At 71.8% G+C, this 53,588-nt stretch carries 61 protein-coding genes and 1 tRNA gene (1 of these 62 running past the window's edge); 26 read left to right on the top strand and 36 right to left on the bottom strand.

All coding sequences use genetic code 11. The features are described from left to right. The first annotated feature begins 142 nt into the window (after positions 1 to 142). A complete protein-coding gene (locus ACLBXO_RS00005; RefSeq protein WP_447684092.1) occupies positions 143 to 448 on the top strand; it encodes a hypothetical protein in 306 nt (101 codons plus the stop codon). A 549-nt stretch (positions 449 to 997) separates the two neighbouring features. Here ACLBXO_RS00005 and ACLBXO_RS00010 read toward each other — a convergent pair. The 8 genes from ACLBXO_RS00010 to ACLBXO_RS00045 all read right to left on the bottom strand — a co-directional run bounded on the left by ACLBXO_RS00010 (position 998) and on the right by ACLBXO_RS00045 (position 5,562). Then, complete coding sequence (locus tag ACLBXO_RS00010; protein WP_447684093.1) at positions 998 to 1,435, bottom strand: DUF6634 family protein; 438 nt, start codon at positions 1,433 to 1,435, stop codon at positions 998 to 1,000. Then, a complete protein-coding gene (locus ACLBXO_RS00015) occupies positions 1,432 to 1,668 on the bottom strand; it encodes a hypothetical protein (RefSeq protein WP_447684094.1) in 237 nt (78 codons plus the stop codon). The genes ACLBXO_RS00010 and ACLBXO_RS00015 overlap by 4 nt, the downstream gene beginning before the upstream one ends. Before the next feature lie 59 nt (positions 1,669 to 1,727). Continuing rightward, positions 1,728 to 2,075, bottom strand: a complete 348-nt coding sequence (locus tag ACLBXO_RS00020) for a hypothetical protein (RefSeq protein WP_447684095.1) — start codon at positions 2,073 to 2,075, stop codon at positions 1,728 to 1,730. Beyond that, positions 2,072 to 2,323 (bottom strand): hypothetical protein, encoded by a 252-nt coding sequence (locus ACLBXO_RS00025; protein ID WP_447684096.1) that lies wholly within the window; start codon positions 2,321 to 2,323, stop codon positions 2,072 to 2,074. The genes ACLBXO_RS00020 and ACLBXO_RS00025 overlap by 4 nt, the downstream gene beginning before the upstream one ends. Before the next feature lie 12 nt (positions 2,324 to 2,335). Further along, a complete protein-coding gene (locus ACLBXO_RS00030) occupies positions 2,336 to 3,976 on the bottom strand; it encodes an AAA family ATPase (RefSeq protein WP_447684097.1) in 1,641 nt (546 codons plus the stop codon). Between the two features lie 67 nt (positions 3,977 to 4,043). Then, entirely contained in the window at positions 4,044 to 4,559 is a 516-nt protein-coding gene (locus tag ACLBXO_RS00035; RefSeq protein WP_447684098.1) for a hypothetical protein, read from the bottom strand. 120 nt (positions 4,560 to 4,679) lie between these two features. Next, entirely contained in the window at positions 4,680 to 4,916 is a 237-nt protein-coding gene (locus ACLBXO_RS00040) for a hypothetical protein (RefSeq protein ID WP_447684099.1), read from the bottom strand. A 64-nt stretch (positions 4,917 to 4,980) separates the two neighbouring features. Further along, entirely contained in the window at positions 4,981 to 5,562 is a 582-nt protein-coding gene (locus ACLBXO_RS00045; RefSeq protein WP_447684100.1) for a hypothetical protein, read from the bottom strand. Positions 5,563 to 6,240: 678 nt separating this feature from the next. Here ACLBXO_RS00045 and ACLBXO_RS00050 point away from each other — a divergent pair. From ACLBXO_RS00050 to ACLBXO_RS00080, 7 genes are read left to right on the top strand one after another with little or no spacing between them, the layout of a single operon-like run. Then, entirely contained in the window at positions 6,241 to 7,377 is a 1,137-nt protein-coding gene (locus ACLBXO_RS00050) for an RNA ligase (RefSeq protein WP_447684101.1), read from the top strand. Between the two features lie 2 nt (positions 7,378 to 7,379). Next, the gene (locus ACLBXO_RS00055) at positions 7,380 to 7,604 is read left to right on the top strand and encodes a hypothetical protein (protein ID WP_447684102.1); all 225 of its coding nucleotides are present in this window, start codon (positions 7,380 to 7,382) and stop codon (positions 7,602 to 7,604) included. A 38-nt stretch (positions 7,605 to 7,642) separates the two neighbouring features. Further along, on the top strand, positions 7,643 to 7,963 hold the full coding sequence (locus tag ACLBXO_RS00060; protein WP_447684103.1) for a hypothetical protein: 321 nt from the start codon (positions 7,643 to 7,645) through the stop codon (positions 7,961 to 7,963). Continuing rightward, entirely contained in the window at positions 7,960 to 8,082 is a 123-nt protein-coding gene (locus ACLBXO_RS00065; protein ID WP_447684104.1) for a hypothetical protein, read from the top strand. The genes ACLBXO_RS00060 and ACLBXO_RS00065 overlap by 4 nt, the downstream gene beginning before the upstream one ends. After that, entirely contained in the window at positions 8,075 to 8,683 is a 609-nt protein-coding gene (locus ACLBXO_RS00070; RefSeq protein WP_447684105.1) for a hypothetical protein, read from the top strand. The genes ACLBXO_RS00065 and ACLBXO_RS00070 overlap by 8 nt, the downstream gene beginning before the upstream one ends. 2 nt (positions 8,684 to 8,685) lie before the next feature. Next, positions 8,686 to 8,979, top strand: a complete 294-nt coding sequence (locus ACLBXO_RS00075) for a hypothetical protein (RefSeq protein WP_447684106.1) — start codon at positions 8,686 to 8,688, stop codon at positions 8,977 to 8,979. Beyond that, complete coding sequence (locus tag ACLBXO_RS00080; protein ID WP_447684107.1) at positions 8,976 to 9,173, top strand: hypothetical protein; 198 nt, start codon at positions 8,976 to 8,978, stop codon at positions 9,171 to 9,173. Before ACLBXO_RS00075 ends, ACLBXO_RS00080 begins: the two co-directional genes overlap by 4 nt. Here ACLBXO_RS00080 and ACLBXO_RS00085 read toward each other — a convergent pair. From ACLBXO_RS00085 to ACLBXO_RS00110, 6 genes are all read right to left on the bottom strand, one after another. Further along, positions 9,170 to 9,391, bottom strand: a complete 222-nt coding sequence (locus ACLBXO_RS00085) for a hypothetical protein (protein ID WP_447684108.1) — start codon at positions 9,389 to 9,391, stop codon at positions 9,170 to 9,172. The genes ACLBXO_RS00080 and ACLBXO_RS00085 overlap by 4 nt on opposite strands. Then, entirely contained in the window at positions 9,388 to 9,603 is a 216-nt protein-coding gene (locus ACLBXO_RS00090) for a hypothetical protein (RefSeq protein WP_447684109.1), read from the bottom strand. Before ACLBXO_RS00090 ends, ACLBXO_RS00085 begins: the two co-directional genes overlap by 4 nt. Next, a complete protein-coding gene (locus tag ACLBXO_RS00095) occupies positions 9,600 to 9,764 on the bottom strand; it encodes a hypothetical protein (protein ID WP_447684110.1) in 165 nt (54 codons plus the stop codon). Before ACLBXO_RS00095 ends, ACLBXO_RS00090 begins: the two co-directional genes overlap by 4 nt. Before the next feature lie 147 nt (positions 9,765 to 9,911). Beyond that, positions 9,912 to 9,987, bottom strand: a tRNA-Lys gene (locus ACLBXO_RS00100). A gap of 100 nt (positions 9,988 to 10,087) precedes the next feature. Beyond that, on the bottom strand, positions 10,088 to 11,653 hold the full coding sequence (locus tag ACLBXO_RS00105; RefSeq protein WP_331318165.1) for a 2-isopropylmalate synthase: 1,566 nt from the start codon (positions 11,651 to 11,653) through the stop codon (positions 10,088 to 10,090). 330 nt (positions 11,654 to 11,983) lie between these two features. Further along, positions 11,984 to 12,829 carry a hypothetical protein gene (locus tag ACLBXO_RS00110; protein ID WP_447684111.1) on the bottom strand — a complete coding sequence of 282 codons (846 nt, stop codon included), beginning with the start codon at positions 12,827 to 12,829 and terminating at the stop codon, positions 11,984 to 11,986. 227 nt (positions 12,830 to 13,056) lie between these two features. Between ACLBXO_RS00110 and ACLBXO_RS00115 the strand changes: the two genes are divergently transcribed. From ACLBXO_RS00115 to ubiB, 4 genes are all read left to right on the top strand, one after another. Continuing rightward, complete coding sequence (locus ACLBXO_RS00115; protein ID WP_447684112.1) at positions 13,057 to 13,782, top strand: carbonic anhydrase; 726 nt, start codon at positions 13,057 to 13,059, stop codon at positions 13,780 to 13,782. Between the two features lie 142 nt (positions 13,783 to 13,924). Beyond that, positions 13,925 to 15,034, top strand: a complete 1,110-nt coding sequence (leuB, locus tag ACLBXO_RS00120) for a 3-isopropylmalate dehydrogenase (RefSeq protein ID WP_331318161.1) — start codon at positions 13,925 to 13,927, stop codon at positions 15,032 to 15,034. Positions 15,035 to 15,147: 113 nt separating this feature from the next. Continuing rightward, positions 15,148 to 15,933: a bifunctional demethylmenaquinone methyltransferase/2-methoxy-6-polyprenyl-1,4-benzoquinol methylase UbiE gene (gene ubiE / locus ACLBXO_RS00125; RefSeq protein ID WP_447684113.1), complete on the top strand. Its 786-nt coding sequence runs from the start codon at positions 15,148 to 15,150 to the stop codon at positions 15,931 to 15,933. Between the two features lie 31 nt (positions 15,934 to 15,964). Next, positions 15,965 to 17,527 (top strand): 2-polyprenylphenol 6-hydroxylase, encoded by a 1,563-nt coding sequence (gene ubiB, locus ACLBXO_RS00130; RefSeq protein ID WP_331318157.1) that lies wholly within the window; start codon positions 15,965 to 15,967, stop codon positions 17,525 to 17,527. A gap of 51 nt (positions 17,528 to 17,578) precedes the next feature. On the opposite strand, the gene ACLBXO_RS00135 is transcribed toward ubiB, so the two are convergent. Together ACLBXO_RS00135 and zapE are read right to left on the bottom strand one after the other, a co-directional pair. After that, positions 17,579 to 20,554 carry a response regulator gene (locus ACLBXO_RS00135; protein WP_331318155.1) on the bottom strand — a complete coding sequence of 992 codons (2,976 nt, stop codon included), beginning with the start codon at positions 20,552 to 20,554 and terminating at the stop codon, positions 17,579 to 17,581. Then, positions 20,551 to 21,783, bottom strand: a complete 1,233-nt coding sequence (zapE, locus tag ACLBXO_RS00140; protein ID WP_447684114.1) for a cell division protein ZapE — start codon at positions 21,781 to 21,783, stop codon at positions 20,551 to 20,553. The genes ACLBXO_RS00135 and zapE overlap by 4 nt, the downstream gene beginning before the upstream one ends. Positions 21,784 to 22,079: 296 nt before the next feature. Here zapE and ACLBXO_RS00145 point away from each other — a divergent pair, with 296 nt between their 5' ends. Next, a complete protein-coding gene (locus tag ACLBXO_RS00145; protein WP_447684115.1) occupies positions 22,080 to 22,673 on the top strand; it encodes an N-acetyltransferase family protein in 594 nt (197 codons plus the stop codon). An 8-nt stretch (positions 22,674 to 22,681) separates the two neighbouring features. On the opposite strand, the gene ACLBXO_RS00150 is transcribed toward ACLBXO_RS00145, so the two are convergent. Further along, on the bottom strand, positions 22,682 to 23,443 hold the full coding sequence (locus tag ACLBXO_RS00150; protein WP_447684116.1) for a ComF family protein: 762 nt from the start codon (positions 23,441 to 23,443) through the stop codon (positions 22,682 to 22,684). Between the two features lie 27 nt (positions 23,444 to 23,470). Then, the gene (locus ACLBXO_RS00155; RefSeq protein WP_447684117.1) at positions 23,471 to 23,716 is read right to left on the bottom strand and encodes a hypothetical protein; all 246 of its coding nucleotides are present in this window, start codon (positions 23,714 to 23,716) and stop codon (positions 23,471 to 23,473) included. 149 nt (positions 23,717 to 23,865) lie between these two features. On the opposite strand from ACLBXO_RS00155, the gene ACLBXO_RS00160 reads away from it, so the two are divergent. Both ACLBXO_RS00160 and ACLBXO_RS00165 read left to right on the top strand, forming a co-directional pair. Continuing rightward, positions 23,866 to 24,756: a methyltransferase domain-containing protein gene (locus ACLBXO_RS00160; protein WP_447684118.1), complete on the top strand. Its 891-nt coding sequence runs from the start codon at positions 23,866 to 23,868 to the stop codon at positions 24,754 to 24,756. Then, complete coding sequence (locus ACLBXO_RS00165) at positions 24,753 to 25,115, top strand: DUF427 domain-containing protein (RefSeq protein ID WP_447684119.1); 363 nt, start codon at positions 24,753 to 24,755, stop codon at positions 25,113 to 25,115. Before ACLBXO_RS00160 ends, ACLBXO_RS00165 begins: the two co-directional genes overlap by 4 nt. 18 nt (positions 25,116 to 25,133) lie before the next feature. Here ACLBXO_RS00165 and ACLBXO_RS00170 read toward each other — a convergent pair whose 3' ends face one another. Both ACLBXO_RS00170 and ACLBXO_RS00175 read right to left on the bottom strand, forming a co-directional pair. Next, positions 25,134 to 26,663 (bottom strand): DUF6880 family protein, encoded by a 1,530-nt coding sequence (locus tag ACLBXO_RS00170; protein WP_447684120.1) that lies wholly within the window; start codon positions 26,661 to 26,663, stop codon positions 25,134 to 25,136. 52 nt (positions 26,664 to 26,715) lie between these two features. After that, positions 26,716 to 26,955: a hypothetical protein gene (locus tag ACLBXO_RS00175; RefSeq protein ID WP_020092122.1), complete on the bottom strand. Its 240-nt coding sequence runs from the start codon at positions 26,953 to 26,955 to the stop codon at positions 26,716 to 26,718. Between the two features lie 139 nt (positions 26,956 to 27,094). Here ACLBXO_RS00175 and ACLBXO_RS00180 point away from each other — a divergent pair, with 139 nt between their 5' ends. Next, positions 27,095 to 27,346, top strand: coding sequence for a hypothetical protein (locus ACLBXO_RS00180; RefSeq protein ID WP_331318142.1), 252 nt, complete (start codon positions 27,095 to 27,097; stop codon positions 27,344 to 27,346). Between the two features lie 6 nt (positions 27,347 to 27,352). On the opposite strand, the gene fabI is transcribed toward ACLBXO_RS00180, so the two are convergent. The 4 genes from fabI to fabA all read right to left on the bottom strand — a co-directional run bounded on the left by fabI (position 27,353) and on the right by fabA (position 30,456). Continuing rightward, the gene (fabI, locus tag ACLBXO_RS00185) at positions 27,353 to 28,183 is read right to left on the bottom strand and encodes an enoyl-ACP reductase FabI (protein ID WP_447684121.1); all 831 of its coding nucleotides are present in this window, start codon (positions 28,181 to 28,183) and stop codon (positions 27,353 to 27,355) included. Between the two features lie 188 nt (positions 28,184 to 28,371). Continuing rightward, positions 28,372 to 28,494, bottom strand: a complete 123-nt coding sequence (locus ACLBXO_RS00190; protein WP_331318138.1) for a hypothetical protein — start codon at positions 28,492 to 28,494, stop codon at positions 28,372 to 28,374. Positions 28,495 to 28,553: 59 nt separating this feature from the next. Next, complete coding sequence (gene fabB / locus ACLBXO_RS00195) at positions 28,554 to 29,780, bottom strand: beta-ketoacyl-ACP synthase I (protein WP_331318137.1); 1,227 nt, start codon at positions 29,778 to 29,780, stop codon at positions 28,554 to 28,556. 139 nt (positions 29,781 to 29,919) lie between these two features. Then, on the bottom strand, positions 29,920 to 30,456 hold the full coding sequence (fabA, locus tag ACLBXO_RS00200; protein WP_331318135.1) for a 3-hydroxyacyl-[acyl-carrier-protein] dehydratase FabA: 537 nt from the start codon (positions 30,454 to 30,456) through the stop codon (positions 29,920 to 29,922). A gap of 215 nt (positions 30,457 to 30,671) precedes the next feature. Here fabA and irr point away from each other — a divergent pair, with 215 nt between their 5' ends. After that, positions 30,672 to 31,187 (top strand): Fur family transcriptional regulator Irr, encoded by a 516-nt coding sequence (gene irr / locus ACLBXO_RS00205; protein ID WP_012319639.1) that lies wholly within the window; start codon positions 30,672 to 30,674, stop codon positions 31,185 to 31,187. Positions 31,188 to 31,327: 140 nt separating this feature from the next. On the opposite strand, the gene ACLBXO_RS00210 is transcribed toward irr, so the two are convergent. Continuing rightward, positions 31,328 to 31,891, bottom strand: coding sequence for an SH3 domain-containing protein (locus ACLBXO_RS00210; protein ID WP_331318133.1), 564 nt, complete (start codon positions 31,889 to 31,891; stop codon positions 31,328 to 31,330). A 269-nt stretch (positions 31,892 to 32,160) separates the two neighbouring features. Between ACLBXO_RS00210 and ACLBXO_RS00215 the strand changes: the two genes are divergently transcribed. After that, on the top strand, positions 32,161 to 33,159 hold the full coding sequence (locus ACLBXO_RS00215; protein WP_447684122.1) for a 2-hydroxyacid dehydrogenase: 999 nt from the start codon (positions 32,161 to 32,163) through the stop codon (positions 33,157 to 33,159). Positions 33,160 to 33,190: 31 nt separating this feature from the next. On the opposite strand, the gene ACLBXO_RS00220 is transcribed toward ACLBXO_RS00215, so the two are convergent. Together ACLBXO_RS00220 and ACLBXO_RS00225 are read right to left on the bottom strand one after the other, a co-directional pair. Beyond that, positions 33,191 to 33,817 (bottom strand): Crp/Fnr family transcriptional regulator, encoded by a 627-nt coding sequence (locus ACLBXO_RS00220; protein WP_331318130.1) that lies wholly within the window; start codon positions 33,815 to 33,817, stop codon positions 33,191 to 33,193. An 87-nt stretch (positions 33,818 to 33,904) separates the two neighbouring features. Beyond that, on the bottom strand, positions 33,905 to 35,254 hold the full coding sequence (locus ACLBXO_RS00225; protein ID WP_447684263.1) for a flavin monoamine oxidase family protein: 1,350 nt from the start codon (positions 35,252 to 35,254) through the stop codon (positions 33,905 to 33,907). Positions 35,255 to 35,409: 155 nt separating this feature from the next. Between ACLBXO_RS00225 and ACLBXO_RS00230 the strand changes: the two genes are divergently transcribed. From ACLBXO_RS00230 to ACLBXO_RS00240, 3 genes are all read left to right on the top strand, one after another. Beyond that, positions 35,410 to 36,111 carry a sulfate transporter family protein gene (locus tag ACLBXO_RS00230; RefSeq protein WP_447684123.1) on the top strand — a complete coding sequence of 234 codons (702 nt, stop codon included), beginning with the start codon at positions 35,410 to 35,412 and terminating at the stop codon, positions 36,109 to 36,111. Positions 36,112 to 36,212: 101 nt separating this feature from the next. Further along, positions 36,213 to 37,487: an efflux RND transporter periplasmic adaptor subunit gene (locus ACLBXO_RS00235; RefSeq protein ID WP_447684124.1), complete on the top strand. Its 1,275-nt coding sequence runs from the start codon at positions 36,213 to 36,215 to the stop codon at positions 37,485 to 37,487. Between the two features lie 384 nt (positions 37,488 to 37,871). After that, positions 37,872 to 40,754, top strand: coding sequence for an EAL domain-containing protein (locus ACLBXO_RS00240; RefSeq protein WP_447684125.1), 2,883 nt, complete (start codon positions 37,872 to 37,874; stop codon positions 40,752 to 40,754). 87 nt (positions 40,755 to 40,841) lie between these two features. Here the strand turns inward: ACLBXO_RS00240 and ACLBXO_RS00245 are convergent, their stop codons facing one another. From ACLBXO_RS00245 to ACLBXO_RS00275, 7 genes are all read right to left on the bottom strand, one after another. Further along, positions 40,842 to 42,224 carry a class II 3-deoxy-7-phosphoheptulonate synthase gene (locus tag ACLBXO_RS00245; RefSeq protein ID WP_331318123.1) on the bottom strand — a complete coding sequence of 461 codons (1,383 nt, stop codon included), beginning with the start codon at positions 42,222 to 42,224 and terminating at the stop codon, positions 40,842 to 40,844. A gap of 139 nt (positions 42,225 to 42,363) precedes the next feature. Further along, the gene (locus ACLBXO_RS00250) at positions 42,364 to 42,681 is read right to left on the bottom strand and encodes an RNA polymerase sigma factor region1.1 domain-containing protein (protein ID WP_012319648.1); all 318 of its coding nucleotides are present in this window, start codon (positions 42,679 to 42,681) and stop codon (positions 42,364 to 42,366) included. Between the two features lie 54 nt (positions 42,682 to 42,735). Continuing rightward, entirely contained in the window at positions 42,736 to 44,118 is a 1,383-nt protein-coding gene (gene gor, locus ACLBXO_RS00255) for a glutathione-disulfide reductase (protein WP_447684126.1), read from the bottom strand. Continuing rightward, positions 44,115 to 45,317 (bottom strand): O-antigen ligase family protein, encoded by a 1,203-nt coding sequence (locus ACLBXO_RS00260; protein ID WP_447684264.1) that lies wholly within the window; start codon positions 45,315 to 45,317, stop codon positions 44,115 to 44,117. The genes gor and ACLBXO_RS00260 overlap by 4 nt, the downstream gene beginning before the upstream one ends. Before the next feature lie 60 nt (positions 45,318 to 45,377). Continuing rightward, positions 45,378 to 45,989 (bottom strand): DUF2059 domain-containing protein, encoded by a 612-nt coding sequence (locus ACLBXO_RS00265; protein WP_447684127.1) that lies wholly within the window; start codon positions 45,987 to 45,989, stop codon positions 45,378 to 45,380. Between the two features lie 44 nt (positions 45,990 to 46,033). Further along, positions 46,034 to 46,747: a ribose-5-phosphate isomerase RpiA gene (gene rpiA / locus ACLBXO_RS00270; protein WP_331318119.1), complete on the bottom strand. Its 714-nt coding sequence runs from the start codon at positions 46,745 to 46,747 to the stop codon at positions 46,034 to 46,036. 130 nt (positions 46,748 to 46,877) lie between these two features. After that, a complete protein-coding gene (locus ACLBXO_RS00275; protein ID WP_447684128.1) occupies positions 46,878 to 47,342 on the bottom strand; it encodes a hypothetical protein in 465 nt (154 codons plus the stop codon). 172 nt (positions 47,343 to 47,514) lie between these two features. Between ACLBXO_RS00275 and gph the strand changes: the two genes are divergently transcribed. After that, on the top strand, positions 47,515 to 48,207 hold the full coding sequence (gph, locus tag ACLBXO_RS00280; protein ID WP_447684129.1) for a phosphoglycolate phosphatase: 693 nt from the start codon (positions 47,515 to 47,517) through the stop codon (positions 48,205 to 48,207). 4 nt (positions 48,208 to 48,211) lie between these two features. On the opposite strand, the gene ACLBXO_RS00285 is transcribed toward gph, so the two are convergent. Then, positions 48,212 to 49,366, bottom strand: coding sequence for a pyridoxal phosphate-dependent aminotransferase (locus ACLBXO_RS00285; protein ID WP_447684130.1), 1,155 nt, complete (start codon positions 49,364 to 49,366; stop codon positions 48,212 to 48,214). Positions 49,367 to 49,588: 222 nt separating this feature from the next. On the opposite strand from ACLBXO_RS00285, the gene ACLBXO_RS00290 reads away from it, so the two are divergent. The 4 genes from ACLBXO_RS00290 to aat all read left to right on the top strand — a co-directional run bounded on the left by ACLBXO_RS00290 (position 49,589) and on the right by aat (position 53,237). Further along, positions 49,589 to 50,371 (top strand): DsbA family protein, encoded by a 783-nt coding sequence (locus tag ACLBXO_RS00290; protein WP_331318114.1) that lies wholly within the window; start codon positions 49,589 to 49,591, stop codon positions 50,369 to 50,371. 157 nt (positions 50,372 to 50,528) lie between these two features. Continuing rightward, on the top strand, positions 50,529 to 51,002 hold the full coding sequence (gene accB / locus ACLBXO_RS00295) for an acetyl-CoA carboxylase biotin carboxyl carrier protein (RefSeq protein ID WP_331318113.1): 474 nt from the start codon (positions 50,529 to 50,531) through the stop codon (positions 51,000 to 51,002). Positions 51,003 to 51,106: 104 nt separating this feature from the next. Beyond that, positions 51,107 to 52,459: an acetyl-CoA carboxylase biotin carboxylase subunit gene (gene accC / locus ACLBXO_RS00300; RefSeq protein WP_331318112.1), complete on the top strand. Its 1,353-nt coding sequence runs from the start codon at positions 51,107 to 51,109 to the stop codon at positions 52,457 to 52,459. Positions 52,460 to 52,538: 79 nt separating this feature from the next. Further along, positions 52,539 to 53,237, top strand: coding sequence for a leucyl/phenylalanyl-tRNA--protein transferase (gene aat / locus ACLBXO_RS00305; protein WP_447684131.1), 699 nt, complete (start codon positions 52,539 to 52,541; stop codon positions 53,235 to 53,237). 9 nt (positions 53,238 to 53,246) lie between these two features. Here aat and ACLBXO_RS00310 read toward each other — a convergent pair whose 3' ends face one another. Beyond that, a protein-coding gene (locus ACLBXO_RS00310) for a hypothetical protein (RefSeq protein WP_331318108.1) crosses the window boundary here: on the bottom strand, positions 53,247 to 53,588 show its 3' portion. Its footprint extends 24 nt past the window's final position; only the last 342 of its 366 coding nucleotides appear in the window; its start codon lies beyond the right edge, outside the window — the gene reads right to left on this strand; the stop codon is at positions 53,247 to 53,249.

Raw genomic sequence — 53,588 nt, forward strand, 5'->3', positions numbered from 1 at the left:
AGATGTATCAAGGGCGGGACATCTGAGCGGAAGGATGACGCTTTGCCGTCCGGAGGGCGAGTAAGCGCGGGCATTGCGTCCGCTTCGATGCATCCTTGCCCAGAAGCAGACCAGCCGAATTCCACCCTTCCCGGACAACGACATGAATGCCCTCGACCTACTCGGCGACGACGTCGTCGAGAACCTCATTGCGTGGGAGCAGCGCGGCCGCTCTTGCCGCATCCTCACCGAAGCCCAGACCGACGAGCTGGCGGTGGAGTCTCGGGCATGGCTCCGCATGGATCCCGCCCTTGCCGTATTCTGCGCCGTCTACCGGCTGCCCGGAGACTTGCACCCCCGCGACGCCGGCCGCACGTCGACGCCGGCGAATTACGGCGCCGCCCAGGCCGACCCCGCCGCCCTGGCGCTGGTCCTGATCCGCGAGGACCTGCGGCGCCGGGCGGGTTAGTCCCCGTCCCGATGTCGACGGTCCCCTGCGCGCAGCCCGGGGCGGTCCCGAATACCTCCATGCCGCGCTCGTTCAGGACTATACAGCCGACCGCCCCGGCGTCGATCAGGATCAGCCCCATCGACCGCGCGGCCGCCCCCTCGCCGGTCCGGGCGCGCCACTTCCCGGTCCGGGTGTCCCGCGTTTCGCAGCGCGCCGAGACCGCCCATTCGTTGGGGCCGGTCCGCTCGAATGACAGCGACGTCGTCAACTCGTCGTGCCCCCGGCGCTCCGTCGTGCCGGCATGCCAGCGAGGCTCGTCCATGGGGGCAGCCGTCGCCGTTCCGGCCGCCAGGAGGGCGGCCAGGGAAATCAGGGTACGCATCCGAAAACTCTTGTTGACGCTTGCTACGTGCGCCCCCGCGGGGTCGCTCTGCGGCCGCCCCGCATGCGGTTTGTCATTTTGGGGCCCGATCGCATGCGGCCCGTCACTCCCGCATGCGGTTTGACACCGGCGCCCTGGATTTCAGGCCATCCGACACCGGCGCGAACGTTTCGACACCGTGGGTGTCAGATGCCCCACGGGTCGAGGTCGAGGTCGTCCTCGCCGTATCGAGGCAGGCTGTCGAGCAGCGCGTCGACCTCCTCGTCCGACGGCGGCGTGTAGGGCACAGCCTCCGGCTCGGGCTCGGGCTCGGGCGCCAGGGTGGGGACCGGCTCGCCCAAGCGGTAGAACCGACCCTCGGTCCTGACCCATCCTTCACCGCGGGCGATGATGGGCGACGTCCACACGTACGTGCTGCCGAGGCGCGGGTGCCCGGTGACGTTCCCCCGGAGGCAGGGCTTGTCGCTCCTCGGGTACGTAGTCTCCTCGTACTGGTCGATGTAGGGCGCGTCGGCGAGTTGCTCCGGAGACGGCGTCCAGCCGGAGGCGAGGAGGTCCTCGTCCCTGGCCCGGCTGCGGTTGCGCTCGGCGATCTCCGCGTGCGACGGACGGCGAAACCTCATAGCTGGACTCCCCTGCTGTAGTGGATGTCGATGCACCGCCCCAGTCTGATGAGGCCCCACGCATAGCACCACGCCCAGCCTCCGAAATTGCCAGCCGGCTCGTCTTCGATCATCTGGATGGCCGACGTCGTCACCCTGCTGCCATCGGGGTACTGGGGGTGCCCGCTGATGATCCCGGTGAGCACCGCCCCGTCCGCGGACCGGTCGTCCGGTTCGAGGAGCCACTCGTCCAAGAGGGGCGCCTGGCTCAGGCGGTACAGGTCGGCTGGCAGGCGGCCGGGGTAGCGCTGTCTCAGAGCCATTGGAGCCCCCATGCCCATACCGGGCCCACGGCCGGCAGCAGCAGCCTCTGGCACCCCGCCACTCCCCGGCCATCGAAATTCACGAACGAGTCGTGGATGTCCGCGTCGAACCCGAGGCCCTCGCCCTTGCTGTCCCAGTCCCAGGTCTCGTCGACCACCGTGCCGCGGGCGAATGCACAGACAGCGCGCTGGCCGGAGCGGCGGACGCGCATGACACCCGGCAGGCTCACGACAAGGGTCACGTCGCGCATGCAGACCTGATCCGCGTAGCCGACGACGCGGCCGCGCTCACGCAGCGACCACATCCACTTCCGGCGGTTGTAGTAGACGTCCGTCACGGCTGGCCTCCCGTGCGGTCCGGGTGCGTGAAACACGCCGCCCGGCAGAGCACGCCCGCCTTCCTGACCGCGAGCTCGGGCTCGATCAGCCCTTCGAGGAGCTCGCGCTCCAGCTGGTAAGTGAACAGGACCGCCGCGGCGGCGGCCGCCTCGTTCACCTGCCTCAGGTCGATCCTGTTGGTCACCAGCTTGCGGTTGATGAACAGCAGGCGCTCCGGGCGCACGGCCGGGATGAGGGAGATCGTCATGACGGCCTCCCCTCAGTGCCGCGGGGCCAGGGTCTCGCGCGTGGCCAGGATGGCCTCGACGAGACGGCGGAGCGACCGGATGCTGCCCGGGCGCCAGGCCTGCTGCACGGCGGCGAGCTCCTCGCCATCGAGCTCGGGACACCAGTCGAAGTTCAGGCCCCGTTCCCGGCGGACGTCGACGAGGATCCCGTCGACCAGCGCCGGGACGTGCTCTCGCCCGGGCGTGGGGACGTCTATGACGACGAATCGGTCCAGCAGCGCGGCGGTGAGCCCGGCCCGGCCGTTGGCGGTCGCCAGGAACGTGAACCCCGACAGGTCGACGACCGACTCGACGTAGGGGTCGAAGTAGCGGTCCCCGTGGTCGAGCATTGCCAGGAGCGCATCCTGGAGGTTCCCGTTGTGCCGGCTTTCGCCACACTTCTCGGCCTCGTCGAGCACGATCCCGCACGTCGCCAGCCGGTGCCTCTTCGCCTCCTGTATGGGCACGCAACCGCGCCCCGTGCCCCACTGGCGGCTCGTCCCGGCGAACGAGGCGTCCGCGACGCCGGCGCAGGCGTAGACGATGCTGGGCAGCCCCATGCACGTGAGGATGTCCGTGGCGAGCCTGGTCTTGCCGGCGCCCGGGGGGCCGACGAGCAGAGTCGGGGGCAGCTTGGCGAACGGCCGGCCGACGGCGTTGCCGAGGATCCGGTCGATCTGCCGGGCGGCGTGGGGATGCCGCGCCACCAGCGCCGCCCTGGTCTCGGACAGGTCGCGCAGGGGCAGGCACCGCAGGCGCTCGCCCGCGATGCCGGAGAACTCCGACCGCGGCGTGCTGCCCGACGAGTTCTTTTGCCCATCCCTGGCCGAGCCCGGCAGGTGGGCCACGGACCGAAGCACCGTGATCCCGGGCTCCTCGGCAGCCGCCGGCCGCCCCTCGTTCAGGAGGTCTGCCACGACGCGGTTCGCGCGGTCGTGATCGAAATCCTCGTCTCGGGGGTCCAGGCCGGTGTCGTCCCGGACCGCGCCCCGAAGCTCGTCCGCCCCTGCTGCAGCCTGGGCGTCCGTGAGGCGGAGCTCGCGCCAGAACTCGACGACGCCGGCGTCGCGCTCCATGTCCGGGCCGATCATCGCGCGCAACTTCGCGATGTCGGCGTCCTTCGCCGGGTCGTAGACGTCGGCGACCTGCAGGTGGCCGACCTCCCTGAGCACCGCCGCGGTCGTGAGCATCAGGAACAGGATAGCGTCGTCATGCTGCCCCGACGCCGTGACGCTCACGGCGTGATACGCCATGCACGTGCAGACGTAGTGCCCCATGAAAGCGCCCACGAACCGGAGGCGTCGGGCGATCTGGACGCAGGCCCACTGGACGTCCGTGGAGAGCCCGTCGTCGAGCTCGTACCGCTCGGCGCACTCCGCCGCCGAATTGACGTCGTCGGCCGTGGGGTTCTCCCGCAGGGGCTCCAGCAGGGCCACGAGGAGGGGCGGCAGGGCCCTCGTCTCGACCTGCATCGCCCACGCGCGGCAGTCGAGGAACGGCGAGTTCCACGCGAAACCCTGGCCCTTGTAGAGGGCGTCGAGGTCCGGCGGGGCGTTGGGGAGCGTGACGGCGGGGGGCGTCTGCAGGCGCAGCGAAAGACGCGCCTCTGCAACCCGTTGAGGGTCGAGGGTCATCGGTGTTCCTTGGTCCGATGCGCCGGTGAGAACCGACGCTGGGGAGTGGGACTGTACGCGGGGCGGGTTAAGATTCCGTCTCTGGATCCTGTGATCCGGGGAGGCGGCGCTGTTTTCGCGCCCACTCGATGAGCTCGCTGGCCTCCTCTACGATGGCGCGCGCCTTCCTGCCGACGACCGCGTCGACCCGGGCGCCGTGCTTGAGCTCCGCGATGCCGCCGCGCAGGGACGCGACGGCCATGAGCATGTGGCCCATGGCGCGAGGGTGCTCGGAGGCGGCGCCCCGGGCGAGCAGGACGAGGACCCAGGGGGGTAGCCCCCACCGCTGTATCCTGTCCCGGTTGCACGTGCGCGCGTTCAGCCCAGTGACCTGCGCCAACGGCTTCGACCACTCCGGTCCGAGGATGCGGGAGGCGGCGACGTTGACGGCTTCGACGAGGGCGACGGCGATGTCGCCGTGGGCGAGCGCCTGGCCGCCGACGTGCGCCGTGCGCTCGACGTAGACGAGGGGCTGGCCGTCCAGCAGGCCGACTGCGGTGCCGTCGTACAGCCCATCGTCGAGGGGAACGAGCTCGATGATCATGGATCCCTCAGGGGGCGAGAAGGTCGACCGAAACGACGATGCGGCCGCCGTCGTTGGCGACCGCCCAGATGGCGAAGCGGATCGCCCAGGGGCGACCCGCGACGGTGATGGAGACCCGGCTCACAGCATCATCAGGGCCTGGCGGATCTCGTAGGCCTTGGAGACCTGCCCGGAGACGCGGCCGCGCTCGTAGGCGGTGTCCATGGCCTTGGCGACCGTCCGCACGAACTCGGCCGGGAAGCCCGCCGGCAGGGCGAACAGGTGCTCGTCGGAATCGTAGATGTCGATCTTCCCGTCCTCGGCGCGATAGGCCTGGTAGGGGCCGGCGTTGAAGGTCTCGGAGGTGTCAGCGTCCATGGCGGAGATCCCTGAATCGAGAACGCCCCGGCGGGATTGCCGGGGCGCGGGGTGGGGCCAGGGATCAGGCCGCGTCGCGCTCGACGACGTCGTAGAGGCGGCCGCTCTTGGCAAACCCGTACGAGTTCCTGCCGTGGGCGTCGTAGCCCTCGTGCTTGACGCGGCGGTACAGCGCCTCAGTGCAGGGCTCGGCGCGGTAGCCCAGGGTCGCGGCGTAGGCGTCGGCCACGGCCCGGTCCGGGAATGTCTCGCGGCTGCCGTCGTAGGCCACGAACCACCTGCCCTCGCCATCCTTCTCGACCACGGGGGCGGTCGTGCTGTTCCAGTGGTAGGCGTCGGCCAGCGCCTCCTCCTCGGTGCGGCCGATGCCCCAGATCGCCTCGACCTCGTTGGCCACGAGCTCGGCCGGCAGGGCGATGTAGAACCGCTGCGGGTTCCTGACGTAGAGGAGATCCTCGGAGGGGACGGGGCCGAACTCGGCCCTGAGGCGGGCGAGGAGCTCGTCCGTGGCGGACTCGTAGTCGGCGCCCTCGGGAGTGTTGAAGGCGATGTGCTCGCCGATGGCCTGGGCGGCCAGGTCGCGGTCGATCTGGTTCTTGGCAACCTTCCAGGCGGCGATGGCGGTGTCGATGGTGACGCTGGTCATGGGAGTGCCTCTTGTTGTCCCCTGGATCGATGAGAACCGGTCCAGTGTGTCTGTATTTAGCAGACACGGTTTGGATTGCAAGGGGTCTTCCTGTGATCCCCGATCACACACCCCGCGACCCTGCCTTCCAACAGTGTTAACAGTCCGTCTACACAGGTTAACGTCATCAAATCAATTGTGCCGAGGCGTGACCTATATAGAAGTCACTCGGCCGGAATTTGCCTGAAGTAACTCATATATGTCCCCCCCATAGGACACCCATAAATCGTTCACCAATACTGGCGTTAACCTCTGGCCGAGGTTGCCTTCCGCCCACTGGACGAATCCCCCGCCCTGATCGAGGATGCCGGCCTTCCTCCTCGGCCGGCCGGCCCGGGAGCCCGCGTCGGCCGGCGCGGGGGCCCAGCCCGGGGGCCTTGCTCGGGACGATCAGGGGGTCCTCACGCCAAGGGGGACCCCTTTCTCGTTCGAGGGGGACTAGGCGAATCCAGAATTCGTGCTTCGATCGTGATGGCTCTGCGGACGCCCCGACTGGCGGGCGCGGCGGGGTGAAGATCCAGCCTGACGGAGGCCGAGATGCGCTGAGCTCCCACGCTCCCAATCCCGGCCTTCGCCGGGAGGCTTGAAAAGGGCTCCGTCCAGGTGGCGGAGCCCTTCCTGATTCCTGAGGGGGAACGAGTGATCGAGCAGCCCAAGCACCCGGCACGCCTGATGCCGTTCGACGACCTGGTGGCAGGCCTGGAGCGCGCCCGCGCCGCTGGCCACGTCAGCCGGAAGGTGTGCGCCGAGACCGGCCTGCACCTGTACTGCTACACGCAGCGCTGCGTGTACGATCAAGGCTGGGACGCCTTCTCCCTGCTGGCCCGTGGCCTCATCGTCGACCCGGCCGCCCGCACCGTCGTCGCGACGCCGTTCCCGAAATTTTTCAACCTCGGCGAGGGCGGCCGCACCGCCCCGGCCGGCCCGTTCGAGGCCTACGACAAGCTCGACGGCAGCCTCATCGTGGCCTTCTACTTCGCCGGCCGTTGGCGCGCCGCGACCAAGGGCGCGTTCGACAGCTCGCAGGCCGCGTGGGCGCAGGCCCGCCTCGACGCGATGGACACGCACCCCCTCGTCCCGGGCGCCACGTACCTGTTCGAGGCGATCTACCCGGAGAACGTCATCGTCGTCCGGTACCCGGTGGCGGGGCTGTACCTGCTGGCGGCCTACCATGAGGACGGTGTCGAGTTTGACTACGGCGAGCTGTCCTGGGCCTGCATCGCTACCGGCCTGCCGCTCGTCGCCAGCGAGGGTTTCGACAGCATCGCCGACATGGTCACGCGGGCCGCGACGCTGCCCGGCGACAAGGAGGGCTTCGTCGTCCGGTTCGAGGACGGCACGCGCCTCAAGATCAAGGGCGACGAGTACAAGCGCCTCCACAACCTGATCAGCCGGTGCACGCCCCTGGCCGTGTGGGAGATCCTCGCCGCCGGCGGCGACCCGACGCTGATGCGCAAGGACCTGCCGGAGGAGTTCTGGGGCGACTTCGACGAGATCTGCGGGATCCTCGACGACCGCTACCGGAAGCTGCAGGCCCGCGTGTGGCAGGTGGCCGGCGAGGTCAGCGACCTGTCCGACCGCGAACTCGGGCTGCGCCTGTCCACGATGCCCGACGACGTGCGCCCCTTCCTGTTCGCCCACCGGAAGGCGGCGACGCCCGAGGCGAAGGTGAAGGTCGCCCAGAGCATCGCCAAGTCGATCCGCCCGACCGGGAACGTGCTGGCCGGCTACGTGCCGTCCTACGCGATGGCCCGCGCGCTGGACGAGGCTGCCTGACCATGGCGAACATCTCCACGACCGGCACGTTCACCGTCAAGATGTCGCCCGGCACGCTCGCCAGGCTGTCCCTCTGGGCCTGCCGCTCGCAGCTCGAACGCCTCGCGGAGATCGAGCGCCTGCTCGCCGGCGACCTGTCCGGCCGCGATGCCGTGGTCGAGGTCTGCATGCAGCTCGCCCAGTTCGGCGACTACCAGGAGGGCGAGCCCCCCCCCCGAACTACCTAACAAGCCTCCCGGCAGCCCAGGCCTATGCCCGCCGCGTCATGCCGGGCGCCAAGCTGGGCATGCTGGGCACCCGGGCCGTGCTGGTCACCCCGCCCGACGACGAGCGGCTGACCGCCGAGGAGCGCTCGGCCATGTGGGCCCAGCGCGTCGAGCCGCACCCCGTCGCTCACCCCGAGGCCTTCGCCCTGCTGCGGGTCATCGTGCGCCTGATGACGGCTATCGTCCGCGCGGACCTCGCCACCGCCGAGGCGGAGATCGCGGAGGAGGAGATCTCCGAGATGGTCGACGAGGTGGCGGCCGCCGCCGTCTCCCCGCCGGCCCGCGCCTCCTCCCTCCCCGCCGTCGGGTCCTTCGGATGACCGAGGCCCTGCTCACCCAGACCATGACCGCCTGCACGACGGTCTACGTCCACGCCTGGCACTGCGCGTTCGCCTGGGCGCGCGCCGTCGATTCGATGATGGGGGGATCCCGTGGCTAGGCGCAGCACCGCCGGCACCGACCGGCTGAAGTTGGAGGTCGGCGCGGCCGAGGCCGCCTACCGGCTCGCGGAGGCTACGCGCCTCGTCGAGGCGATCCCGCCGATGCGTCGGTGCATCGCCTGGATCGACCCGTCATCGTCCGAGGTCAACTATGACTGGCTCGCCTGCATGATCGCGGAGCACCTGCTCGGCTGGCGGGACGCGGAGATCCCGGTCGACGCCCGTGGCGAGAACGCCTGCAAGGTCCTGACCCAGAAGGGCAGCCTGCCCGATGGATGGGTGCCGAACCCCATCGGCCGCTACGCGCGGGGCGTCTTCCTCCCGACCGTGTTCGGTGACCAGCGCCGGCGCCTGCTCTGGTTCTCCGGGATCCCGGAGGCCCTGAAGCTGGCCAAGACCCTGCTGAGGGTGCCCCAGGGCGGCCTTATGTGGTCGCGCGACTTCGGCGGCCGCTTCACGCTGGCCACCCGGAACCCCCTGGAACCCTGGTCCTGCCAGTCGGGGCCGCATTGCGCGACCGACGCGCTGGCGGTGATCGACGCCGCGCTCGCCGGGGTGCTGGCCCGTGCCGAGGCGACCATCAAGGCGACGGAGGCCTGATCATGAGCAACGACTGGAACGGCCGGGTCTTCACGAACGGCGTGGCCGCGGTCCCCTTCATCACGCTGGGCATCGACGTGGCCCAGGGCAGCGAGGACCCGGCACGCATCCCGAGCCGCGGCCGTCTCGGTTGGGTGTTGGCGGACGAGGTCGACGACACGCCATGGAATCCCCAGCCCGACCCCGGGGCGGCCGCCTACGCGCGCTGCGCCGAGGAATGCCGGGAGCGCCAGTCCGGCGAGCCCGAGTGCACAGACACGTGCCTGAGGGCCGACGAGGCGAGGAGGAAGGCGTGAGCGACAGGCCCATCGACCACAACGTGACCGCGCTGGTGGAGTTCGTGCGCCACGCGCCGGGCCTCCCCGGCCACTGCGTCATGCATCTCATCCGGCAGGGCGTGGCCCGCCGGGACGCCGAGGCCGCCTTCCGGCGAGCCATCGACGCCGGCCGCCTGGTGAGCGACCGGTACAACGTCCTGCGAGCCGCCTAGCGCAGCTTCCCGAGCCCTTCCCTCACGGCCGCCTCGACCGCTTCGCCCAGGCCGTCGGCCTCACGCCCGTGCTCCCGTGTCTCGTACAGCGACGCGGGCTCGCCCCGGCGCTCGACAAGGACCGTGCTGCGCTCCGTGCCGACCATCACCCGCACTGCGACGTCGACGTACCGGCCGGCGCCGGGGCCGTCCTCGACGGGGTAGAGGGGCTTGCTCATGCCGTGGCGCCCGGGCGGGCCGTCACGAGTGGCGCGACGGCGACGACCAGGCGGGCCTGCCCCGGCCACACGACGGCCTCGGACCCGACGATCTCGGCGCACCAGGGCTGCGGGGGATCCTGAATGGAGGCGTAGGCATCCCCGAACGAGACGCGGGCGATCTCCAGGGTGCCGTCGCGCTCGATCCACCACCACTGCAGATCGTCGCTCATGCCCGGTCCGCCAGTCGCTCGCGGAGCGCCTCGGCGACGAGCCCGGGCACATCCTCGGGGCGATGCTCGCCGAGGATCAGGGGCATGCCGCTCCCGCCCACGACAAGCTGGACGCTGACCAAGCCGTCGGATGCCGGCTCGATGTCGAGGACGTAGCGCATGCGGGGAGACTCGCAGCTCGCGGGGGCGCCGGCAATCCGTAGCCCCGCCCAAGAACCGGCCCCGCCCAAACCCCGCCCAAGGCCTAGACATGGAAAAGGCGCCGCGTGGGCGCCTCGGGGTAGATCGTTGTTTCTGTTTCGGGATTTTGGTGGGCGCACTAGGGTTCGAACCTAGGACCCGCTGATTAAGAGTCAGCTGCTCTACCAACTGAGCTATGCGCCCGATCGCGTCTGCGACCGCCCGGTGGCCACCAAGTCCGTCCGGGGTGGCGGGCTGATACCAACGCGGCCGGGGCCTGTCCACCCCCGGCCGCCTCTTTTTCTCATTCCGCCGCCGCATGCTGTGCATGCACGCGCACGGAATGGGCCGACAGCTTGTTCAGAGCCGAGAGGTACGCCTTCGCGGACGCCACCAGCGTGTCCGGATCGGCGCCGCGCGCGGTGACGCTGCGCTCGCCGTCCCGCAGGCGCACCGAGACCTCCGCCTGGGCGTCCGTTCCGCCGGTGACGGCGTGGACCTGGTACAGTTCCAGCTGCGCCTGGTGCGGGACCAGCGCCGAGATCGCGTTGAACACCGCGTCGACGGGCCCGTTGCCGTCCGCCTCTTCGATCCGCGTGCCGGTCTCGTCCGCGATCCGCAGCGTGGCGCGCTGCGGTCCGCGGGTTCCGGCGATCACCGACAGGGAGACCAGCCGGATCCGGTCGTGCGCCGTGGCGAGGTTCTCGTCGACCAGCGCCTCGATGTCCTCGTCGTAGACGTTCTTCTTCCGGTCGGCCAAGGCCTTGAACCGGTCGAAGGCGTCCTGGAACTGGTTGTCCGACAGATGCAGGCCGAGATCCTCCAGCTTGGAGCGGAACGCCGCCCGGCCCGAGTGCTTGCCCATCACCAGGGAAGTCTTGGTCAGCCCGACCGAGGCCGGCGTCATGATCTCGTAGGTCTCGGCGTTCTTGAGCATGCCGTCCTGGTGGATGCCGCTCTCGTGCGCGAAGGCGTTGCGGCCGACGATCGCCTTGTTGAACTGCACCGGGAAGTTCGTGGCGTGGCTCACGAGCTTGGAGGCGCGGGTCAGCATCGTCGACTCGACGCCGGTCTCGTAGGGCAGCACGTCGGCGCGGGTGCGCAGCGCCATCACGATCTCCTCGAGCGCAGCGTTGCCGGCCCGCTCGCCGATGCCGTTGATGGTGCACTCGACCTGCCGGGCGCCTCCCTCGATGCCCGCCAGGGAATTGGCGATCGCGAGGCCCAGGTCGTTGTGGCAGTGGACCGAGAATACGGCCTTGTCGGCGTTCGGCACCCGCTCGCGGACGTTCGCGAACATGTCGCGGTACTCCGACGGCGTGGCGTAGCCGACCGTATCGGGCAGGTTGATCGTCGTGGCGCCGGCCTTGATCGCCGCCTCGACGCAGCGGCACAGGTAATCGAGCGGCGTGCGGGTGGCGTCCATGGCCGACCATTCCACGTCCTCGACGAGGTCGCGGGCCTGGGCCACGGTCTTCAGGATGATCTCGACGACCTCGTCCTGGCTCTTGCGCATCTGGTGCGCGAGGTGGATCGGCGAGGTCGACACGAAGGTGTGGATGCGCGCGCGCTTGGCGTGGCGCACGGCCTCGCCGGCCCGAGCGATGTCGGCGGGGATCGCGCGGGCGAGGCCCGCGATGGTGGCGCGCTTGGTCCGGCGGGCGATCTCCGAGACCGCCTCGAAATCGCCGTTCGACGCGATGGGGAACCCGGCCTCGATGATGTCGACGCCCATCGTGTCGAGCAGCTCGGCGACCGCGAGCTTCTCGTCGAAGGTCATGGTGGCGCCGGGGCACTGCTCGCCGTCGCGCAGCGTCGTGTCGAAGATCAGGATCCGGTCGCGGGCGGAGGCGGTGCTGGTCGTGGTCATGGCATTACCCTGTCGCGGGCCGCCCGGCACGTGATGGCGCGGCGCGGCGTGGTGCCCTCGCGGGCGGATTCGCGAATGAACGAACTCCCCTGAAGGCCCAGGCGCGCGCCCGGACGGCCCTCAGGGGCGGGTAAGCAGAAGCGGAAGAAGGAGCCCGGAGCGGCGCGCACGGGACCGAAGCGCCGTAGAGGCGGCGCGGGCGGTCTCGGTCGCTGAGCCGGCTCTGGCCAAGGCTCGTCTCTCCTGTCGGCGACCCGCGCGGGACGTTCTCACGGCGCGGTGCTGCCCGTAGGTATCCCCGGAGCGGTCGGAACACAAGCGAGACGCGCGTCAGGAGGCGGTGGCCGGGACGGTCGCGGCCGGCAGGTCCGCGAGGACCGCCGCCGCGAGATCGTCGTAGAGCAGCATCTGCCCGGCGGCCCAGGACTCGAATTCGGCCAGCAGCGTCGGGTCGAACGCGGTCAGGCGACCGCCGCAGATCCGGATCCATCCCGCTGCCTCCGCCTCGCCGAGCAGATTGCCGACATGGGCGCGCGACACGTCCAGCCGCTCGGCGAGGCCGCGCAGGCTGAGCGACACCGCCGCCGGCGCGCCGGGCACCGCGGCGGCGTAGTGGGCCCCGACCAGGGCGGTCAGCAGCGTGTAGCCGCAATCCCGCCCGGCGAAACGGAGCACCCGCGGAAACGGCGCGATGAGCGTGCCGTGCCGCAGCACGTGGGCGGCCGACAGGCGGACCAGCTCCCCGAGCCGGTCGGGTCCGTCGAGCATCCCGGCGCGGCCCGGGTCGCGTCGGGTCACCGCGTCCATGGCGGCGACGAACAGGCGCCCGCTTCGCGCGATCTCGGTCACCAGGGCCGGCGCCGCCTGCAGGCATTTCACCCGTCCGTCGCCCCGATCCGCGACCGCGGTGACGAATCGTCCGGCCTTCAGGGCCGACACGAAGCCGGCCGTCTGCCTCGGGCTCGATCCCACCATCGCCTGGAGGACGGTCAGGGTGGGGCGGGGGCCGCCGTGGTGTCGCCACGCGTAGTCGTTGTGGATCAGCATGAACGAGACCACGTAGCGCCCGATCTGGTTGAGCAGCTTGTGGCTGGGCCAAACTATCTGCGCCGGCTCGATCATGCCCCGGCAGTAACCGGCGACCGCCGGGCGGAAACCGTGCTCGGATCGAAGCAAGGCGATCCGATCCCGGAAATGATCGTCCAACATCCGTGCCCCGGTTCAGCCGGCTCCGGACCGGAGGGATGCCCCGCGCCCGGCCTCCGGTCCAGGACTTCCTGCAAAGTTTGGACTCTGTGGTGAAGAACGCGCCGGGATACGACTCGCAGTGCTTGTCTCAGCGCTGCCGAAGCGAGCGGTCCGCCGGGCCTGGCCGGCGTCAGATGCGAAGGGGACCGTCCACCGTGTGCGATCTGCATCGACCCTCTCTCTCCCGGCGCGGCCTGCTGGCGGCCGCGGCGGCCGGTACCGCGATGGGGGCGTCCGCCGGGATCCGGCGCGCCGAGGCGGCCCTCGACGGGGCGCGATCGAACGCCATCACGCCCGAGGCGGCCCTGACGCGACTGCGCGACGGCAACGGCCGCTACGTGGCCAACACGCCGGCGAATCGGGACTTCGCGGCCGGTCGCGCCGCGCGCGCCGCGCGCGCCGCGGCGCAGTACCCGATCGCCTGCATCGTCGGCTGCGCCGACGCCCGGGTCGCCCCGGACTTCATCTTCGACCAGGGACCGGGCGATCTGTTCGTCGTCCGCGTCGCCGGCAACTTCGTCACCACCGACGGCCTCGCCAGCCTGGAATACGGCGTGTCGGTACTCGGGGCGCCGCTGATCCTCGTGCTCGGCCACTCCGATTGTGGGGCCGTGAAGGCGACGATCGACGTCATGAAGACCGACGCGACCCTTCCCGGTCATCTCGCCGTGCTGATCGACGCGATTCGCCCGGCGGTGGACCTGGCCGAGAAGGCGCGGGCGCAGGATCCCCTGGCCGAGGCCATCGCCCAGAACGTTCGGCACAGTGTCCGGCGCCTGCAACAGGCCGGGCCGATCCTCGCGGAGGCCGTCGCCGCCGGGCGCGTGAAGGTCGTGGGCGGCTTCTACGACATCGGCACCGGCCGGGTCGCGATGCTCTGATTGCGGGGGCGCGATCCGCCCCGGTGCGCGGGCGGGCGCCCGGCCGATGCGGGACGCCGATGCTGGACGCCGATGCTTGCCAATGACGGTGCAGCCTCGATAAAGCCCGCCGGCACGTCGAGACCAGAACCGCGAGACCGTCATGGCCAGCTACAAGCTCCTGCTCCTGCCCGGCGACGGGATCGGCCCGGAGGTCGCCGGCGGCATGCAGGTGGTCCTCGACACCCTCAAGGAGACCGGTCTCGCGACCTTCGAGACCGAGACCGACCTCGTCGGCGGCTGCGCCATCGACGCGCACGGCGTCCCGCTGGCGGACGCGACCCTGCAGCGCGCCAAGGACGCGGACGCGATCCTGCTCGGCGCGGTCGGCGGTCCCAAATGGGCCGGCGTCGCCTACGAGAACCGCCCCGAAGCCGGCCTGCTGCGCCTGCGCAAGGAGCTGGACCTCTTCGCCAACCTGCGGCCCGCGATCTGCTACCCGGCGCTGGCCGAGGCCTCGGCGCTGAAGCGCGAACTCGTCGAGGGGCTCGACATCATGATCGTCCGGGAGCTCACCGGCGGCGTCTATTTCGGCGAGCCGAAGGAGATCACCACGCTGGAGGACGGCTCCAAGCGGGCGGTCGACACCCAGGTCTACACGACGGCCGAGATCGAGCGGATCGCCCACGTGGCCTTCGACCTCGCCGGCAAGCGCTCGGGCCGGGTCGCCTCGGCCGAGAAGCACAACGTGATGAAGTCCGGCGTCCTGTGGAAGGAGGTCGTCACGAAGGTGCACGCCGCGCACTACGCCGAGCTGCAGCTGGAGCATATCCTCGCTGACAACTGCGCCATGCAGCTGGTGCGCCGGCCGAAGCAGTTCGACGTGCTGGTCACCGACAACCTGTTCGGCGACGTGCTCTCCGACATCGCCGCCATGCTCACCGGCTCCCTCGGCATGCTGCCCTCGGCCTCCCTCGGCGCGGTCGACGCGAGCGGCCTGCGGCGGGCACTCTACGAGCCGGTCCACGGCTCGGCCCCCGATATCGCCGGCCAGGACAGGGCCAACCCGATCGCCATGATCGGCTCGCTCGCCATGTGCCTGCGCTACTCCTTCGGCCTCGGCGACGCCGCCGACGCCCTCGACGGCGCCATCACCGACGCCCTCGCGGGCGGCGCGCGCACCGCCGACATCGCCGGCGAGGGCACGAACCCGATGGGCACGCGCGCCATGGCCAGCGCGGTGGCGGACGCGCTCCGCACCCGGGTCGGCTGAGACACGTCTTCGGCGCGTCGCAGCACCGGGGTCGGTCCCCAGCCGCGTGTTTCGACGCATGGCGGTCGGGCGCGACCTTCGCTATGACGCGCCGATCGAGGATTGGGAGCGTCATGAAGGCCGGAGACGGGGCGTCTGAGCGCGCGAGCGCGGATTTCGGCTTCGAGCGCGTGGCGCTCGACGAGAAGCAGGGGCGCGTCGACAGCGTCTTCCACTCGGTCGCCCGCCGCTACGACATCATGAACGACCTGATGTCGGCGGGTCTGCACCGGGCCTGGAAGGCGCAGCTCGTCTCGATGCTGCGGCCGCCGCAGAACCGCGCCTTCGCGCATCTCGACGTCGCCGGCGGCACCGGCGACGTGGCGTTCCGGGTGCTGGCCGCCGGCGGTCCGCGCACCCGCGTCACCGTCCTCGACATCAACGAGTCGATGCTGCGGGTCGGCGCCGAGCGGGCGCGGGAGCGCAAGGTCGACGAGACCGGCGACCGGATCGCCTTCGTGACCGGCAACGCCGAGGCTCTGCCGCTGCCGGACGCCTCCTTCGACGCCTACACGATCGCCTTCGGCATCCGGAACGTGCCGCGGATCGAGACGGCGCTCGCCGAGGCGCGGCGCGTGCTGAAGCCCGGCGGGCGCTTCCTGTGCCTGGAATTCTCCGCCGTCGACATCCCGCTGCTCGACCGGATCTACGACGCCTACTCGTTCAATGTGATCCCGCGCATCGGCGCCCGGGTGGCCGGAGACGCCGAATCCTACCGCTACCTCGTTGAGTCGATCCGGAAGTTCCCGACCCGCGGCGCCTTCGCGGGCATGATCGAGCGCGCGGGCTTCCGGCACGTCACCGACCGGGCGCTCACGGGCGGGATCGTGGCGATCCATTCGGGCTGGAAGGTCTCTTGACCGCCGCCGCGCGCGACGGGAGCCAGCACCGGTGATCAGCGCCGCCGTCAACCTGTTCCGCGGCGCGCGGGTCGGCTTCGTGCTGGCCCGGGAGGGCGCCCTCGCCTTCGCCGATCCCTCCGAGCTGCCGCCGCACCTGCGGCTCGCCCTGCGGATCGGGCGCTCCCTCGAGCGGCCGGGCCTGGACGACGGGGCCGCCCGGCTCTCGGCGGCGATGACGCGCCTCGGCCCGTCCTACGTGAAGTTCGGCCAGTTCCTGGCGACGCGGCCCGACATCGTCGGCGTGCGCGCGGCCTTCGACCTGGAGAAGCTGCAGGACCGGGTGCCGCCCTTCCCGCAGGCCGTCGCGCTCCGCACGGTCGAGACCGCCCTCGGCAAGCCCGTGAGCGCCCTGTTCGTCTCGTTCAGCGAGCCGATCGCGGCCGCCTCGATCGCGCAGGTCCACAAGGCGATCGTGCAGGATCCCGACGGCACGCAGCGCGCCCTCGCCGTGAAGGTGATGCGGCCCGGCGTCCGCGAGCGCTTCATGCGCGACCTCGAGGTCATGCGCTTCATGGCCCGGGTGGTGCACGCCCTGTCGCCGCAAGCGGAGCGGCTGCGCCCCCGCGAGGTGGTGGAGATCCTCGCGCGCTCGGTGCTGATGGAGATGGATTTCCGCCTGGAGGCGGCGGCCGCCTCGGAACTCGCCGAGAACACCAAGGACGATCCCGATTTCCGCGTGCCGAGGCCGGAATGGGAACTGACCGCCCGCGAGGTGCTGTCGGCCGAGTGGATCGAGGGCACCCGCCTCCACAGCGCGGCCGAACTCGCCGCCCGGGGGCACGATCCGCAGACCATCGGGCGGACCGTCATCCAGAGCTTCCTGCGGCACGCGATCCGCGACGGCTTCTTCCACGCCGACATGCACCAGGGGAACCTGCTGGTCGACGCCGAGGGCCGCCTGGTGGCGGTGGATTTCGGCATCATGGGCCGCCTCGGCCCGAACGAGCGCCGGTTCCTCGCCGAGATCCTCCTCGGCTTCATCCTGCGCGACTATCGCCGGGTGGCGAAGGTCCATTTCGAGGCTGGCTACGTGCCGGCCCACCACTCCGTGGAGGATTTCGCTCAGGCGATCCGCGCGATCGGCGAGCCGATCCACCAGCGCCGGGCCGACGAGATCTCGATGGCCAAGGTCCTGACCCTGCTGTTCGACGTCACGGCCCTGTTCGACATGAGCACTCGCACCGAGCTGGTGATGCTCCAGAAGACCATGGTGGTGGTGGAGGGCGTGGCCCGCTCCCTCGACCCGCGTCTCGACATGTGGACCACGGCCGAGCCGGTCGTGCGCGCCTGGATCGCCCGCAACATGGGCCCGGTCGGCCGGGCGCAGAGCGGCCTGGAGGCCCTGCGGGTGGTCTCCGACGTGGTCGGCGACATCCCGGACCTCGCCACGCGGTTGAAGCGCGTCCTCGTCCGCCTCGACGAGGCCGGCACCGGCGATGCGCGCCGCCTGGAGCGTTTCGCCCGTGAGGAGCGCCAGCGGGCGATCTGGTCGACGCTGGCCCTGTGGGGCATCGCCGTCGGCGCGCTGATGCTGGCGTTCCGGGGTCTCTGACGCGCTGTACGCCCTGCCCCGGGAACGACTCCGCGCGCCGTCCGCGGGCGCTTAGCCGGGCGCGTGTCCCGACACGGTCGCGCCCTCGGCCGCGGGCATCAGGGCACGCAGCTCGCGGGCGAGCTCGTTGAGCCCGGTCGTGCCTTTGGCGAGCACCCGGTCGGCCTGACCGGCCAGACGGCGTCGGTCCTCGGCCGTGATGTCCTTGGCGGTGAGCACCACGACCGGCACGTCGCGGCTGTCCGGGCGGGCACGGAGCGCCCGGAGGAACGCGAAGCCGTCCATCTCCGGCATCATCAGGTCGAGGAGGATGAGGGACGGACGTTCCGCCTCCAGGGATTCGAGGGCGCGCAGGCCGTTCTCCGCCTCGCGGACCGGGAAGCCCTCGCGCGCAAGATAGGCGCAGACGTGGTCGCGAACGTCCGGCTCATCCTCGACCACGAGGATCCCGCCGTCGCCCGATGCGGGACGGAAGCGGTCGACGATCTGGCGCAGGCTGCCCCAGTCGAGCGGCTTCTGCAGGTAGTCGGTGGCGCCGAGCGAGAAGGCGAGATTCTGCTCGTCCAGGACCGTCACCATGACGATCGGCGTCGCGCCGATCTCGGGATCGGCCCGGATCGCCCGCAGCACCGCCCATCCGTCCATCTGCGGCATGGTGACGTCGAGGAGCACGGCCCGGGGATGCAGGCTGCGGGCGAGATCGAGCCCGCGCCGCCCGTCCTCGGCGACCGTCACCGCGAAGCCCTCACGCTCCAGGAAGCGCGCCAGCAGATCGCGGGTCGCGGCGTCGTCGTCCACCACCAGGATCGTCCCCCGCTCTCCGGGATCCGGGGCGGCCGGGCCCGCGTCCTCGCCCGCGCCGGTCTCGAAGCGTGCCGGCAGCGTCAGCGTGAAGGTGGTACCCTGCCCCTCGCGACTGTCCACGGCGATCGAACCGCCCAGCATCTCGGCGAAAGCCCGTGTGATCGCGAGGCCGAGCCCGGTGCCGCCGAACCGGCGCGTCGTGGAGGCGTCGGCCTGGGTGAACCGCTCGAACAGCTTGCCGAGCTGCTCCCGCGTCATGCCGATGCCGGTATCGGTCACGGCGAAGCGCAGCGCGCCGTCGGCGCGGGTGACCGCCAGGGTGATCCGGCCGTCCTGGGTGAATTTCGCGGCGTTGCTCAGGAGGTTGATCAGGCACTGGCGCAGCTTGGTGACGTCGGTGTGGGCGCTGCCCAGACCCGGCTCCAGCTCGAGCGCCAGGGTGTTGCCCTTCTTGGCGACGAGCCCCTCGACCGTGACCGCGACCTCCTGCACCACGGCGGCGACCTCGAAGTCCTCCGCGTAGATCTCGACCCGGTCGGCCTCGATCTTCGAGATGTCGAGCACGTCGTTGATCAGGCCGAGCAGGTGGCGGGCATTCGTCTCGATCTTCTTCATGTCGGTGACGAGGTCGGCCTCGCCGATATCCTCCAGCTCCTCCTGCACCATCTCGGAATAGCCGATCACCGCCGAGAGCGGGGTGCGCAGCTCGTGGCTCATGTTGGCGAGGAACTGGCTCTTGGCCGCGTTGGCGGCCTCTGCGGCCGCGCGCGCCGCCTCGATCGCGGCCTCGGCCTCCTTGCGCTCGGTGATGTCCGTGTGGGTCCCGACCCACTCCCGCAGGGTGCCGTCGGGTTCGAGGATCGGGACGGCCCGCACGCTCATGTGCCGGTAGGCGCCGGAGGCGGCGCGCATCCGGTGCTCGGTGGCGTAGGGTTCCAGGCTGGTCACGGCGCGGGTCCACGCGGCGCGGGTATGCGCACGGTCGTCCGGGTGAATCGCGTCGAGGAAGCCGAGCCCCGCGTAGGCGGCCTCGTCCTGGCCGGTGAAGCGGGTCCAGGCAATCTGGCGGCGGTGGAGGCTCCCTTCCGGGTTGGCGGTCCAGACGATGGCGGCGCTCGCCTCGATCAGCGAGCGGAAGCGCTCCTCGCTCCGCCGGAGCCGGGCCTCCGCGAGGTGGCGGATGGTCTCGTCGACCACGACGAGGCCGACGCCCTCGACACTCTGATCGGCCGCCGCACTCTCCTCGCCCCGGAGCGGGTAGAAACTCATGGAGAAGTGCCGCACGCCCCCCGGCGCCGAGGGGGTCGGCACCGCGACCGGCACGTTCGGCGAGACCAGGCCTTCCGTCAGGGCCGCGGCCAGCTTCGGCGCCAGCTCCTCCCGCAGCGTCGGGAGCATGGCCCAGATCGGCGCACCGAGATCGGCCCCGAAGCCGCGCTCGCTCATGGTGGCGAGCGCCCGGTTCATGTGCCGGATCTTCAGGTCGCGGTCGAGGAAGCCGAGCCCCACCGGCGCGTTGGCGAGCACGCCGTCGAGGAGGCGCGACATGCGCAGCGATTCCTGCCGGCGCACCAGGGCGAGGCGCGCCAGCAGCACGATCGCCCCGAGGGCCGCTGCCGCGGAGAGCAGGAACAGCAGGAGCCCGCGCCAGCCCTCGCGCGCCTGAAGGGTGGCGAGCTGCTGCAGGGTCGCGTCCTGGCGCGCCGCGGCCTCGGCGCGGATCGCGTCCATCAGGCGCTTGCCGTCGCCGGTCCGGACGAGGCCGATCGCGGCGTCGAAGCCCTGGTTGCGCCGGGCCTCCACGACCCGGGCCGCGAAGTCGCGCTTCTGCGCGATCAGGCCGGCGAGCGACGGACCGCCGGCCCGGACCGGATCCTGCGCGGCCGCGCCGAGGCCGGTCAGCTCCGTGTCGATCTTGGTGAGGGCGGTCGTGTAGGGCCCGAGATAGTCCTCGCTGCCGACCAGCACGTAGCCGCGCTCTCCGGTCTCCAGGTCCTTGACCTCGGAGATCAGGCGCTCGATGCCGGCGATCGTCGCGTTCGCCCGGGCGGTCGCGGCCCGGTCGGTCTCGCCGGTCACGTAGTTCGCCGTGCCGCTGCCCAGGGCGACGATCAGCAGGATGAACGCGACGGGGGAGCCCAGGAGCCAGCCCAGCGGGCCGGCGCCGCGCCAGTTGCGCCGCCGCAGCCCGAAGATCGATCCGGCGCGCGAGGGGGCGCTCACGTCTCCACCAGCCCGGTCGTGGCGCCCGACGCCTCGGAATCCGGGCGGCCGTGCGGCTGGCCGAGATAGTCCAGCGAGCGCATCTCGATCAGGCGCGAGACGGTGCGATCGAACTCGAAGGCCTCGCGGCCGGTCCGGGCGGTGTAGAGGTCCTGCGCCTCGGCCGCCGCGGAGGCCACGAGCTTCACGTGCCGGTCGTAGAGCGTGTCGACCAGCGTGATGAAGCGCTTGGCCTCGTTCCGCTCCGCCTCCCCCATCACCGGGATCCCGTCGAGGATCACCGTGTGGTAGGCGCGGGCGAGCGCCATGTAGTCGGAGGCGCCGAGGGGCTGGCGGCAGAGATCGTCGAAGCCGAACCGGGCCACGCCGGTCGCCTGCTCCGGGACCGCGACGGCCCGGCCGTGGACCGTGACCGTCGTCGGGAGGCCGCGGGCCTTGCCGGTCAGCGCCTTGAAGGCGGCGTCGAGGGCGGCGCGCGCCGCCGCGTCGGCCGGGACGTGGTAGACGGCCGCGCCGCCGAGCTTCTCGAGCCGGAAGTCGGTCCGGGAATCGAGCCGGACGACGTCCACGCGCTCCTTCAGGGTCGCCACGAAGGGCAGGAACAGCGCCCGGTTGAGGCCGCCCTCGTAGAGCCGGTCGGGCTCGACGTTCGAGGTCGCGACGACGGTGACGCCGCGCCGGAACAGGTGGTTGAACAGGCGCCCCAGGATCATCGCGTCGGCGATGTCGGTGACGGTGAACTCGTCGAAGCACAGCAGGGTCGCCTCGTCGGCGAGCTGGTCGGCCACCGGTCCGATCGGGTCGTCGCCCTTGACGGTGCCGGCTTTCAGCGCCTGCCGGTAGGCGTGAATGCGCTCGTGCGCGTCCGCCAGGAAGCCATGGAAATGGACCCGTCGCTTCGGCTCCGGCGCCGCGTCGTGGAACAGGTCCATCAGCATGGTCTTCCCGCGCCCGACAGAGCCCCAGATGTACAGGCCCTTGATCGCCTCGGCCTCGTCCTTGCGGCGGAACAGCCACCCCAGGGCGCTCGTCTTGCTGGCCCGCTTGCGGCGCTGGAGGTCGAGGACCAGCCGGTCGAGGGCCCGCACAAGGTGCGCCTGCGCCGGATCACGCTCGATGGCACCGGTGGCGACCAGGGCCTCGTAGCGCTCGTGGACCGGGCCGGGCGAGACCGCGCCGGCGAGCGCCGCCGGCGACGGGGCGATGGACTTGACGGATCTGTCGTTCACGCCGCCGGTTCCTCGCTGCTGATCGCGGCACCGGTTCGGCACCCCCTGCGCCCGCATCGGCGGTCAACGACCCGGGGCCTGTTCCAGTGCCGCGCAAGCTCGGCCTGAATCAACCCCGCGGCCGAACAGCCGCAGGCAAGCGTCCCATCGCTCGCGCGCATGGCAGGCACGCGGACGGCCCGCCCCGCATTCCGCTGCATTGCACAATGGATATGGGGATGCGACACCCCCGCGGTCTCTTGGGAGGAGCGTCCGGATCACCTCGCGCGCCAGCGCGCACGAACCGGAGCTTCATCATGGCGGTACAAGCCCTCGATGGGCCGACCCACACCATCCGGCGCCTCTGGCCGGCGGACCGCGCGGCGGTCCTCGACTACTTCCTGCGGCTGGATCCGGAGACCCGGGCGAGCCGCTTCATGGGCAATGTCAGCGAGGCCGGAGTCCGCGCCTACGCCGCGCAGGCCCTGACCGCGGAGGGCGTGATGTACGGCGCCTTCGTGGGCGGGGCGCTGCGCGGCCTCGGGGAGCTCCGGCCGATGGGCCCGGGCGCGTCCCGCTACGCTCTCGGGCCGCACGCCGAGGCGGCCTTCGCGGTCGAGCAGACCTTCCGCCGGCAGGGCATCGGCGCGGCGCTGTTCGCCCGGATCGCCCGCTCGGCGCGGCATCGCGGCGTCAAGGATCTCCACGTCCGCTGCCTATCGGGCAACGGGCCGATGCTGCGCCTCGCGGTCAAGCACGGGGCGGCGCTCCAGCACGAGGGTCGCGAGATCGAGGGCGCCCTGCACCTCCCGCGTCCGACGCCGTTCTCGCTCTGGTACGAGGGGATCGCGGAGGCGTTCGACTTCACCCTGGCGGCGAGCTTCCCGGAGCGGATGCAGGCCGGGCGCTGAAGGCAGGCTCAGCCGGCGGCGTCGCCGACGAGCGCGAAGGTCAGAAGGTCCACGGACGTCGCCCCCGCGCGCAGGAGCGCCCGCGCGGCGGCGTTGCCGGTGGCGCCGGTGGTCACGACGTCGTCCACGAGGAGAACCCGGCGTCCGCGGACGCGGTGCTGCTCGGCGGCCGCGACCCGGAAGGCGCCGCTCAGGTTCTCGGCCCGCGCCGCGCGGCTCAGGCCGACCTGGGAGCGCGTGGCGCGCACGCGCACGAGGGCCTTGGCGACGCACGGCCGTCCCGCCGAACCGGCGATCGCCCGCGCCAGAAGGGCGGACTGGTTGAAGCGCCGCCGCCAGAGGCGCCCGCGATGGAGCGGGACCGGCACGAGGCACTCGGCCTCGGCGATCAGGGACCGGCCGCTCGCGGCCATCATCCGCGCCATGACACCGACGAGATCGAGCCGGTCCTCGTATTTCAGGCGATGGACCAGCCGCCGGGCCACGGAATCGTAGAGCGCGACGGCCCGGGCGCGGCCGAAGACGGGCGGTTCCGCGATCGCCCGGGGCGACACCAGCGGGCCGACCCCGAGGTCGACGGCGAAGGGCGTTCCGTAGCGCTGGCACACCGGCTCCTCGATCAGGCGCAGGCTCGACCAGCAGGACGGGCAGAACGCGCCCGGATCGGCGGTGGCACCGCCGCAGCCCGCGCAGGTGGGCGGGTAGATCAGGGAGACGACCCCGCTCGGCAGACCGCGCAGGGCCGTGGCGACGGCCTGGAGGGCCGTCATGCGCGCACCGCGCTCCGCAGGGCCGGCTTACCGGGCCGAGACGGGGCGCGCCTGCGGCGCCATCTGTTGCTGCTCGACCTGACGGTCGCGAGCGTTGGCACGATGGCGCCCGATGGCGCAGCCGGCCGCGGCGCCAAGGAGGCCGTGATGGCCGGCGTAGTGACCCGCGATGCCGCCGACGATGGCGCCCTTGATGCAGCCCTTCGCCTCGGCGCCGCCCGCGGCGGCCAGGGTGGTGAGGGCCACGGCGGCCCCGACGAGCATGCGCTTCATGATTGGTGCTCCATGAGGAATCTCGGCCGTTGGGCCGGTTGCAGCAGGAACAGCGACGCTCCCGAGTCGTTCCAGGATCCTAGCGCAGCTCACGGGACCGTGCGCGGGGACGGTGGCGCGGCGCGATGGCAGATGCCATGTGCGCAGCGATGGATAGTCCCGCCACCCTGTTCGACACGCCCCTCGCCCGCCGCCGCCTCGCCCGCGCTGGGCGCCTCGGCTACCCGGGTTTCCTCCTCGACCGGCTCGCCGAGGATCTGGACGACCGGCTCGGCGCCGTCCTGCGCAGCTTCGTGTCGGTCCTCGACCTCGCGACACCGCGTCCCGTGGTGACCCGGCTGCTCGCCGCCCGCTATCCGGCGGCGCGGCATCTCCGCCTCGCGGCCCTGCCCGAGCCGGGCGGCGAGCTGATCGTCGGCGATCCCGAGGCGCTGCCGCTGGCCGCGGCGAGCCTGGACCTCGCCGTGTCGCTGCTTGCCCTCCACGCCGTGAACGACCTGCCGGGCACGCTGATCCAGCTGCGCCGCGCCCTGCGGCCGGACGGTCTGTTCGTCGGCTGCCTGCTCGGCGGCGCGACGCTGACCGAGCTGCGCCAGAGCTTCGCCCAGGCCGAGAGCGAGGTCGAGGGCGGTGTCAGCCCCCGCGTGGCGCCCTTCGCGGCGGTGCGCGAGGCCGGGGGCCTGCTGCAGCGGGCGGGCTTCGCGCTGCCGGTGGCCGACACCGATACGCTGACGGTGCGTTACGCCGACCCGTTCGGCCTGATGCAAGACCTGCGGGCCATGGGCATGACCAACGCACTCACCGAGCGGCGGCGGACGCCGCTCCGGCGGGCGACGCTCCTGCGCACCGCTGAGATCTACGCCGAGCGGTTCGCCGACCCGGACGGCCGCGTGCGGGCGACCTTCGAGGTGCTGTGGCTCTCGGGCTGGGTCCCGCACGAGACCCAGCAGAAGCCCCTGCGGCCCGGGACCGCGAAGACGCGCCTCGCCGACGCGCTCGGGACCGTCGAGCTGAAGCCCGAGGGAGGAGACACGCCGTGAAGCTGCCCGGACCGGGCCACCCGATCACTGTCGAGCCCGAGCCCCGTCGCGTCCGCGTCGTCGTGGCGGGCGTCGCGGTCGCCGAGACCCGCAACGCCCTGCGGCTTCAGGAAGCCCGGTATCCGCCGGTCTTCTACGTGCCGCGGAGCGATATCCGGGCCGACAGCTTCGTCGCCTCGGCGCGCACGAGCCACTGCCCGTACAAGGGCGACGCCCACTATTTCGACCTCGTCGTCGGCGAGACCCGGCGCCCCGATGCGGTCTGGAGCTACGGGGACCCGTACCCGGCCGTCGCGGCGATCCGCGACCACGTGGCGTTCTACCCGGACCGGGTCGACGCCATCGTGCTGGAGGATTGATCCGGCCGCGGGGCCGGCTCAGTCCCGGACGAGGCTCCAGAACGCCTGCTTGCGGCCGTGCGCCCGTCGCAGCGCCGCGCGGTAGGCCTGCGGATCCGGATCGACGTCGCCGGCCGCGAGGCGATCCGACAGGGCGTCGAGTTCCGCGAGGTAGCGCGCTGCGTGCGGGTAGGCGGCGCTGCGACCGGTCTCGAGGATGGCGTCGAGGAGCCGGCGGTACAGGATCGTCGCGGCCCTGGGATGATCCTGCGCCAGCGCCTCGGCGACCGGCGCCAGCACCGCGTACTGGTCGCCCTGCCAGGTCTCGGGCCGCGCGACGACCAGCGCGGCCGCCCGGCGCGGATCCGGCCAGGCCGCCAGGAAGGCGAGGGCCCGGTGCGGCTCCGGGAAGGCCTCGGCGTGGTCGAGGGCGCGCCGGAGCGCCTCCTCGTCCTCGAAATCCGGAAGCTTGGCGAGGAAAGTGCGCAGCATCGGGGCGTCGAGCTCGCGCTCGAAACGCCCCCAGCGCAGCGCCTGGGCCTCGTCGCCCCGGCCGAGCGCGTCGAGGATCTCGATCTCCAGCGCCTGCCGCTCCCGTTCCGGTCCGCGCAGGTCGAAGCCGGCGACCAGGTCGGCCCGGGTGGCGATGCGCAGACCCGGGTCCTGCATGCGGCGGATCCAGTCCAGCGCCTCGGCGGGGCGCCCGGCGTCGAGGAGCCGCCTGCCGATCGCGCTGCGATTCTCCCGCCCCGGCAGCATCGCGCGTTCCAGAGCGATGAAGGCGTCCGGGTCACCGCGCCGGTCGGCGATGGCCTGCCGCAGGCGCAGGATCTGGATCCGGGCGGCCTGCCGGTGGTGCGTCACCTCCCGCCGGGGATCCCCGGCCTGCGGCAGCACCGCCGCGGCGGCGGCGAGCCGGTCGTCGATCTCGGCGAGCGACGGCTCGGGCAGCGCCGGGATCATGTCGCCGAGGACGGTCCCGAGGGGACCGAACGGATCTGCCGCGAACGGCTCGACGAGCTGGGCTGCCACCCCGGCGGCGTCCTCCGGTGGCAGGGCGCCGGCGATCTCCACGAAGGCCGCGGAGGCGCGGTCGAACACCCCCTGCACCGCGCCGGTGCTGTCGTCCACGCGGTTCAGGACCGCGTCGGCGCCGTCGAGGAAGCGCCGGAGCCGGTCGAGGGCGGCACCCGGATCGAGGGGCCGCAGCTCGTCGAGGATCACCGTCACGGTCGTGTTGAGGTCGGCCGCGAAGGTCCGGCGCTTCTGCCAGTCGATGTAGCCCTGGGCGCCCTCGAGGGCCGTCAACCGCCGGTCGACGATCGCCGCGACGGCCTCCGGGCCCTGGAGCGCGGCGAGCGCGGCGCTCACCAGCTTCTTGAAAGCCGGGTTGCGCCCGGTCTCGCCGAGGATCAGCGCGATCAGCCGGTCCGGGCCGAGCGCCGCCAGCGTCTCCGGTGACGGGGTCGTCCGGCGCGCGCCCTTCGGCAATGCGGGCGCCTTGCGACTGTCCGGCGCCTTGCGGCCAGCCGGCGTCTCGGCCGGGGTCACGCGCCGCGCGCGCGCCACGGGGCCCCCCGTCGTTGCGCCGGATCCCGCATGTCCGGTCCGTCCGCCGCGGCTACTCGACGACCCGGGCGCGGGGCCGGTCGCTGCCCTGCGCGGTCTCGTCGTGCCAGCCACCGGCCTGATCCTGGTAGCGGATCCCCTCGGTCGAGCCGGGGACCTGCTGCTCGGCCGCCGCGGCCTGGGCCGCCTGCAGTGCCTCCTCGCGGCTCGGGAAGGTCTCGGAGAACACGTCGCCGACCTTGTAGGCGAAGCCGCCGTCGTGCTCGACGATGCGATAGGTAACCTCGGACATCACGCCTCCTGTACGCGCCCAATCATCGTTGAGCGCGAACCCGCCGGACGCGCCGCGGTTCCAGCCGACGGGGCCTCGGCCTCCGATCCGCCGGAAAGTGGACCTAGCCCGGCGCGGTCCCGGCACGCAGACGACGACGATGCAGCTTCGCCCGATCCTCGCCCTCGCCCTCCTCCTGGTCGCCCGTCCGGCGAGCGCCGAGGAGGGCTTCCTCGACAAGCTGTTCGGCGGCTCCGGGCGCGGGGCGCCGCCCAACCCCTTCGCGTCTAACTACCCGTCCGCGCCGCCCTCGCCCGAGGAGGCGCGCGCCGCGCGGGAGCGGCGGTCGGTTCGCGGCGCGCGGGGCGCGCCGGCCGGACCCCTGCCCCCGGGACGCATCCCGGAGGAGTGAGGCGCCTCAGGCGTCGCCGACGACGCCGGCCGCGTCCTGCGCCTGCAGCACGTCCGGGCGCGGCATCGAGATGATGTTGTAGCCGGCATCCACGAAGTGGACCTCGCCGGTGACGCCGCCCGAGAGCGGCGACAGCAGGTAGAGGGCCGAACCGCCGACATCCTCGAGGCTGACCGTGCGCCGCAGCGGCGCGTGGGCACGCTGGTGATTGAACATCAGCCGCGCGTCCGCGATGCCGGCACCCGCCAGCGTCCGCATCGGGCCGGCGGAGAGCGCGTTGACCCGGATCCCGTCCGGGCCCAGGTCGCTCGCCAGGTAGCGCACCGAGGCCTCCAGCGCCGCCTTGGCGACGCCCATGACGTTGTAGTTCGGCATCACCCGGGTCGCGCCGCCGTAGGTCAGGGTCAGCAGCGAGCCGCCCTGCTTCATGCGCTTGGCCGCGCGCTGCGCGATCTCGGTGAACGAGAAGCACGAGATCGTCATCGTGCGCACGAAATTCTCGCGCGTCGTCACGTCGACGTAGCGGCCCTTGAGCTGCGCCTTGTCGGAGAAGCCGATGGCGTGGACCACGAAGTCGAGTCCGCCATCGAATCGCCCGTCGAGGGCCTCGAAGGTCGCGTCGACGGAGGCGAGATCCTCGACGTCGCAGGGCAGCACGATGTCCGAATCGAGCTTGGCGGCGAGGGGCGCCACCCGGCGGCCGAGGGCCTCGCCCTGATACGTGAAGGCCAGACGCGCGCCTTGGCCGTGCAGCGCCTTGGCGATTCCCCAAGCGATCGAGTGATCGTTCGCGACGCCCATGATCAGGCCGCGCTTGCCCGCCATCAAACCCGTCATGCCGACTCACATCCTGACCGAGCACGCCGGACCCGCGGAGCGGGCCCGGACCGGGGTCGCGACGAGCGAACCGCGGCAGGCTGCTCTAACGCGGCTCGCGCCGCGCTCCAAACGCGGTGGGGCCTCGGCGGCGGGCGAAAAAAAAACCCCGCCAGCGGGCGGGGCGTCGGGTGGCGTCGCGAACGGGCTCAGAAATGCCCGTCCGTGTGCGAGTCCGCTTCTTCCAGCACGACCTGCTTCGCGTAGATCGCGGCAACGCCGGCGATCATCAGGCCGCCCAGCGTTCCGAAGATGAAAGTCCCCATCGCCACCACCAGATCTCAACAGCGGGTAAACGCCGGCCTTGAGCCGGCGGTTCCGCGCTCGGCGATCAGGCGTCGACGTGCTTCAGGACGAGTGTCGCGTTGGTGCCGCCGAAGCCGAAGGAATTGGTCAGCACGTGGCCGAGCTGCGCGTTGTCGCGGCGCTGCTGCAGGATCGGCATGTCGGCGAAGGCCGGGTCGAGGGTGTCGATATGCGCGCTCTCGCAGATGAAGCCGTTGTTCATCATCAGCAGGCTGTAGATCGCCTCTTGCACGCCGGTGGCGCCCAGGGAGTGACCGGTGAGCGACTTGGTGGCCGAGATCGGCGGGCAATCCTCGCCGCGGCCGAACACCTCGCGGATCGCCTCGATCTCCTTGTCGTCGCCGACGGGCGTCGAGGTGGCGTGCGGGTTGATGTAGTCGATCCGCGCGCCCTTCAGCCCGTCCAGGGCCTGGCGCATGCATCGGACCGCGCCCTCGCCCGACGGCGCGACCATGTCGTGGCCGTCCGAGGTGGCGCCGTAACCCGCGACCTCGCCGTAGATCCGGGCGCCGCGCGCCCTGGCGTGCTCCAGCTCCTCGAGGACGAGCACGCCGGCGCCACCCGCGATGACGAAGCCGTCGCGGTTGGCGTCGTAGGCGCGGGAGGCCCGGGACGGGGTGTCGTTGTACTTGGAGGACATGGCGCCCATGGCGTCGAACAGCACCGACAGGGTCCAGTCCAGATCCTCGCAGCCGCCGGCGAAGATGATGTCCTGCCGGCCGCCCTGGATGATCTCGGCGGCGTTGCCGATGCAGTGATTCGACGTCGCGCAGGCGGAGGAGATCGAGTAGTTCACGCCGCGGATCTTGAACCAGGTCGCCAGTGTCGCCGAGGCGGTCGACGACATCGCCTTCGGCACGGCGAACGGGCCGATGCGCTTGGGCCCCTTGTCCCGCGCGATCGCGGCGGCCTCGACGATCACCCGGGTCGAGGGACCGCCCGAGCCCATGATGATGCCGGTGCGCTCGTTCGAGATGTCGCCCGGCTCCAGGCCGGCATCCTGGATCGCCTGATCCATGGCGACGTGATTCCACGCGGTTCCGCCGCCGTGGAAGCGCATCGCGCGCCGGTCCACCACACCTTCCGGATCGAGGGTGGGCGCGCCGGAGACCTGGCTGCGGAAGCCATGCTCGGCGTAGCTGGCGTCGCGCGCGATGCCCGAGCGGGCCTCGCGCAGGGAGGCGAGCACCTCCTGCGTGTTGTTGCCGATGGACGAGACGATGCCCATCCCGGTGATGACGACACGGCGCATGATGGTGACACTACCTCCGTCGCGGTCCCGGTCGCCCGGGCCGCGTCACGGTCAGCTAAGGTGACGCGGACACAATCTCAACCGCCGAGACCGTCCGGCGTTGCGGCCAAGCCGCGAACCGGACGCGCGGCGGCGCGGCTCAGCTCTGGAACAGGCCGACCCGCATGTCCTGGACCTGATAGACGCGCTCGCCGTCCGCCTCGAGCCAGCCGTCGCCGATGCCGAGCACGAGCTTGCCCTGCCGAACCCGCTTCACGTCGACATTGTAGACGACCTTCTTCATCGTCGGCAGCACTTGGCCGGCGAGCTTCACCTCGCCCACGCCCAGGGCGCGGCCGCGGCCCGGCGAGCCGAGCCAGCCGAGATGGAAGCCCAGCATCTGCCAGAGGGCATCGAGGCCGAGGCAGCCCGGCATCACCGGGTCGCCCTGGAAATGGCAGGGGAAGAACCAGAGGTCCGGCCGGATGTCGAGCTCGGCCGTCACATGCCCCTTCCCGTGGGCGCCGCCTTCGGTCCCGATGGACGTGATCCGGTCGAACATCAGCATCGGCGGCAGCGGTAACTGCGCGTTGCCCGATCCGAAGAGTTCGCCGCGCCCGCAGGCCAGAAGATCCTCGTAGGAATAGTGCGACCGGCGGCTCGCACCCTGCGCTTGTGTCTCGGCGTCTGGCGGCATTGCGTTGGCTGTTTCCTCGGAGATGCGCGATCTTCGCGTCGCGGGCGACTATACTCGGCCCGTCGGCTGGCGCGCGGGTTAGCACGGGGCGCCGCGCCTTCAAAGCCTGCAACCGCAGGCGTGCGGCGACGCTCGGGTTGCGACTGTCCGACCACTTCAATATACTGAGGGGACATCCGTTCCTTCAGGCCCCTCGTCGAGCGTTCAGTCCAGCGATGTCCGAACCGGTGCCATTCCAGGCCGTCTTCAACGGCCGGGTCCCAGCCCCCCAGTTGGAGGCCAACGGGACTCCGCGCCGCGGCTGCCCGCTGTCCGACCTGCGCGACCGGCTGCGTCGGGCCGGATTGCGGCCGACGCGGCAGCGCCTGTCCCTGGGTTGGCTGCTCTTCGGTCGCGGCGACCGCCACCTGACGGCGGAGATGCTCTACGACGAGGCAATGCGCGCCAAGGTGCCGGTGTCGCTGGCGACGGTCTACAACACCCTGCACCAGTTCACCGAGGCGGGGCTCCTGCGCCAGCTCGCGCTGGACGGGTCGAAGGCCTATTTCGACACGAACCCGACCGAGCACCACCATTTCTACCTGGAGGACGAGAGCCAGGTGATCGACATGCCGGATTGCGGCATCACGGTCGATTCGCTGCCCGAGGCGCCCGAGGGTATGGAGATCGCCGGGGTCGAGGTGATCGTGCGCCTGCGTCGCAGCCGCCCGGCGGGCCGCCGTCAGGGCTGAAGCGGCGCCAGCAGGTTCGGAGAACGACGCGAGGCCCGGCATCGTCCGGGCCCTCGCTTTTTCGGGCTGCCGCCGTGGCGGGAGCAGGCACGTCACGGCATCCGCAGTGACGGGCGGCGGATGTCGGGTCGCCCGGGCCGCTACTCCACGACCTCGTTCGGGTAGACGCCCCACAGGCGATTCTGGCGGATGTAGCCGTCGACGTCCCGCTTGTTCGGCAGCGCGACGATCATGCGGCACCACGTGCCGGTGCAGCTCTTGACGCTGCCGATCACGCCGGTCTGGAGCTTGGCCTCGTCGTCGGCGCCGTCATCGGCCTTGGCCCGCAGCGACACGGCCGCCTTCTCGACGCCCTTGTCGGGGCCGGCATTCACGATGGCGGTGCGGCGTCCGGACAGCAGGGAGTGCAGCACCCAGCCCTCGGTGCCTTCCGAATCGCGGATCCGGCGCCAGGTCTCGAACTCGCCCACGATCTCGACCGGCAGGCCGGCCCGCTGGAACACCCAGAGCGTCCGGTGATCCTTCGAGGGACCTTCGCGAAGATTGACGCGATCGGTCTTCAGGCTGGCGTAGCGGGGCAGCGGCAGCTTGGTCACCGGCCCGACCCCGGCCTCGGGGCCTGCGGGCGGCGCCGCGCGGGCGCCGGTCGCGAGACCGCCGGCCAGCACCGCCGCGACGGCGAGGCTGAGGCGTGACACGCGCATGGTCGTCTCCCTATCCAGACGTGGCGTTGCTGGGCGCCGGACATGTCGAAAGCGGGGCCGGTTCGACGCGCGGACCGGTCCGCATCCGATTGTGTTCCGGCCCACCTCTGGTAGAGAGGCCGACGGGTCGGAACAGGCTCCGGAACCGGCGCCCGTGACCGATCCTGTCTGGCCGAGTTCGGTTAACGGACGCTTGCGGGACGCGGTCCGGGCGGGTGCCGCCGGGCGCGAGCCGCAATCAGGGCCGCGAGGCTGACGGGGAGAGAGACGTGTCGAAGCGCAAGCCGCTGGTGGTCGTGACGCGGCGCCTGCCGGATGCCGTCGAGACGCGGATGCGCGAGCTGTTCGACGTCCGGCTCAATTCCGAGGACGCGCCGATGGCGGCCGACGCCGTGGCGTCGGCGCTGCGCGAGGCCGACGTCCTCGTTCCCACCGTCACCGACGAGATCGATGCCGGTCTGATCGCCCAGGCCGGCCCGAACCTCCGCCTGATCGCCAATTTCGGCAACGGCGTCGATCACATCGACGTGGCGGCGGCGCTGGAGCGCGGCATCACGGTCACCAACACGCCGGGCGTGCTGACTGAGGACACCGCCGACATGACGATGGCGCTGATCCTCGCCGTGGCCCGCCGGGTCACCGAGGGCGCGCGGATCATCCCGGACGACGAGTGGACCACCGGCTGGTCGCCGACCTGGATGCTGGGCCGGCGCATCACCGGCAAGCGCCTCGGCATCGTGGGCATGGGCCGGATCGGCCAGGCGCTGGCCAAGCGCGCCCGCGCCTTCGGCCTGCAGGTGCACTACCACAATCGCCGCCGCGTGCCGGCCGCGATCGAGAGCGCGCTGGACGCGACCTACTGGGAATCCCTCGACCAGATGCTGGCGCGCGTCGACATCGTCTCGGTGAATTGCCCGCACACGCCCGCGACCTACCATCTGCTCTCGGCGCGGCGCCTCAAGCTGCTCAAGCCCGAGGCGATCGTGGTCAACACCGCCCGCGGCGAGGTGATCGACGAGAACGCCCTGGCGCGCCTGATCGAGGGCGGCGAGATCTCGGCGGCCGGTCTCGACGTGTTCGAGCAGGAGCCCGCCGTCAGCCCGCGGCTCGTCAAGCTCGCCCGCCAGGGCAAGGTCGTCCTCCTGCCCCACATGGGCTCGGCGACCTACGAGAGCCGCACCGACATGGGCGAGAAGGTCATCATCAACATCAAGACCTTCATGGACGGCCACCGGCCGCCGGATCGCATCCTGCCGAGCATGCTCTGAGCGGCCGCCTCCGGGCGGCGAAAGGGGCGCGTCACAGCGCGTCGCCGGTCACCGCCTGAGGCTTGGACATGCCCTGCACGCCCTGGAAGAGCCGCTCGCTGGTCAGCTTCAGGAAGTAGAACCCGAATTCGGGGTTCTGGTAGTAGAGCTGCTTCACGTCCGAGTAGGACACGCACAGCGCGTGGCCCGCCTCGACGCAGACCAACGAGGCGGTGCGGGCGTTGCCCGGCGAAAGGAGCCCCAGCTCTCCGACGATGCCGCCCTGGCGCACCTCCAGGTCGACCTCCGGGATCCGGAACACGCCGCTCTCGATGTAGTACATCTCGGTGGCGAGTTCGCCCTTGCGGAACACCACCTCGCCGACGCCGAACGGGCGTCGGGAGCCGAAGGGCCGGAGCCATTCCAGGGACAGGTCGTTCTCGGCGGCGGTCTCCACGTCGCGGACGAGGCGCAGCATCTGCCAGAGCCGGTAGGCGTTGAACGGCATCTGGATCAGTTCGGTCAGCACGACCGGCATGCTGCCGATCATGATGCCGTAGGTGATCACGGCGCAGCTCGCGCAGAGCGAGATGATCCGCAGCGGTATCATCGTGCTCATGGCCGTCGCCGAGATGGTCAGCGCCGTCCCGAGATAGCCGATGCCCTCGACCCAATCCATCGCCGCCCCCTGAAGCGTTTCGGCCGGGGGATGCCTGTCTTGTCCGGCCGCGGCAAGCGCCCCGGCCGATTCCGGGGCCTGCCCGGCTCAGCCTGTGCCTGCCCGGATACGCGTGCCGGCGCCGCTCTGGACGGTGGCGGACACGGCCTCCGCGGCCCGGACGCCCTCCGCGTAGGCGCCGCCGACGGTGCCCCACTGCTCCCGGGACAGGGCCTCGCCGGCGAACCAGACCGTGTCGGCGACGGCGGCGCAGAGGGTCTGCCGCGCCGGCGCGTGGCCCGGCGGGACCACGGCCCACGAGCCGCGCGACCACCGGTCGTGGCGCCACGCGCTCACCGCCGGGATCGCCAGGTCGCGCAGCCGCGCCCGGCCGAAATGCTCGCCCAGGACCGCGCGGACATGGCGGCGCACGCCGTCCGCGCCGGATCCCGCGGCGTCGATCGCCGCCGCCTCGTGCAGGTCGAGCTCGTAGTAGTGGAACGGCGTATCGTCGATGCGGGTGAGGAGGCCCGGCGGGGCGCGCCGCCCGCCTCGGATCGCCGCCAGCCGGTCGCGGCCGCGGAACGGGCTCGACGGCCAGTGCAGCACCGCGTGCTCGTAGATGCCGGTGGTGAAGCCGTCGATGGCGGCGCGGACCGTGTTCGGAAGAGGCGGCGTGAAGGCAGGCCCGTCGCGCAACACCATCATCGGCACCGTCACGATCACCGCGCGGGCAGCGTAGACGGTCCCGTCCGCGCCGGTCGCGCGGACGCCGCCGTTCGACCAGTCGATGCGCGTCACCGGGGTCGCGAGCGCCACCGGCAGGCCGTCCGCCAGGCGGGCGAGATAGCTGCCGTAGCCGTCGGCCAGGAAGTAGTTGTCGCCGTACTCCATGCTGGGGAAGTCGTGGAGCGAGACCTCCGCCAGCGGCCGACCCGAGACCAGGCCGTGGACCTGCGCGACCCGGCCTCCCCATGCGCCGAGCCCGGGCGGCAGGGCGCTGGCGGCCGGCCGGTCCGGTCCGGGCCGCGCGGCGCCGCGTGTCATGGCGCGGTCCGCGCGGTCGAAGGCGCGCCCGTTGGCCCGGACGTCGCCGCCGCCGCCCGGTCGGCCCCCGACCCAGACGTGGCTCTCCTGCGCGGCCCGGCGGAGCCGCTCGCCGCGCGCACGGCCGAGCGCCACGAGGGGATTGATCGGCCCGGCATGGAGCCAGTGGGCGCCGAGATCGAGGGCGTGGCCGCGCAGGGACACCGTCACGGCGCGGCCGCCGACGCGGTCCCGCGCCTCCAGCACCGCGACGGACACGCCCCGGGCCGCGAGGGTCCGGGCCGCGCCGATGCCGGCGGCACCGGCGCCGATCACCAGCACCTCCGGCCGCTCAGGGAGCGGCGCGAGGCGCGGCCTGTAGGCGGGCCGGACGACCGGGTCGACCCACCGGCGATCGGGCGCCCGCGGCACCGCGACCTGTCCTGTCGTGTCCTGTCCTGTCGTGTCCTGCACGCGTGCTCCCCGCACCCTGACGCCCCTGCGACGGATCCCGATCTTGCGCCGGTCTCCGCACCGCTCCACAACGCGCCAGCGCCGCTTCCGGCGCAGGCCGGAATTCTCGCCCGATGCTCGTCGAGTCCGCCGCGGCGGCGCTGCGCCAGACCTTCTCGCCGCCGCTGCGCGCGATCCTGTGGAAATCTCTCGGTCTGACGGTCGGGCTCCTGCTCCTGATCTGGCTCGGCCTGACCCGGCTGATCCAGGCGTTCCAGGCGAGCCACCACATCTCCGCCCAGTACCCGATCCTCGACAGCCTCGCCTACTACCTCGCGGGGTTCGGTCTGGTCGTGGCCCTCGCGTACCTGATGCCGGCGGTCTCGATCCTGGTGGCGGGCTTCTTCCTGGACGACGCGGCCGAGATCGTCGAACGCACCGATTTCCCGAACGAGCCGCCCGGACGCGCCATGCCGTTCGGAACCGCCATGCTCAACGCCCTGCGCTTCGCCGGCGTGACGCTGCTGGTGAACCTCGCGGCCCTGGTCATCTTCTTCGTCCCGGTGATCGGGATCGCGGCCTTCTTCGCCGCCAACGCCTACCTGCTGTCCCGCGAGTACTTCGAGATGGCGGCGGCCCGGTTCAGACCCCTCCCCGAGGCCGCCGAGATGCGCCGCGCCTTCTCGCTCCGGACGCTCGGCGCCGGGTGCCTGCTGGCCGGCCTGATGATCGTCCCGGTCCTCAACCTGCTGACGCCCCTCTTCGGGATCGCCCTGATGGTCCACCTGCACAAGCGTCTCAGCCGGCGCCTGCTGCTGGCCGGGCCGGGACGCTAGGCCGGCGCGCCGATGCGGCCAATGCACACGCTGGCGGCCTCGGCCGCCGGCCGCTACCTTCGCGGTGACCGGGCCGGATGTCCGGGGCGGAGAGCCCATCGATGAAGGCGCACGACGCGGGCGCAGATGTTCCTCCGCCGCCCGGCAAGGCTCCGTTCCTGCTGGTCGGCCTCGCCGGCCTCGGCCTGCTCGCCTGGGGGGCCTACGGTCACTGGCAGCGCGACGTGGAGGCGACCGCGACGCTGGAGCGGATCAAGACCCTCGTGCCGCAGGTGCGCACCGTCGCGGCCGAGCGGGCCGAGGGCCCCCTCGATCTCGTGCTCCCCGGCGAGATCCAGGCCTTCACCACGGCGGCGATCGCCGCGCGCGCCACCGGATACATCGCCGAACGGCGGGTCGACATCGGATCCCGCGTCAAGGCGGGCGATCTCCTCCTGCGCATCGCCGCACCGGATCTCGACCAGCAGCTCGCCCAGGCCCAGGCGCAGGTCGGCCAGCTGAAGGCGCAGCTGCTCCAGGCGCAGGCGCAGGTCGAGCAGGCCCGCGCCAACGTCAACCTCGCCAACCTCACCAACAACCGCACCAGCACCCTGGCCGTGCAGGGCTGGGCCTCGCGGCAGAACGCCGACAACACCCAGGCGGGCGTGCTCAGCCAAGCCGCCGCGCTCGCCGCCGCCGAGGCGGGCGTCAAGGTCGCCACCGCCAACATCAAGGCGCAGGAGGCCGTCGTCGACCGCCTGAAGGCGCTCACCGCCTTCGAGCGGGTCGTGGCCCCGTTCGACGGGGTCGTGACCGTCCGCAACGTCGATGTCGGCGATCTCGTCCGGGCCGACAATGGCGGCACGCCGCTCCTGAGCGTGGATCAGGACAGCCTGCTGCGCATCACCGTCAACGTGCCGCAGAAGGATGCCGTCGGCGTCAAACCCGGCCTCCGGGCCGAGATCACCGTGCCGCAGATGCCGGGGCGGCGATTCGACGGCTTCGTGGAGCGGAGCTCCGTCGCGCTGAACGCGGCGTCGCGCACGCTGACCACCCAGGTGGACGTCCCCAACGCCGACCGGGCACTGCGGGCCGGGCTCTACGCCTACGTCACCCTCAAGATCCCCCGGGCCGAGCCCGGCGTGACGATCCCCGCCGAGGCGACGGTGTTCAGGGGCAATGACCTCAGGGTCGCCACCCTCGGCGACGACGACCGGGTCACGTGGCAGACGATCCGCGTGCGGCGCGATCTCGGGCGCACGCTGGAACTCGAATCCGGGCTGCCCGCCGACAGCCGGATCATCTACAGCCCCGCCCCGGATCTGCGCGACGGCCAGTCGGTGGAGCCCCTGAAATCGCCGCAGCCACCCGGGCCGCTCCGGTCGGCCCAGCGGTGACCGCCGGGATCGTCCCGGCCCGGTGGCCGCGCGCCACACGCCGGTCGAGTCACCGGCACGGATACGGCCCCCGGCCCGCGCGATACCGGTCGGAAAGCGTGTATCGTGCCGACGACGTGAGCAGCGCACGCGCGGCGCGTCCGGGTGCGGTGCTCAAATGCGCGCCGATCAAGATGAAACTTTGCGCCGGATCGACGGCATCCCCCCGCGTGCAGAAACGCGGTGCGGAAGATCTCACCGCGGGGTCGGTCGACTGCCCCGGATCTGGCGATTGCTGCGCGACGGTCGTGCGCGACTGATCTGAGATCTCAAGGCCGCGGACTCATTGCCTCTTAACATGTGCCATTTATCGCTGGCCGGACGTGTGACCCTGCGACCGGTGCGATGCGAGACCCCGACACGCCGACGGATAGCGGAGACCGAGCCGGGCGCTCCCGCTCGGCCGTGACGCTGACGGGCCGCGTCACGACGATCCGCGCCGCGGTCGGTGCCGCGTTCCTCTGCATCGGCCTCCTCCTCGGCGCGCTCGCCCTGTCGGCAGGCGCGGCGATCACGCAGGTCGGCACGCTCGTCACCCGGACCTACGACGAATCCCTGACGTCGATCAGCTTCGCCCGCGCTGCGGCGGCCGACTTCGCCAAGATGCGCACGATCCTCATCCGCCGGATGCAATCCCGAGACGGTGCCGAGGCGGCGAAGCGGGATGCGGACATCACGGATCTCTCGGCGGTCCTGGCCGAGGATCTCACCATCGCGGCCGAGCGTGCCCAGTCCGAGCGGGCGTCGCGGACGGCCGAGGCCGTCCAGGCCGGCGTGGCGTCCTGGGAGAGCCTGCGCCGCGCCCTCGACCCCGTGACGGTGCGGCCGGATCAGGCAGCGGCGCTCGAGCGGCAGGCCGATACCGTCGAGGGCCAGATCGATCTCCTGATCAACGTCATGGCCGGTGACGGATTCACCTTCCGGCAGGCGGCGCGGCAGCGCGTGCTGGGCGTTGTGCGATGGCACGCCGTCACGGCAGCCCTCGTGATCGTCGCCTGCGGGCTGATTGCCTGGCTGCTCACCCGCCGCATCAGCGGGTCGGTGAGCGCGGCGGCCGAGGCGGCCGAACGGATCGCGGGCGGCCATCTCGATGATCGGATCCCCACGGGCGGTCGCGACGGGCTGAGCCGGCTCCTGAACGCCGTCGCGGCGATGCGGTCGACCATCCGGGCGCTGACGCTGCGCGAGGTCGATCAGCGCCGGGGTGCCGAGGCGCTGGTGACGGACGCGCTGCAGACGTCGCGCGAAGGCGTCGTGGTCGTCGATGCCGACGGCCGGATCGCCCTGGCCAACGCGCAGGCCCAGCGCTTCTTCGACGGGCTCGGCGATGCCATCGAGGTCGGTCTGTCCCTGACGCGGATCGCGGACCTGCCGGCGGACCATCGCCGGGATGTTCTGGAGGATTGTGTCCGGGCCCTGTCGCGGGACGGCGACGTCCGGCTCGCCGACGGCCGCTGGCTGCGCGTGAGCCGCAGCGCCACCCGGCAAGGCGGCTTCATCGCGGTGTGCAGCGATATCAGCGTGCTCAAGGAGCAGGAGGATCGCCTCACCCAGTCCAACCTGCGCCTCGATGCAGCCCTCGACACCATGTCCCAGGGGCTCTGCCTATACGACGCGCAGACCCGGCTCATGGTGGTGAATCGGCGCTACAGCGAGATCTACGGCCTGCCGCCCGGCGCGGTCGTGCCCGGCATGACGGCGCTCGAGGTCCTGAGCGCCAGCCTCGCCGCCGGCAACCATCCCGGCTGCGATCTCGAAGCGTTGCTGCGCCAGCAGCGGGACGCCTTCAGCAACGGCGCCTGGCAGACGCATTTTCAGGAACTGAGCAACGGTCGCATCGTCGCCATCGACCGGCGCGAGGCCGCCGATGGCGGTTTCGTGGCCACCTATGAGGACGTCACCGAGCGCCGTCGGGCCGAGGCCCGCATCGTCTTCATGGCGCATCACGACATGCTGACCGGTCTTCCCAACCGGGTGGCGGTGGGGCAGCAGATCGACGTGGCCGTGGCCCAGGCCGGGCGCGACCAGGGTTTCGCGGTCTTCGCCATCGACCTCGACGACTTCCGGCCGGTCAACGAGACTCTGGGCCACGGGGTCGGCGACGAGCTGCTCGTCGCGGTCGCGAACCGGCTCACGGCCTGCGTTCGCGAGATCGACTGCGTCGCGCGCCTCGGAGCGGACGAGTTCATCGTGGTCCAGCGCGGCGTCGACCGGCCCGAGGACGCCGCCATCCTCGCCCGCCGCATCATCGAGGTGGTCAGCGCGCCCTACAGCCTCACGCACCACACGATCAGCGTCGGGCTCACCATCGGCATCACCCTCGCCCCGAGCGACGGGTCGAACGCCGACAAGCTCCTGAAGAACGCCGAGGTCGCCCTCGATCGGGGCAAGGCCGAGGCGCGCGGCGCGTTCCGCTTCTTCGAGCCGGCCATGGATGCCCGCCTCAGAGCCCGGCGGATCATGGAGCGCGACCTACGCGACGCTCTCGCCCGGGAGGCGTTCGAGGTCTACTACCAGCCGATCTACAGTCTCGAGACGGACCGGATCTGCGGCTTCGAGGCGCTGCTGCGCTGGAACCACCCGGTCCGCGGCTTCGTCTCGCCGGCCGAGTTCATCCCGGTCGCCGAGGAGCTCGGGCTGATCGTGCCGCTCGGCGAGTGGGTGCTGCGTCGCGCCTGCGAGGAGGCCGCCCGCTGGCCGGACGAGCTCAAGGTCGCCGTCAACGTCTCGGCCGTGCAGTTCACCTCGGCGAGCCTCGTGACCGCCGTGCGCGAGGCGCTGCGGCGCACCGGGCTACCGGGCCGGCGCCTGGAGCTGGAGATCACCGAGACGGTGCTGGTGGCCAATCCGGGTGCGACGACGGCGATCCTGCACAGCCTGCGCGCGCTGGGCGTGCGCGTGGCGATGGACGATTTCGGCACCGGCTACTCGTCGCTCAGCTACCTGCGCTCGTTCCCGTTCGACAAGATCAAGATCGACCAGTCCTTCGTGCGCGACCTCTGCGTGAAGGACGGGACCGACTTCATCGTGCGGGCGGTGATCGGCCTCGGTGCCAGCCTCGGCATGACGACGACGGCCGAGGGCGTCGAGACGGAGGCGCAGCTCGCGCGGCTGCGCGCCGAGGGCTGCGACGAGGTCCAGGGCTACCTGTTCAGCCGCGCCGTCCCCGTCTCGGAGGTCGCGTCGGTCATCCACCGCTGGAACGGCGCGCGCCGGGCGATCGCCTGACCACCGCCGCGTCCGGCGCCGCGCGCTGTCCCCGCGCGGGGACGGCGCGCGTCACCGGCCGGCCGGCTAGCCGGCCGGAGGTCCGCCCTACTCGGCCGCGTCGAGGCGCGGGCGCTCCACGTGGCTGCGCTCGGCCTTCACCAGCTCGGCCGTGCGGAACGCCACCTCCAGCGCCTGCTCCGCGTTGAGGCGCGGGTCGCAATAGGTGTGGTAGCGGTCCTGCAGGTCGTCGGCCGTCAGCGCCCGGGCGCCACCCGTGCACTCGGTCACGTCCTTGCCGGTCATCTCCAGGTGGATGCCGCCCGCGAATGTGCCCTCGGCCCGGTGGACGCCGAAGAAGCCCTCGATCTCCTGCATCACCCGCTCGAACGGCCGGGTCTTGTAGCGACCGGCCGGGATCGTGTTGCCGTGCATCGGATCGCAGATCCACACGACCGAGCGCCCTTCCCGCTCGACCGCCCGGATCAGCGCCGGCAGGTGGTCGCCCACCTTGTCGGCGCCGAAGCGGCAGATCAGGCTCAGGCGCCCCGGCTCGTTCTCCGGGTTGAGCAGGTCGATGAGCCGGATCAGGCCTTCCGCCTTCATGGACGGGCCGCACTTCAGGCCGATCGGGTTCTTGATGCCGCGGGCGTACTCGACGTGAGCGTGGTCCGGCTGCCGGGTCCGGTCGCCGATCCAGAGCATGTGGCCGGAGGTCGCGTACCAGTCGCCGGTCGTCGAATCGACGCGGGTCAGCGCCTCCTCGTAGCCGAGCAGCAGAGCCTCGTGGCTGGTGTAGAAATCGGTGGTCCGCACCTCAGGGTGCGTCTCTGGGTTGATGCCGATCGCCCGCATGAAGTCGAGCGCGTCGGTCATGCGGCCGGCCACGTCCTGGTAGCGCGAGGATTGCGGCGAATCCTTCACGAAGCCCAGCATCCAGCGATGCGCGTTCTCTAGGTTCGCGTAGCCGCCGGTGGCGAAGGCGCGCAGCAGGTTCAGCGTCGCGGCCGACTGCCGGTAGGCCTCGAGCTGCCGGCGGGGATCCGGAACCCGCGCCTCCTCCGAGAAGCCGATGCCGTTGACGATGTCGCCGCGGTAGCTCGGCAGGCTCACGCCGTCGAGGGTCTCGGTCGGCGACGAGCGCGGCTTGGCGAACTGCCCGGCGATGCGCCCGACCTTCACCACCGGCGAGCCGCCCGCGAAGGTCAGCACCATCGCCATCTGCAGGAAAACCCGGAAGAAGTCGCGGATGTTGTCGGCGGAGTGCTCGTCGAAGCTCTCGGCGCAGTCGCCGCCCTGGAGCAGGAAGGCCTGGCCCGCGGCGACGCGCCCGAGCGCGGCCTTCAGCTTGCGGGCCTCGCCGGCAAAGACCAAAGGCGGAAAGCTCGCGATCTGCGACTCGACGGCACCCAGGGCGGCGGCGTCCGGATAGGCCGGGACCTGCTCGATCGGCAGATGCCTCCAGCTCTTCGGTGTCCAACGCTCGCCCATGACCTCTCTCCGCGCACCCCTTCGTGCGATCGCGCTCGACGCGCGAAGCGCGGCTTATAGAGAGGTTCCCGCGGACATGCGAGTGCCGCGAACAGTGGGCAGGCGCGTCCCGGCGTCGGGTCTCGAGCCAAGCCTCGGGTCAGGCCTCGCCGTCCTCGACCTCAATCCCGTGCTCGGCCAGGATCCAGAAGATCGCCTCCAGATCCTCGGCCGACACGTCCCGGGGCGGCAGCGCCTCCTCCAGGTCGTCGTAGGTCAGGTTGCGGCTGCGCTGGGCCTCCGCTTTGGCGAGGAGGCGGTCGATCGCCTGCCGGATATCCGGTGAGAGGGCCTCGTGGCTCGGTGGCCGGTGGAAGGCCGGCCGCAGCGCGTCCTCCAGCAGGCCGTCGATGACCGCCTGCCGCCGCGCGTGCGCGTCGTCCTCGCGTCGTCCCTTGCCAGTGCCCTGCTTGCCCATGACCCTGATATGGCTCGGTCGCGCACCGCGTCGAGCCCCGGCCGCGCGGAGGTCTCAGCCGACGCCGACCGGATGCTTGGTGACCTCCGGGACCCGCATCGTCACGAGCTCCTCGGCCGCCGTGGGATGGACCGCGATGGTCCGGTCGAAATCCGCCTTCGTGGCGCCCATGGTCACGGCGATGCCGATCGCCTGGATCACTTCGCCGGCATCGTGGCCGAAGATGTGGACGCCGACCACCCGATCGCTGGCGCAGTCGACCAGCACCTTCATGAGGATCCGCTCCTCGCGGCCGGACAGGGTCGCCTTCATCGGGCGGAAGCGGGCCTTGTAGACGTCGATCTTGCCGTAGATCGCGCGGGCGGCCGCCTCGTTGTGGCCGACGACGCCGATCTCGGGGGTTGAGAACACCGCGGTCGGGATCAGGCGATGGTCGACGCAGGCGGGCTTGCCGCCGTAGACCGTGTCGGCGAAGGCGTGACCCTCGCGGATCGCCACCGGCGTCAGGTTGGCGCGGTTGGTCACGTCGCCCACCGCGTAGATCGACGGCACCTGGGTCTGCGAGTAGGCGTCGACCGGGATCGCCCCGGCGGCGTCGGTCGCGATGCCGACGCGGTCGAGGCCGAGGCCCTCGACGTTCGGCCGCCGGCCGGTGGCGACGAGCACCTGGTCCACCAGGATCTCGCTGCCGTCGTCGAGCTGCGCGCAGAGGCCGCCGTCCCGCCGCTCGACGCGCCGCAGCGTGCGCCCGAGCCGCAGGTCCATCCGCTGGCCGTAGGCCTCGGCCAGGGCGTCGCGGATCTCGTCGTCGAACCCGCGCAGCAGCCTGTCGCCCCGGTGCAGCAGCGTCGTGCGGCTGCCCAGAGCCGCGAAGACGCCGGCGAATTCCACCGCGATGTAGCCGCCGCCGATCACCAGGATCCGCTCCGGCAGGCGCTCCAGCTCGAAGACCTCGTTCGAGGTGATCGCCAGGTCGATCCCCGGCACCGCCGGCTCCTTCACGGGATGCGCGCCGACCGCCACCAGGATCCGCTCGGCCCGGATGGTTCGGCCGGACGCGACGAGGCGGACCGTGTGGGGATCCTCGATCACCGCCCGCTCGGGCACGATCTCGACGCCCGCGCGGATCAGGTTGGCGTCGTAGATGCCCTCCAGACGGGTCACCTCCGCGTCGCGCCGCGTCTTGAGCGTGCCCCAGTCGAAGCGGGGCTTCTCCACCGTCCAGCCGAAGCCGGCGGCGTCCTCGAACTCGTCGGCGAAGCGGCCCGCGTAGACCATCAGCTTCTTCGGCACGCAGCCGCGGATCACGCAGGTGCCGCCCACCCGGTACTCCTCGGCGAGCATCACCCGCGCGCCGTACCCGGCCGCGATCCGCGCCGCGCGGACACCACCGGACCCGCCGCCGATGACGAAGAGGTCGACGTCGAACGCGCTCATGCCGGACCGTCCCGCTCGGATCTCTCGGGCGCACCGGCCGGGGCGGCCGCGCGCATCCAGGTGATGGCAGCGCCGAGCCCCGCCGTCCACCACGCGGCCCAGCCGTTGTGCTCGACGAAGGCGATCGCCGCCGCGCAGGCGACGAGGCCGAGAGCGGCGGCGCGGTCCGGCCGCGGCAGGGGCGCGATCCGGGCGAGCAGCAGCATCAGCGTCAGCGCCGCGAGGACCGCGCCGGGCAGGCCGAGCTCGGCCCAGACCTGCAGGAAGCTGTTGTGCGGGTGCCCGACCCCGAGGAGCACGCGCATCTCCGGCGGCACCGTCCGCGCGACGGGCGTCTCGGCGAAGCGCGCGCTGGTGCCGACGCCCGCGCCGCGCCAGGGATCGGCCGCCACCGCGGCCCCGAAGCTGCGCGCGATCGCGACCCGGGCCCGGGACGAGGACTGGACGAGGCGCTCGTGGGCGGCCTCCGGCACGGTGCGGGCGAGGAGGTCGCCCTCGATCGGGGCGAGCGCCACCGCGAGTCCGAGGCCGAGGCCGGCGAGGCCCAGGCCGACCCGCGGCGGCAGCAGCCGCGCCAGACCCGCCATCGCGGCGCCCGCCACGAGGCCGAGCTGGGCAGCGCCGCTGATCGAGCGGAGCACGCCGAGGCCCCCGAAGGCCAGGGTCGCGGCGGCGAGGCCGCGGGCGCCGCCCTTCCACAGGACCAGGGCCAGCGGTCCGGCGACGAGGTCGAGGGTCAGGGCCGGCCGGTTGTGCACGAAGGCGGCGATCCGGCGCCCGAAGGCCCGCTCCAGGGCGAGATCGGCGGCGAGATCCGCCGCGATCACGAGGCCCGCAAGCCCGATCGCGAGCGCGCCGAGCCGCGGCGCGAAGGCCGGGATCCGGCCGGGCGCCAGGCAGGCCAGCAGGTAGGCGGCGAGGAGCGTCGGGAGGAACTCTCCCAGCACCCGCAGGGAGGAAGCCGGGAACGGGCTCCAGGCCAGGGAGACCAGCGCCCAGGCCAGGAAGGCCAGGGCCGCCCCGGCAAGCGGCGTCCGCAGCGGCGTCAGCAGCGCGCGGCGCAGGGTGGTCGCGTCCTCCGCCCAGCGTCCGGCCAGGAAGGCGAGCGCCGCCAGTCCCACGACCAGCGGGCTCGACCGGTTGGCGAGCACCATGGCGAGCGGCATGGCCGCGAGGAGCGCGCCGCCCACCGCGTACATGCGGCTGGCCGCTGTCACCGACGAGGTCTCACGACGATCCGCTCCCGTGAGCGGCCGCCGTCACTGCATCTGATGCCCGCGCTTGCCCATCTCGGCGCGGACGCGGACCATGACGTATTCCGAGACGTCCTGCGTCCAGTCCTGCATCTCCTGCACCATCTCGTCGAGGAGCTGTGGCTGCGCCTCGACGTAGTGCTTGCCGGCGGGCGAGCGGAAGAACGTCGCGATCTCCTTGAGTTCCGCTTCGGAGAACTTCGACGCGTAGGTGCGCGCCGCGATGTCGATCATGCGCTGCTTCTGCAGCTCCATTTCCGGCTGCAGCGAAGTCAGGACCTCCTCAAGGTCCTTGGACAGCTCGGGGCGGGTGACCGCCTGCTTGCGGATCTGGTCGGCGAAGGCGGGCAGCACGGAGTCGAAGGAGCGGGCGATACCGGAGCTGAGCATGACCTCGCGGGCCAGGGCGAGGTGGGCCGGCGTGTAGGTGGCCGCGGCCGGGCTGTTGGCCGCGGGGGTGCTGGCCGCCGGGGCCGCCGGAGCGGCCGGCTGCGCCGCCGGCTTGGCCTGCGCGGCCTTGTGCGGCTGCGCGACGGCCGCATGCGGGAGCGCCAGGGGCGCGAGGCCGAGCGCGAGGCTGAGCGTGAGGCCTGGCACGGCGGTGAGGCGACGGGACATGCTGGACTTTCTTGCGAGGATGGCCGGCGATTGAGGGCGGCGCCTCAGGTGAGGCTGCCGAGAACGGTGACCTCGGCCTGCCCGTCTCGCGCCGCCGCCAGGATCGCGGCGTCGGCGATGCCGAGGAACAGACCGTGCTCGACCACGCCCGGCACGGCCCAGAGCGCGGCGCCGAGGGCCTCCGGATCGGGAATCGCACCGAGGCGCGCGTCGAGGATGTAATGGCCCCCGTCGGTGACCAGGGGCTTGCCATCCGTCCGGGCACGCAGCCGGACGTCGCCGGAGCAGCCGGCCCCCGCGACCGCCGCCTCGACGGCGCGGTGTGTGGCCTTGAGGCCGAAGGGGTTGACCTCGATCGGCAGTGGGAAGGCGCCGAGCCGCGAGACGTGCTTGGCCGCGTCGGCGATCACCACCATGCGGCGGCTCGCGCAGGCGACGATCTTCTCGCGCAGGAGCGCCGCGCCGCCGCCCTTGATCAGGCGGAGCCGGTCGTCGACCTCGTCCGCGCCGTCGATGGTGAGGTCGAGCTCGGGCTGCTCGTCCAGGGTCGCGAGGCGGATCCCGAGGCTCTCGGCCTGGGCGCGCGTGGCCTCGGAGGTCGGGACGCCGACGATGTCCAGGCCGGTGCGAACGCGCTCGCCGAGAAGCGCCACGAAGGCTGCCGCCGTAGAACCCGTCCCGAGGCCGAGCCGCATGCCCGGCTCGACGAGGTCGAGGGCGCGGGCGGCCGCGGCCCGCCGCAGATCCGGCCCGCTCACCGGGACACCGCCCGGTCGGCGAGGGAGAGCGAGGGAGCGCGGGTCATGGGCAGCCGGTCATTGCGTGAGCGTCGGGCGGCCCGTAGCACGGGACCGGCCCGACCGGAACGCCCGCGCCCGAACGGCTGCGTCACGGACGGCCGCCCTGTGTCGGGGTGGCGCTGGCGCCGGCGCGGCCGGGAGCCGGACCTGTGAGCGGCGCCTCGGACGCGCCGTCGGCGCCGGGCTTGCCCTGCTGGGTGCAGACGACCTGCTCCTTCTTCACCAGCACGAAGCAGATGCTCATCTCGCCAGTGCGGTAGTTCACCCGGAAGACGCCGGCCTCGCGGGTGTGCCGGCTCGCCACCAGCCCGTATTCCGACGGGGCCTGCGGCCCGGCGCCCTCCCCCGGCCCGAAGCAGACCGTCTGGCCGATGCCGCCCGCCGATTCCTGGAGCCCGTACTGGCAGGACGTCACCTCGCCGGTCACCTTGTCGACCCGGTACATCCGGTTCAGGTCGGTCTGCGGGGCGGGCACGAACTCGAAGGACGTCGCGGCCGCCGGCAGGCCTTGCAGCGCCGCGCAGGCGGCCAGGAGGGGCAGGGAGAGTTTCATCGCGGGTCCCGGGACTGGTACGCGCTGCGTTTCGCTGCGCTTTCGGGCGAGTCTGGGGCGCCCGGTGAGACGATCCGCGCATCCGCGTTCGCTCCGCGCTCCGCTTGCCCCCGGTCCCCCGCCCCGATAGCGACGCCGTACGCGATCTCGCTCAGCACGGAGCCCCCGACGCATGTCCACCGAAGCGACCCGCAAGCCTCCGATCGCCGTGTTCGACCTGGACGGGACGCTGGCGGAGACCGCGGGCGATCTCATCGGCACCCTCAACGTGCTGATGAAGCGCGAGGGGCTGGCCGAACTGCCCCTCTCGCAGGCGCGAGGCCTGATCGGCGCCGGCGCCCGAGCGCTGATCCGGCGGGGCTTCGAGGCCGAGGGGCGGCCGCTCTCGCCGGAGGACCACGACCGGCTGTTCGACGCCTTCATCGCCCATTACGGGGCGCATCTCGCCGACACGTCCCACCTCTTCCCGGGCGTCGTCGAGGCGCTCGACGCCCTCGAGGCCGCGGGCTTCCGGCTCGCGGTCTGCACCAACAAGTACGAGGGGCAGTCGGTCGAGCTGCTGCGCCTCCTCGGGATCGGCCACCGCTTCGCGGCGATCTGCGGCCGGGACACGTTCCCGCAGTCCAAGCCCGACCCGCGCCACCTCACTGGCACGATCGAGCGCGCCGACGGCGATCCGGCCCGCGCCGTCATGGTGGGCGATTCCCGGACCGACATCGACACCGCCAAGGCCGCCGGGATCCCGGTCGTGGCGGTGACCTTCGGCTACACCGACCGGCCGGTCGCCGAACTCGGGCCCGATCGGGTGATCGAGCATTTCTCGGAGCTGGTCGAGGCGGTCGGCGCGCTCGTGCCGTCGGCCTGACCGATCAGCGCAGCCACGCCTTCAGCCGCGCCGCCGCCTCGCGGCACTCGGTCTCCGAGCCCGCGAAGGAGAAGCGGACGTGGTGGTTGCCCTCGTCCGGGTCGAAGTCGAGGCCGGGGGTTGCCGCGACGTGGGCCTCGTCGAGCATCCGCCGGCAGAAGTCCGAGGCGTCGTTGGTGAGGTTCGAGACGTCCGCGTAGAGGTAGAAGGCGCCGTCGGCCGGGTGCACGCGGCCGAGGCCGAGGCCCGGCAGCGCGTCCAGGAGGATCGCGCGGTTGCGCGCGTAGCCGTCGCGAACGGCGTCGAGCTCGTCCGTTGCGTCGAAGGCCGCCAGGGCGCCGACCTGCGACAGGTACGGCGCCGAGATGTAGAGATTCTGCGCCAGCCGCTCGATCGGGCGGACCAGTGCCTCGGGCACGACCATCCACCCGACGCGCCAGCCGGTCATGCAGTGATACTTGGAGAACGAGTTGATCACGACGGCGTCGGGGTCGAAGCGCAGGGCCGTGACGGTCGGCTCGCCGTAGCTCAGGCCGTGATAGATCTCGTCGGAGATCAGCGGCAGGCCGAGGCCGCGCGTCGCCGCGCAGAGATCCCGCAGGGCGCCCTCCGTGATCACCGTGCCGGACGGGTTGGCCGGGCTCATCACCAGCGCCCCGGCGACCGGCGCCCGGGCGTGGGTCTCGCGCAGCAGCGCGGCTGTCGGCGCGAAGCGGTCCTCGGCGCGCAGCACCATCGGCGCCGGCACGAGGTCGAGGGCGGCCAGGATGCTGCGATAGGCCGGATAGCCCGGCTGCGGCACGGCGACCCGGGCGCCGGAATCGAACAGGCTCATGAAGGCCAGCACGAAGCCGGCCGAGGATCCGGTGGTGATCACCACCCGCTCCGGGCTCACCGCGACGCCGTGCCGCTCCGCGTAGTCGCGGGCGATCCGTTCGCGCAGGGACGGAAGGCCCAGGGCTTCGGTGTAGGGCACGCGGCCCGTGGCGAGCGCCGCCTGCGCCGCCGCGATGACCGCCCGGGGCGCCGGCGCCGACGGCTGGCCGACTTCCATCCGCACGATCTGGTCGCCGGCCCGCGCCTTGGCGGCGGCGGCGGCCATGACATCCATCGCGAGGAACGGCTGGACGGCGGCGGCGCGCCGGGAGATCGGGATCATGGAGGTCTGCTCTGCGCCGGACGAAGCTGGCGTCCCGGGGGTAGACGCTCGCAGGCCGTGCCTCAAGCCGCGGCCGGGCTCCGCCGCGCGCCGATCGGTGCACGCCGCGCCGCCGCTCGCCGCGGCGGCCGCGAGGATTTGACCGGACGCCGCGAAAACGCCTAACCCAGCCCCTACCGCTCGCGCCACGCGCGGGCCGGCCCGCCGCGCAAGCGAGGATCTATGCCCTTCACCCGACCCCTGCCCGCGCTGGTCCTGGCGCTCGGCCTCGTCGCCGCTCCCGCCCTGGCGCAGACCGCGACGCCCCCCGCCGCGCCGTTCACGGACGCGCAGCGCGCCGGCATCGAGGCGATCGTCAAGGACTACCTGATCAAGCATCCCGAGGTGCTCCAGGAGGCCCTCGCGGAGGCCGAGAAGCAGCAGGCCGAGACGCAGCGCCTCGCCCAGGCCGCAGCCCTCAAGGAGTCGCGCGAGGCCCTCGTCAACGGTCCCCACGACGTCGTCGCCGGCAATCCGTCGGGCGACGTCACGCTGGTCGAGTTCTTCGACTACAATTGCGGCTACTGCCGCAAGGCGCTGGGCGACGTCCAGGCGCTGATCAAGTCCGACCCGAAGCTGCGGGTCGTCATCAAGGACTTCCCGGTGCTCGGACCGGAATCGCTGGAGGCCAGCCAGGTCGCCGTCGCGGTGCGCCAGCAGCTGAAGGGCGACAAGCTCTTCGAGTTCCACCAGAAGCTCCTGGAGACCAAGGGTCGGGTGAACGGCGCCCGGGCGATCCAGGTCGCCAAGGACATGGGCGTCGACACCGCCAAGCTGCAGAAGGACATGGCCTCCCCCGAGGTGAAGGCCGCGCTCAGCGAGAACCGCGGCCTCGGCGACCGCCTGGGCCTTTCGGGCACGCCGGCCTTCATCATCGGCGACGAGGTGATCCCCGGCGCCGTCGGCGTCGAGCCCATGCGCAAGACCATCGCCGACGTGCGCCAGTGCGGCCACGCCTCCTGCTGAGCTGACGGATCGGGCCGACGGACCCCGAAGGCGTTCCGCGCAGCCTTGTCGCGCCGGGGCGCCTTCGTCTAAGAGCCGCCAGCCGCAGGGCCGCGGTGGGGGTCCAGGGCCGAGCCCGGATGGACGCACCGACGTGCCGCGAGACGAAGTAGGCCGGATGCCAAAGAACGACGCCATCGATCCCGAGCTCGTGCGCGAGCTCGCCAACCTCGTGACCGAGACCGGCCTGTCCGAGATCGAGGTCGAGAAGGGCGACCTCCGCATCCGTGTCGCGCGGCGGCTCGAACCCGTGAGCGTGCAGGTCGCGGCGCCGGCGCCCCTCGCGGCCGTCGCCCCTCCCCCGGCGGCGCCCGCCGCGTCGTCCCCCCTCGCCCCGGCCGAGCCCGCCCGCGCGCAGCCCGGCACCGTGCCCTCCCCGATGGTCGGGACCGCCTATCTCCGGCCCTCGCCCGACGCCAAGGCGTTCGTGGAAGTCGGCTCGAAGGTCGAGGTCGGCGACAAGCTGCTGCTCATCGAGGCGATGAAGACCTTCAACGAGATCGTGGCGCCCCGCGCCGGCACGATCAGCGCCATCTTCGTCGAGGACGGCCAGCCAGTCGAGTTCGGCGAGGCCCTGCTCGTCATCACCTAGGACGTCCGCCGGGCGCTCGCCGCCCAGTCCCGGACGACGCCGCAACACGAGAGGATAGAGCATCCTGCGCGGTCCGGGATCGCCAGGAGGCCCTAACGGGACCGATGTTCGACAAGATCCTGATCGCGAACCGCGGCGAGATCGCCCTGCGCATCCTGCGGGCGGCGAAGGAGCTCGGGATCGCCACCGTGGCGGTCCACTCCACAGCCGACGCCGATGCCATGCACGTTCGCCTCGCCGACGAGAGCGTCTGCATCGGGCCGCCGGCCGCCCGCGACAGCTATCTCAACATCCCGTCGATCATCGCGGCCTGCGAGATCACCGGGGCCGACGCCGTGCATCCCGGCTACGGCTTCCTGTCGGAGAATGCCCGCTTCGCCGAGGTGCTGGCCCATCACCAGATCGGCTTCATCGGCCCCAAGGCGCAGCACATCCGCACCATGGGCGACAAGATCGAGGCGAAGCGCACGGCGCTGAAGCTCGGCATCCCCTGCGTGCCGGGCTCCGAGGGCGGCGTCGACGACATCGACACCGCCAAGCGCGTGGCCGCCGGTATCGGCTATCCCGTGCTCGTCAAGGCCGCGGCCGGGGGCGGCGGCCGCGGCATGAAGGTGGCGCGCTCCGAGGCCGAGCTGGAGCAGGCGATCGGCATGGCCAAGTCCGAGGCCAAGGCCGCCTTCGGCGACGACGCGGTCTATCTCGAGAAGTACCTGGAGAAGCCCCGGCACATCGAGGTGCAGGTGCTGGGCGACGGCCGCGGCGGCGCCGTGCATCTCGCCGAGCGCGACTGCTCCCTCCAGCGCCGCCACCAGAAGGTCTGGGAGGAGGGCGGCTCGCCGGCGCTCAACGAGTCGATGCGCGCCGAGATCGGCGGCATCTGCGCCAACGCGATGAAGGAACTCGGCTATCTCGGCGCCGGGACGATCGAGTTCCTCTACGAGGATGGGCGGTTCTACTTCATCGAGATGAACACTCGCATCCAGGTCGAGCACCCGGTGACCGAGATGATCACCGGGATCGACCTCGTCATCGAGCAGATCCAGGTCGCCTCGGGCGGACCGCTCTCGGTGAGCCAGGCGGACATCAAGGTCGAGGGCCACGCCATCGAGTGCCGGATCAACGCCGAGCACCCGGAGACCTTCCGGCCGTCGCCGGGCGAGATCACCCACTACCACACGCCCGGCGGCCTCGGGGTCCGCGTCGATTCGGCGGCGTTCCAGGGCTACCGGATCCCGCCGAACTACGACTCGCTGATCGGGAAGCTGATCGTCCACGGCCGGACCCGCAACGAGTGCCTCATGCGGTTGCGGCGCGCCCTGGACGAGTTCGTCATCGACGGGATCGACACGACGCTCCCGCTGTTCCGCACGCTCGTCCGTAACCCGGACGTGCAGAACGGCCTTTACGACATCCACTGGCTGGAGCATTTCCTGGACGACGGCGGCATGAAAGCCTGATCGGACCCGGGCGGGGCTGCGGCGAGAGCGGCGCGCGCGGGATCTGGTCTTCGTGCCGGCTGCGCGCGACACTCACGGCATGCACGACACCGCCCGCGTGGACATCACCCCCGAGATCCTGCTGAAGGCCTACGCGGCGGGCATCTTCCCGATGGCGGAGGATGCCGACGACCCGACGCTGTACTGGGTCGAGCCCAAGGCGCGCGGCGTGCTGCCCCTCGACGCGTTCCGCGTTCCCCGGCGCCTCGCCCGGACAGTGCGGTCCGACCAGTTCTTGGTCCGCTGCGACACCGATTTCGACGGCGTGATCGACGGCTGCGCGGCGCCCCGCCGGGACAGCGAGCGCACCTGGATCAACGGGCGGATCCGCGAGCTCTACGGCGCCCTGTTCGACATCGGCCATGTCCACACGGTCGAGGTCTACGCGGGCGCGGACGGACGGCTCGTCGGCGGCCTCTACGGTGTCTCGCTGGGGGCGGCCTTCTTCGGCGAGAGCATGTTCCACGAGGTCCGCGACGCCTCGAAGGTCGCCCTTGTCCACCTCATGGCCCGCTTGCGGGCCGGACGCTACCGGCTCGCCGACACCCAGTTCGTCACCGATCACCTGACGCAGTTCGGTGCCGAGGAGGTGCCGCGCCACGTCTACAAGCGCCGCCTCGCAGACGCCCTCGATCAGGTCGCCGACTGGAACGTCTGGCCCGGCGACGGCTCTGTGCCGGGTGCGCGCGTTCTCGAGGCCCTCGAAGCTCCGGAACCCGGCCAGGTCCGGAAGCCCTGAACGTCGGTGCTAGCGCCGACGCCGGTGCCGGTAGCCGGTCGAGAACGAGGCGTATTGCCGGCCGCGCGCGGACCGGTAACGCCGCCTCCGGCTGGTGCTCGCCTCGACCGTCTCCTCCACCTGCGGGATCGGCTCGGCCATGGCGGCCGCGGGCGTTGCCGCCGCGGCGACCGTCGTGTCGGCCGAGGCGTAGCCACCGGCGACATTCTTGGCCGCCGGGCCGAACATCGCGAGACACTGATTGTAGGCGAGGTCGTTCTTGAGGCGCTCGCATTCCCCGATGGAGCGCGGTGTCCCCTGCGCCAGGGCCGGAAGGGGCGCGAGCAGCACGACGAGGGCGGCCAGCGGCTT

The sequence above is a fragment of the Methylobacterium sp. C33D genome (assembly GCF_053345825.1).

Coding starts and splice junctions, on each gene's coding strand:
- ACLBXO_RS00250 (WP_012319648.1), bottom strand. CDS start 42,681: ATGGGCAAGCAGGGCACTGGCAAGGGACGACGCGAGGACGACGCGCAC.
- accC (WP_331318112.1), top strand. CDS start 51,107: ATGTTCGACAAGATCCTGATCGCGAACCGCGGCGAGATCGCCCTGCGC.
- ACLBXO_RS00005 (WP_447684092.1), top strand. CDS start 143: ATGAATGCCCTCGACCTACTCGGCGACGACGTCGTCGAGAACCTCATT.
- ACLBXO_RS00055 (WP_447684102.1), top strand. CDS start 7,380: ATGGCGAACATCTCCACGACCGGCACGTTCACCGTCAAGATGTCGCCC.
- ACLBXO_RS00235 (WP_447684124.1), top strand. CDS start 36,213: ATGAAGGCGCACGACGCGGGCGCAGATGTTCCTCCGCCGCCCGGCAAG.
- ACLBXO_RS00210 (WP_331318133.1), bottom strand. CDS start 31,891: ATGCGCGTGTCACGCCTCAGCCTCGCCGTCGCGGCGGTGCTGGCCGGC.
- aat (WP_447684131.1), top strand. CDS start 52,539: ATGCACGACACCGCCCGCGTGGACATCACCCCCGAGATCCTGCTGAAG.
- ACLBXO_RS00160 (WP_447684118.1), top strand. CDS start 23,866: ATGGATAGTCCCGCCACCCTGTTCGACACGCCCCTCGCCCGCCGCCGC.
- fabB (WP_331318137.1), bottom strand. CDS start 29,780: ATGCGCCGTGTCGTCATCACCGGGATGGGCATCGTCTCGTCCATCGGC.
- ACLBXO_RS00035 (WP_447684098.1), bottom strand. CDS start 4,559: ATGATCATCGAGCTCGTTCCCCTCGACGATGGGCTGTACGACGGCACC.
- leuB (WP_331318161.1), top strand. CDS start 13,925: ATGGCCAGCTACAAGCTCCTGCTCCTGCCCGGCGACGGGATCGGCCCG.
- gor (WP_447684126.1), bottom strand. CDS start 44,118: ATGAGCGCGTTCGACGTCGACCTCTTCGTCATCGGCGGCGGGTCCGGT.
- ACLBXO_RS00085 (WP_447684108.1), bottom strand. CDS start 9,391: ATGAGCAAGCCCCTCTACCCCGTCGAGGACGGCCCCGGCGCCGGCCGG.
- ACLBXO_RS00230 (WP_447684123.1), top strand. CDS start 35,410: ATGCTCGTCGAGTCCGCCGCGGCGGCGCTGCGCCAGACCTTCTCGCCG.
- ACLBXO_RS00045 (WP_447684100.1), bottom strand. CDS start 5,562: ATGACCAGCGTCACCATCGACACCGCCATCGCCGCCTGGAAGGTTGCC.
- ACLBXO_RS00145 (WP_447684115.1), top strand. CDS start 22,080: ATGGCGGTACAAGCCCTCGATGGGCCGACCCACACCATCCGGCGCCTC.
- gph (WP_447684129.1), top strand. CDS start 47,515: ATGTCCACCGAAGCGACCCGCAAGCCTCCGATCGCCGTGTTCGACCTG.
- ACLBXO_RS00150 (WP_447684116.1), bottom strand. CDS start 23,443: ATGACGGCCCTCCAGGCCGTCGCCACGGCCCTGCGCGGTCTGCCGAGC.
- ACLBXO_RS00030 (WP_447684097.1), bottom strand. CDS start 3,976: ATGACCCTCGACCCTCAACGGGTTGCAGAGGCGCGTCTTTCGCTGCGC.
- ACLBXO_RS00290 (WP_331318114.1), top strand. CDS start 49,589: ATGCCCTTCACCCGACCCCTGCCCGCGCTGGTCCTGGCGCTCGGCCTC.
- ACLBXO_RS00090 (WP_447684109.1), bottom strand. CDS start 9,603: ATGAGCGACGATCTGCAGTGGTGGTGGATCGAGCGCGACGGCACCCTG.
- ACLBXO_RS00065 (WP_447684104.1), top strand. CDS start 7,960: ATGACCGAGGCCCTGCTCACCCAGACCATGACCGCCTGCACGACGGTC.
- ACLBXO_RS00040 (WP_447684099.1), bottom strand. CDS start 4,916: ATGGACGCTGACACCTCCGAGACCTTCAACGCCGGCCCCTACCAGGCC.
- accB (WP_331318113.1), top strand. CDS start 50,529: ATGCCAAAGAACGACGCCATCGATCCCGAGCTCGTGCGCGAGCTCGCC.
- ACLBXO_RS00175 (WP_020092122.1), bottom strand. CDS start 26,955: ATGTCCGAGGTTACCTATCGCATCGTCGAGCACGACGGCGGCTTCGCC.
- ACLBXO_RS00105 (WP_331318165.1), bottom strand. CDS start 11,653: ATGACCACGACCAGCACCGCCTCCGCCCGCGACCGGATCCTGATCTTC.
- ACLBXO_RS00095 (WP_447684110.1), bottom strand. CDS start 9,764: ATGCGCTACGTCCTCGACATCGAGCCGGCATCCGACGGCTTGGTCAGC.
- ACLBXO_RS00060 (WP_447684103.1), top strand. CDS start 7,643: ATGCCGGGCGCCAAGCTGGGCATGCTGGGCACCCGGGCCGTGCTGGTC.
- fabA (WP_331318135.1), bottom strand. CDS start 30,456: ATGCCGCCAGACGCCGAGACACAAGCGCAGGGTGCGAGCCGCCGGTCG.
- ACLBXO_RS00260 (WP_447684264.1), bottom strand. CDS start 45,317: ATGTACGCGGTGGGCGGCGCGCTCCTCGCGGCCATGCCGCTCGCCATG.
- ubiE (WP_447684113.1), top strand. CDS start 15,148: ATGAAGGCCGGAGACGGGGCGTCTGAGCGCGCGAGCGCGGATTTCGGC.
- ACLBXO_RS00275 (WP_447684128.1), bottom strand. CDS start 47,342: ATGAAACTCTCCCTGCCCCTCCTGGCCGCCTGCGCGGCGCTGCAAGGC.
- ACLBXO_RS00220 (WP_331318130.1), bottom strand. CDS start 33,817: ATGGATTGGGTCGAGGGCATCGGCTATCTCGGGACGGCGCTGACCATC.
- ACLBXO_RS00025 (WP_447684096.1), bottom strand. CDS start 2,323: ATGACGATCTCCCTCATCCCGGCCGTGCGCCCGGAGCGCCTGCTGTTC.
- irr (WP_012319639.1), top strand. CDS start 30,672: ATGTCCGAACCGGTGCCATTCCAGGCCGTCTTCAACGGCCGGGTCCCA.
- ACLBXO_RS00180 (WP_331318142.1), top strand. CDS start 27,095: ATGCAGCTTCGCCCGATCCTCGCCCTCGCCCTCCTCCTGGTCGCCCGT.
- ACLBXO_RS00075 (WP_447684106.1), top strand. CDS start 8,686: ATGAGCAACGACTGGAACGGCCGGGTCTTCACGAACGGCGTGGCCGCG.
- ACLBXO_RS00245 (WP_331318123.1), bottom strand. CDS start 42,224: ATGGGCGAGCGTTGGACACCGAAGAGCTGGAGGCATCTGCCGATCGAG.
- fabI (WP_447684121.1), bottom strand. CDS start 28,183: ATGACGGGTTTGATGGCGGGCAAGCGCGGCCTGATCATGGGCGTCGCG.
- ACLBXO_RS00240 (WP_447684125.1), top strand. CDS start 37,872: ATGCGAGACCCCGACACGCCGACGGATAGCGGAGACCGAGCCGGGCGC.
- ACLBXO_RS00010 (WP_447684093.1), bottom strand. CDS start 1,435: ATGAGGTTTCGCCGTCCGTCGCACGCGGAGATCGCCGAGCGCAACCGC.
- ACLBXO_RS00265 (WP_447684127.1), bottom strand. CDS start 45,989: ATGTCCCGTCGCCTCACCGCCGTGCCAGGCCTCACGCTCAGCCTCGCG.
- ACLBXO_RS00155 (WP_447684117.1), bottom strand. CDS start 23,716: ATGAAGCGCATGCTCGTCGGGGCCGCCGTGGCCCTCACCACCCTGGCC.
- ACLBXO_RS00285 (WP_447684130.1), bottom strand. CDS start 49,366: ATGATCCCGATCTCCCGGCGCGCCGCCGCCGTCCAGCCGTTCCTCGCG.